The sequence below is a fragment of the Stenotrophomonas maltophilia group sp. RNC7 genome (assembly GCF_030910085.1).
Taxonomy (GTDB): Bacteria; Pseudomonadota; Gammaproteobacteria; order Xanthomonadales; family Xanthomonadaceae; genus Stenotrophomonas; species Stenotrophomonas sepilia.
Map to the genome: position 1 here is coordinate 1 of NZ_JAVFVN010000117.1, position 42,000 is coordinate 42,000.

General features: G+C 67.9%; 41 protein-coding genes and 1 pseudogene. All 42 read left to right on the forward strand.

Annotated elements, in window-relative coordinates; genetic code table 11:
• Positions 1-124, forward strand: a 124-nt coding sequence (locus tag RCF13_RS01260; protein ID WP_253189396.1) for a flagellin, incomplete at its 5' end; no start/stop codon positions are given.
• Between the two features lie 215 nt (positions 125-339).
• On the forward strand, positions 340-1,692 hold the full coding sequence (gene fliD, locus RCF13_RS01265; protein ID WP_049460612.1) for a flagellar filament capping protein FliD: 1,353 nt from the start codon (positions 340-342) through the stop codon (positions 1,690-1,692).
• Positions 1,693-1,822: 130 nt separating this feature from the next.
• Positions 1,823-2,242 carry a flagellar export chaperone FliS gene (fliS, locus tag RCF13_RS01270; RefSeq protein WP_049460610.1) on the forward strand — a complete coding sequence of 140 codons (420 nt, stop codon included), beginning with the start codon at positions 1,823-1,825 and terminating at the stop codon, positions 2,240-2,242.
• Complete coding sequence (locus tag RCF13_RS01275; RefSeq protein ID WP_049461874.1) at positions 2,242-2,541, forward strand: hypothetical protein; 300 nt, start codon at positions 2,242-2,244, stop codon at positions 2,539-2,541. The genes fliS and RCF13_RS01275 overlap by 1 nt, the downstream gene beginning before the upstream one ends.
• Entirely contained in the window at positions 2,538-3,116 is a 579-nt protein-coding gene (locus RCF13_RS01280; protein WP_049460606.1) for a PilZ domain-containing protein, read from the forward strand. Before RCF13_RS01275 ends, RCF13_RS01280 begins: the two co-directional genes overlap by 4 nt.
• 91 nt (positions 3,117-3,207) lie before the next feature.
• Complete coding sequence (locus RCF13_RS01285; protein WP_049460605.1) at positions 3,208-3,840, forward strand: response regulator transcription factor; 633 nt, start codon at positions 3,208-3,210, stop codon at positions 3,838-3,840.
• Between the two features lie 329 nt (positions 3,841-4,169).
• Positions 4,170-5,579 (forward strand): RNA polymerase factor sigma-54, encoded by a 1,410-nt coding sequence (gene rpoN, locus RCF13_RS01290; protein WP_049460602.1) that lies wholly within the window; start codon positions 4,170-4,172, stop codon positions 5,577-5,579.
• A 14-nt stretch (positions 5,580-5,593) separates the two neighbouring features.
• On the forward strand, positions 5,594-5,971 hold the full coding sequence (locus tag RCF13_RS01295) for a response regulator transcription factor (protein WP_049460600.1): 378 nt from the start codon (positions 5,594-5,596) through the stop codon (positions 5,969-5,971).
• A complete protein-coding gene (locus RCF13_RS01300) occupies positions 5,968-7,476 on the forward strand; it encodes a sigma-54 dependent transcriptional regulator (RefSeq protein ID WP_049460598.1) in 1,509 nt (502 codons plus the stop codon). Before RCF13_RS01295 ends, RCF13_RS01300 begins: the two co-directional genes overlap by 4 nt.
• A gap of 186 nt (positions 7,477-7,662) precedes the next feature.
• On the forward strand, positions 7,663-8,079 hold the full coding sequence (locus tag RCF13_RS01305; protein WP_049460596.1) for a hypothetical protein: 417 nt from the start codon (positions 7,663-7,665) through the stop codon (positions 8,077-8,079).
• A gap of 335 nt (positions 8,080-8,414) precedes the next feature.
• Positions 8,415-8,780: a flagellar hook-basal body complex protein FliE gene (fliE, locus tag RCF13_RS01310; protein WP_005409552.1), complete on the forward strand. Its 366-nt coding sequence runs from the start codon at positions 8,415-8,417 to the stop codon at positions 8,778-8,780.
• 13 nt (positions 8,781-8,793) lie between these two features.
• The gene (gene fliF, locus RCF13_RS01315; RefSeq protein ID WP_049460594.1) at positions 8,794-10,440 is read left to right on the forward strand and encodes a flagellar basal-body MS-ring/collar protein FliF; all 1,647 of its coding nucleotides are present in this window, start codon (positions 8,794-8,796) and stop codon (positions 10,438-10,440) included.
• A gap of 7 nt (positions 10,441-10,447) precedes the next feature.
• Entirely contained in the window at positions 10,448-11,434 is a 987-nt protein-coding gene (gene fliG, locus RCF13_RS01320) for a flagellar motor switch protein FliG (RefSeq protein WP_024958226.1), read from the forward strand.
• Positions 11,431-12,072: a FliH/SctL family protein gene (locus tag RCF13_RS01325; protein ID WP_049460592.1), complete on the forward strand. Its 642-nt coding sequence runs from the start codon at positions 11,431-11,433 to the stop codon at positions 12,070-12,072. Before fliG ends, RCF13_RS01325 begins: the two co-directional genes overlap by 4 nt.
• On the forward strand, positions 12,069-13,454 hold the full coding sequence (locus tag RCF13_RS01330) for a FliI/YscN family ATPase (RefSeq protein WP_049460591.1): 1,386 nt from the start codon (positions 12,069-12,071) through the stop codon (positions 13,452-13,454). Before RCF13_RS01325 ends, RCF13_RS01330 begins: the two co-directional genes overlap by 4 nt.
• A 3-nt stretch (positions 13,455-13,457) precedes the next feature.
• Positions 13,458-13,925: a flagellar export protein FliJ gene (gene fliJ / locus RCF13_RS01335; protein ID WP_308140750.1), complete on the forward strand. Its 468-nt coding sequence runs from the start codon at positions 13,458-13,460 to the stop codon at positions 13,923-13,925.
• On the forward strand, positions 13,925-15,094 hold the full coding sequence (locus RCF13_RS01340) for a flagellar hook-length control protein FliK (protein ID WP_049460589.1): 1,170 nt from the start codon (positions 13,925-13,927) through the stop codon (positions 15,092-15,094). The genes fliJ and RCF13_RS01340 overlap by 1 nt, the downstream gene beginning before the upstream one ends.
• Before the next feature lie 127 nt (positions 15,095-15,221).
• A complete protein-coding gene (locus RCF13_RS01345; RefSeq protein WP_005416435.1) occupies positions 15,222-15,737 on the forward strand; it encodes a flagellar basal body-associated FliL family protein in 516 nt (171 codons plus the stop codon).
• Between the two features lie 10 nt (positions 15,738-15,747).
• Positions 15,748-16,752, forward strand: a complete 1,005-nt coding sequence (fliM, locus tag RCF13_RS01350; protein WP_049460586.1) for a flagellar motor switch protein FliM — start codon at positions 15,748-15,750, stop codon at positions 16,750-16,752.
• Entirely contained in the window at positions 16,749-17,084 is a 336-nt protein-coding gene (gene fliN / locus RCF13_RS01355; protein ID WP_005409543.1) for a flagellar motor switch protein FliN, read from the forward strand. Before fliM ends, fliN begins: the two co-directional genes overlap by 4 nt.
• Positions 17,085-17,101: 17 nt before the next feature.
• Complete coding sequence (gene fliO, locus RCF13_RS01360) at positions 17,102-17,500, forward strand: flagellar biosynthetic protein FliO (RefSeq protein WP_171974416.1); 399 nt, start codon at positions 17,102-17,104, stop codon at positions 17,498-17,500.
• Between the two features lies 1 nt (position 17,501).
• Positions 17,502-18,281 (forward strand): flagellar type III secretion system pore protein FliP, encoded by a 780-nt coding sequence (gene fliP / locus RCF13_RS01365; protein WP_049460579.1) that lies wholly within the window; start codon positions 17,502-17,504, stop codon positions 18,279-18,281.
• A 59-nt stretch (positions 18,282-18,340) separates the two neighbouring features.
• The gene (locus tag RCF13_RS01370; RefSeq protein ID WP_005413254.1) at positions 18,341-18,610 is read left to right on the forward strand and encodes a flagellar biosynthetic protein FliQ; all 270 of its coding nucleotides are present in this window, start codon (positions 18,341-18,343) and stop codon (positions 18,608-18,610) included.
• 13 nt (positions 18,611-18,623) lie between these two features.
• Complete coding sequence (fliR, locus tag RCF13_RS01375) at positions 18,624-19,415, forward strand: flagellar biosynthetic protein FliR (protein ID WP_049460577.1); 792 nt, start codon at positions 18,624-18,626, stop codon at positions 19,413-19,415.
• Positions 19,416-19,582: 167 nt separating this feature from the next.
• Positions 19,583-21,715, forward strand: coding sequence for an EAL domain-containing protein (locus tag RCF13_RS01380; RefSeq protein ID WP_308140751.1), 2,133 nt, complete (start codon positions 19,583-19,585; stop codon positions 21,713-21,715).
• A gap of 207 nt (positions 21,716-21,922) precedes the next feature.
• Entirely contained in the window at positions 21,923-23,053 is a 1,131-nt protein-coding gene (gene flhB / locus RCF13_RS01385; protein WP_061478721.1) for a flagellar biosynthesis protein FlhB, read from the forward strand.
• Positions 23,054-23,097: 44 nt separating this feature from the next.
• The gene (flhA, locus tag RCF13_RS01390) at positions 23,098-25,158 is read left to right on the forward strand and encodes a flagellar biosynthesis protein FlhA (RefSeq protein ID WP_181357911.1); all 2,061 of its coding nucleotides are present in this window, start codon (positions 23,098-23,100) and stop codon (positions 25,156-25,158) included.
• 145 nt (positions 25,159-25,303) lie between these two features.
• Complete coding sequence (gene flhF / locus RCF13_RS01395) at positions 25,304-26,932, forward strand: flagellar biosynthesis protein FlhF (protein ID WP_138951071.1); 1,629 nt, start codon at positions 25,304-25,306, stop codon at positions 26,930-26,932.
• A complete protein-coding gene (locus RCF13_RS01400; RefSeq protein WP_072166952.1) occupies positions 26,919-27,806 on the forward strand; it encodes a P-loop NTPase in 888 nt (295 codons plus the stop codon). Before flhF ends, RCF13_RS01400 begins: the two co-directional genes overlap by 14 nt.
• Entirely contained in the window at positions 27,803-28,546 is a 744-nt protein-coding gene (locus tag RCF13_RS01405; RefSeq protein WP_053498623.1) for an RNA polymerase sigma factor FliA, read from the forward strand. Before RCF13_RS01400 ends, RCF13_RS01405 begins: the two co-directional genes overlap by 4 nt.
• A 57-nt stretch (positions 28,547-28,603) precedes the next feature.
• On the forward strand, positions 28,604-28,996 hold the full coding sequence (gene cheY / locus RCF13_RS01410) for a chemotaxis response regulator CheY (protein WP_005413247.1): 393 nt from the start codon (positions 28,604-28,606) through the stop codon (positions 28,994-28,996).
• Entirely contained in the window at positions 28,996-29,601 is a 606-nt protein-coding gene (locus RCF13_RS01415; RefSeq protein WP_032129220.1) for a protein phosphatase CheZ, read from the forward strand. Before cheY ends, RCF13_RS01415 begins: the two co-directional genes overlap by 1 nt.
• 2 nt (positions 29,602-29,603) lie before the next feature.
• Entirely contained in the window at positions 29,604-31,463 is a 1,860-nt protein-coding gene (locus RCF13_RS01420; protein WP_231352707.1) for a chemotaxis protein CheA, read from the forward strand.
• A 90-nt stretch (positions 31,464-31,553) separates the two neighbouring features.
• A complete protein-coding gene (locus tag RCF13_RS01425) occupies positions 31,554-32,294 on the forward strand; it encodes a flagellar motor protein (protein WP_049413360.1) in 741 nt (246 codons plus the stop codon).
• 1 nt (position 32,295) lies between these two features.
• Positions 32,296-33,141 (forward strand): annotated as a pseudogene (gene motD / locus RCF13_RS01430) (flagellar motor protein MotD); the annotation flags it as partial.
• 175 nt (positions 33,142-33,316) lie between these two features.
• Positions 33,317-34,099 (forward strand): ParA family protein, encoded by a 783-nt coding sequence (locus RCF13_RS01435; protein WP_061478728.1) that lies wholly within the window; start codon positions 33,317-33,319, stop codon positions 34,097-34,099.
• On the forward strand, positions 34,096-35,355 hold the full coding sequence (locus RCF13_RS01440; protein WP_231352706.1) for a chemotaxis protein CheW: 1,260 nt from the start codon (positions 34,096-34,098) through the stop codon (positions 35,353-35,355). The genes RCF13_RS01435 and RCF13_RS01440 overlap by 4 nt, the downstream gene beginning before the upstream one ends.
• A gap of 289 nt (positions 35,356-35,644) precedes the next feature.
• Positions 35,645-35,953: an STAS domain-containing protein gene (locus RCF13_RS01445; protein WP_061478730.1), complete on the forward strand. Its 309-nt coding sequence runs from the start codon at positions 35,645-35,647 to the stop codon at positions 35,951-35,953.
• A complete protein-coding gene (locus RCF13_RS01450) occupies positions 35,950-36,315 on the forward strand; it encodes a response regulator (RefSeq protein ID WP_005409521.1) in 366 nt (121 codons plus the stop codon). The genes RCF13_RS01445 and RCF13_RS01450 overlap by 4 nt, the downstream gene beginning before the upstream one ends.
• 45 nt (positions 36,316-36,360) lie before the next feature.
• Positions 36,361-38,349: a chemotaxis protein CheA gene (locus tag RCF13_RS01455; RefSeq protein ID WP_061478731.1), complete on the forward strand. Its 1,989-nt coding sequence runs from the start codon at positions 36,361-36,363 to the stop codon at positions 38,347-38,349.
• Between the two features lie 384 nt (positions 38,350-38,733).
• Complete coding sequence (locus tag RCF13_RS01460) at positions 38,734-40,983, forward strand: methyl-accepting chemotaxis protein (RefSeq protein WP_231352705.1); 2,250 nt, start codon at positions 38,734-38,736, stop codon at positions 40,981-40,983.
• Positions 40,984-41,143: 160 nt separating this feature from the next.
• Entirely contained in the window at positions 41,144-41,917 is a 774-nt protein-coding gene (locus tag RCF13_RS01465) for a flagellar brake protein (protein WP_061480762.1), read from the forward strand.
• Positions 41,918-42,000: the final 83 nt, after the last annotated feature.

The following is a 42,000-nucleotide window of genomic DNA, read 5'->3' on the forward strand; positions in this document are numbered from 1 at the left end:
CACCGACTACGCCAAGGAAACCGCTGAACTGACCCGCACGCAGATCCTGCAGCAGGCCGGTACCGCGATGCTGGCCCAGGCCAACCAGTCGCCGTCCAGCGTGATGAGCCTGCTGCAGGGCTGATCCCCCGCACCGGTTCAGGCAGTACAGAAAGGCCGCCTTCGGGCGGCCTTTCTGCGTCTGTGACCGCGGCCGGCGTCCAGCGCCCCCCCCGGCTGGCACAGGCCTTGCAGCGGCGCATGCATCGGCGCACGCATGTGCGCTCAAGCTTCCATTCCGGCGGCCGATAGCCATTGCAACGGCAGTGGCTTCGCCCGCCCACAGCACAAGGACTTCTCATGGCCATCGGCACCATCGGTACCGGTCTCGACATCCCCACCCTGGTTGCGCAGCTGGTTGCCAAGGAGCGCGAGCCGCAGGAAAACCAGATCAACGCGCTGGGCACGGCGGCGACCTCGAAGCTGTCGGCCATCAGCACCATCAAGAGTGGCCTGTCCAATCTGCAGACCGCGCTGGCCGCTTTGGTCAAGAGTGCCGACAACCCCGGCTACAAGACCACCCTGGGCACCGATGTCACCTTCACCGCCGCCGTCGATACCGGCGACAACGCCACCAGCCCGGTGGCCGGCACCCACCAGGTGCAGGTGCAGCAGCTGGCACAGAACCAGAAGCTCAGCTCCAAGGCATTCGACAAGGATGCGGCGATCGGCGGCGGTAAATTGACGATCGGCTACGGCGACACCAGCCTGGACGTGGACATTGCCGCCGACAGCAAGCTGGCCGACGTGGCCAAGGCGATCAACAAGGCCTCCGGCGGCAAGGGCGTGGTCGCCTCGGTGGTGACCGCCGACGATGGCCAGCACCTGGTACTGACCGCGGTGGATTCCGGCGAAGCCGGCGCGATCACGGTCACCCCGTCCGGCGGCAACGGCACCCTGGATGACCTGGCTTACGACGGCACCGCCTCCTCGAAGATGGAAGTGATGGTGGAAGCCAAGGACGCGATCGTGATCGTGGACGGCTTCACCCGTACCTCCAGCTCCAACACCATTTCCGACCTGGTGCCGGGCGTCACGCTCACGCTGACCAAGGCCAACCCGGACGTGAAGCAGACCCTGACCGTCGGCCGCGACAACAGCGCGCTGAAGGCCAACCTGACCGCCTTCGTGACTGCCTACAACGCGATCAACACGCAGCTGAAGTCCGCCACCGCCTACAACAGCACGACCAATACGGCCTCGGCACTGACTGGCGATGCCATGGTGCGTGGCCTGCAGCAGCAGCTACGCGGGCAGCTGAGCCCCAACGTGAATGAACTGAAGGCGCTGGGCATCACCCTGGCCACCGACGGCACCTTGACGCTGGACAGCACCAAACTGGACGCGGCCATCGCCAAGGACCCCGAATCGGTCGCCAACATGTTCGGCGCCGACGGCAAGGTCGGCAAGTCGATGACCGACATGCTGAAGAGCAACCTGGACGCCACCACCGGCACCATCACCCAGCGCACCAACACGCTGAACAAGCAGATCAAGGATCTGGAAAAGCGCCTGGACGATCTGGATGCGCGCATGGAACAGGTGTCCACCCGCTACACCAAGCAGTTCACCTCGATGGAGTCGCTGGTCAGCCAGATGCAGACCACCAGCGACTACCTGACCCAGCAGCTGGCCAAGAAGACCAGCAGCTGAACCCGCACGGCGGCGCTCAAGTTTGGCGCCGCCGGCGCCGATACAAACAGCAACACAATGCAGGGCCCGTGGCGGGCCCTGATGCCACCGACAGGCCATGCGCCGGGTGGCCAACCAGGAGACTCATTCAATGTACGGTTCCAGCCGTCAGTACGCAGAGCAGTACCGCAAGGTCGGGGTGAACACCGCCGTGTCCGACGCCGACCCGCACAAGTTGGTTGCACTGCTGCTGACCGGAGCGTGCGAACGCATCCGCCTGGCCGAAGCCTGCATCGAGCGCAACGACCAGGCGCGCAAGGGCAAGGCCATCGGCGAGGCCTGCGCCATCGTCGGCCACCTCAATGGTTCGCTGGACCATGAGGCCGGCGGCGAGATCGCCGGCAATCTGTCGGCGCTGTACGACTACGTGCAGCAGCGCCTGACCGAAGCCAACCTGCACAACGATGTGGTGGCCCTGCAGGAAGCCCTGCAGCTGCTGACCGAGATCGACGCGGCCTGGAATGCGATTCCGCAGGACCAGCGCCAGCGCGCCGCCGGGGCTCCTGCCTGATGGACGCCGTGCTTGCCCCGCTGCACGCCGAACTGGACGCCCTAGACGCTGCGCTGACCACCGTTTCGGGCGAAGACTGCGCCGCGCTGCTGGGCCAGTACGATGCCAACCTGCGCAAGGCCATGGACGTGCACGGTGCGATCCTGGGCGCCGATGCGCTGCAGGGCCTGCTGCAGCACCAGCACGACCTGAGCGCGCGCATGCGCCTGCTGCGCGATGAAGCGGCCAGCCACCTGCAGCAGGGCCGCACCTCCCTTCGCGCAGCCCATGCATACCTGCAGGCAGAATCGCTGGCATGACCCTGCTGCCGACCACCTCGCTGCACCACCCGGCCGAAAGCGAGCTGTTCGACGAAACGCTCAGCTGCGAACTGGCCCTGCCTGCCGAGTACCAGGCCGGCAGCGCGCTGGGCCGTACCGGCAATGCCGAAGCCCTGCTGCGCAGCCTGGCCCTGGTGGAAGACAGCAGAGTTGACGAGCACGAGGAGCGCAGCGAAGCCACCCTGCAGCTGCAGCGCCTGGAAGCCAAGCTGGACCTGACCATGGTGCTGCTGGGCCGGCTGGTGCGCCAGCAGGGCCACGACCTGCCCCTGCGCCCGGTACGCTGGTCGCGCCGCGGCATCCGCCTGCAGCTGGGCCCGCGCAGCGGCGCCAGCCCGGGCCAGGCCGGCGTCGTCCGCCTGCAGCCCAGCGACTGGCTGCCCGACCATATCGACCTGCCGGTGGAAGTGGTGGCCGAAGCCGCCGACGGCAGCGGCGGCCACTTCCTGTGGCTGCGCTTCAGTCATCTGGGCGATGGCCTGGAAATGGCCATGGAACGCCACCTTTTCCGTCTACACCGTCGACAGGTTGCCGAAGCGCGCCGGGCGCGCTGAACGCCGTCACCGTAGTGCGTGGCCGACGGGCCTTGGCGGGCCCGTTCAGCTAAGTTAAGGTGGACTCCCCTCACGGACCTGCTGCGTGCCTGTGCGAGTTCTCATCGTCGACGATCACACTCTGGTTCGCGCCGGCCTGGCGCGGCTGTTGCAGGGGTTTGCCGACGTGCAGCTGGTGGCCGAAGCGAGCAACGCCGAACAGGCGCTGCAACTGGCCCTGCAGCATGCACCTGACGTGGTGCTGATGGATCTTTCCCTGCCCGGCCGCACCGGCCTGGAAGCGCTGAGCGACATCCGCCTGCGCGCACCCGGCACCCGGGTGGTGATGATGACCATGCATGACGACGCCGCCCATGTGCGCGATGCACTGGACCGCGGCGCCGTGGGTTTCGTGGTGAAGGATGCCGCGCCGCAGGAACTGGAACTGGCCCTGCGTGCCGCCCATGCCGGCCAGGTGTTCCTGAGCCCGCAGATCTCGGCCAAGATGCTGGCGCCCATGCTGGGCCGCGAAAAGCCCACCGGCATTGCCGCGCTGTCGCCGCGCCAGCGCGAGATCCTGCGGCAGATCGGCAAGGGCGAAAGCAACAAGGAAATCGCCGCCGACCTGGGCATCAGCGTGAAGACGGTGGAGACCCATCGCGCGCGCATGATGGAATCGCTGGGCTGCCGCCGCGCCAACGATCTGCTGCTGCTGGCCGCCCGCCACCAGCACGAGTTGGAATGATCGTCCGCCGGAAACCCCGCGCATTGCGCGTTGGTCGACCAACGGTCGACCCTACCGACCCGGGCCCTGCATCGGCGACGACTTCCCGTCACCCCGACAGACCCTGACAGGTTTCCGTACAGCCCGACCCACCTTTGCCCGGCTTTGCTCACCAGCAATCAACGATTTAGCCGCGGCCATCGTCAACTTCCCGCGCTTTCGTAGGGATTTCCCCTACAGCGTGTCGGGAACTCAACCAAGCGCCTCAGGAACCCCCCGATTCCGGACCTGCCGGATCAAAAGCAAGATGTGTTCCACAAGGCGCCGGGGAGCGGTGCCGGGGAACCACGATGAAGGCTGCACTCTCGACCCAGCTGGGCCAACAACTACACCTGACGCCGCAGCTGCTGCAGTCGATCCGCCTGCTGCAGCTCGATGGCCTGCACCTGGAACAGGAAATCCAGCGCCTGCTCGATTCCAATCCGCTGCTGGAAATCGAAGAAGCCGAGGCACCCGTTGCCGACGCCAGCGATGCCACCGCCACCACCCTGGAAACGGCGGCCTTCGATGAGCTGCCCGAATCGTCCATGTGGGACGTGGCCGGCACCAGCTGGCAGGACGGCGACGATGACCGCATGGCGCGCATTGCCGCCGGCGAATCCAGCGACCCGCAGCTGCGCGTGCTGCAGCGCCTGGCACTGGACCTGGACGACCGTGGCCTGGCCATCGCCGCGTTCTGGCTGGAACACTGCGATGACGCCGGCTACCTGCAGGCCCCGCTGGCCCAGCTGCACCTGCTGGCCAGCGCCCAGTTCGATGTCGACGCCGCAGGCGTGGAAGCCATCCGCCAGCAGCTGCTGCACGGCGAACCGGCCGGCATGGCCGCGCAGGACCTGCGCGAATGCCTGCTGGCCCAGCTGTACAGCCTGCAGGGTCTGGTACCGGGCCGGCACCTGGCCGGGCGCATCCTGGAAGGTGCGCTCGACGCCCTGGCCGCCCACGACTACCTGGCCCTGGCCCGCCAGCACGACGCTGAAGTGGACGACGTGCGTGAAGCGGTGCGCCTGATCCTGTCCCTGCAGCCGCGCCCGGGCGACAGCCTGCAGACCGACAGCAACGTGGCCGTGGTACCGGACGTGGTGGCCTGGCATACCGACGAGCAGTGGAAGGTGGCGTTGAACCCGGCCACCAGCCGCCGCGTGTCGATCAACAGCCAGTACGAACAGGCCCTGGCCGATACCGCCGATGCCGCCCCTGCCCTGCGCGAAATGCTGCAGGAAGCCCGCTGGTTCAGCCGCGGCCTGTCCATGCGCTACGACACCCTGCTGCGCACCGCGCGGGTGATCGTCGAACGCCAGGCCGCCTTCCTGGTCCGTGGCGACGAAGCCATGGCACCGCTGACCCTGAAGGAAGTGGCCGAAGAAATTGGTATGCACGAATCCACCGTTTCGCGCATCACCACCGGCAAGTACCTGCAGACCCCGCGCGGCACCTTCGAATTGAAGCACTTCTTCGCCGTGCGCCTGGAAGGTGCCAGCGTGTCCGGGCAGGCCGTGAAAGCCATGGTGCGCCGCCTGATCGACGCCGAGCCGGCCGGCCGCCCGCTGGCCGACGAGGCCATCGCCGGCCTGCTGTCGCGACAGGGGGTGAACATTGCCCGCCGAACCGTCGCAAAATACCGCGAACAACTGGATATCGCTCCGGCCCGCGAACGGCGCCGGATCAGCGCCAGGCAACCCCAGCTGGCCCGGGTGGGCTGAAAAGGATGTTGGACATGAACAAGCTCACAGTGCTGCTGGTCGATGACCATGAAGGTTTCATCAACGCCGCCATGCGTCATTTCCGCAAGATCGACTGGCTGCAGATCGTTGGCAGCGCCGGCAACGGCCTGGAAGCGATCGAGCGCTCGGAAAGCCTGCGCCCGCAGGTGGTGCTGATGGATCTGGCCATGCCGGAAATGGGCGGCCTGCAGGCCACCCGCCTGATCAAATCGCAGGATGATGCCCCGTACATCGTGATTGCCAGCCACTTCGACGACGTCGAGCACCGCGAACACGCGCTGCGCGCCGGCGCCGACAACTTCGTCAGCAAGCTGTCCTATATCCAGGAAGTCATGCCGATCCTGGAAGGCCTCAGGGAGGATAGATCGTGAGCGAATCGCGCATCCTGGTACTGGACAACGATGCCGTGCGCGCCGAGCGCACCGTTGCCCTGCTGGAATTCATGGATTTCAACCCGCGCTGGGTCTCCGACGCGGCCGATTTCGACCTGGGCCGCCAGCGCCAGAACGACTGGATGGCGGTGATCGTCGGCAGCCTGGACGAAAGCCCGGCCAGCACCGCGCTGTACGCGTGGCTTGGTGGCAGCAGCCTGCCGCCGCCGGTGCTGCTGGCCGATGGCGATGCCGCCACGTTCGCCCACCAGCATGGCCTGCACGAAGCCAACATCTGGCCGCTGGAAGCACCGCTGCGCCACGCGCAGATGGAAGCCCTGCTGCGACGTGCCAGCCTGAAGCGGCTGGATGCCGAGCACCAGGCCGGCGCCGTGCAGGACCAGGGCCCGACCGGCACCGGCCCGGCAGTGACCACCCTGCGCACCATGATCGAACAGGTGGCCGCCTTCGACACCACCGTGCTGGTGCTGGGCGAATCGGGCACCGGCAAGGAAGTCGTCTCGCGCGCCATCCACCAGCGCTCGCCGCGCCGTGACGGCCCGTTCGTTGCGATCAACTGTGGCGCCATTCCGGCCGACCTGCTGGAAAGCGAACTATTCGGTCACGAAAAGGGCGCCTTCACCGGCGCACTGACCGCGCGCAAGGGCCGTTTCGAAATGGCCGAGGGCGGCACCCTGCTGCTGGACGAAATCGGCGACATGAGCCTGCCGATGCAGGTGAAGCTGCTGCGCGTGCTGCAGGAACGCAGCTTCGAACGCGTGGGCGGCAACCAGACCATCCGCTGCAACGTGCGCGTGGTCGCCGCGACCCATCGGGATCTGGAAAGCCGCATTGCCGAAGGCAAGTTCCGCGAGGATCTGTTCTACCGCCTGAACGTGTTCCCGATCGACGTACCGGCCCTGCGCGAACGCCGCGAAGACCTGCCCGCGCTGGTGGAAACCATCGCCGCGCAGCTGGCCCGCACCGGCCGTGGCGAAGTGCGCTTCACCCCCGAGGCCCTGCAGGCGCTGGCCGGCTACGAATGGCCGGGCAACGTGCGCGAACTGACCAACCTGGTCGAGCGCCTGGCCGTGCTGCACCCGGGTGGCTCGGTGCGCGTGCAGGACCTGCCGGCCCGCTACCGTGGCGACGCCGCGCTGGCCCCGGTGGCGCCCGCCCCTGCCCCTACGCCGGTGGCCAGCAGCGAAGACCGCCTGGACCTGCGCAGCTTCTCCTTCCACACCCCCGGCAGCGGCGGCCAGCCGGCGCTGGAACACGGCATCGCAGTGAACCGCGCCAACGCCCCGGCGGCCCTGCCCGACGACGGCCTGGACCTGCGCAACCACATGGCCAGCATCGAACTGGGCCTGATCAACGAAGCCCTGGAACGCACCCAGGGCGTGGTTGCCCACGCCGCCCAACTGCTGGGCCTGCGCCGCACCACCCTGGTGGAAAAGCTGCGCAAGTACGGCATCGAACGCGAGCAGGCCGAACTGGCCGGCTGAACCGCGCCACCAGCATGAAGGGGGCACGAACGCCTGGGCTCGCCCGGGCGTTGGTGTTTTGGGCCCCTGGGCTCACATCCCCTTGCTGCGGAGCGGGATCTGAGCCCATTGCTTTTGCACGTTTTCCTAGAGACAACACCGCCGCAGTGCGGAGCATGGCGAGGACACCCCCAAGGAGGTTCCACCATGCATCGCCTTGCCCTGCTCGCCACCCTGCTCTGCCCGGCCCTGGCCACCGCGGCCAACTGCACGCTACCTGTCACGCTGGACCAGCGCCACTTCACCAACCTCAGCGATCCGTTGTATGCGCCGGACAATCCGAACGCCGGACGCATGGTGCAGGTCAGCTTCACCGGCAACCAGTACGTGCTGGATATCCTCGGCACCGACCTGCGCATCGGCGGCAGCTACCGCTACCAGCGCCTGGCCCCGCATATCGCGGAGATCCAGATGAGCGAAAGCCACCCGGCCGGCCCCGCACGCTACACCCTGCTGCTGACCTGCCTGAGCGACCGCCAGGGCCGCTTCATCTACACCCAGCACGACGGCCCCATCGCGCCGCGCCAGCGCCAGAATTCCGGCCACTGGACCCTGCAGCCGTAGGCCAGAAAACCGACGCCGGTTAAATGGCGCCTTCAATGGGGTCAGAGCCCGTTGCGTTGCAACGGGATCCGACCCCGTGCCGACCAACGGTCGGCACCCACCATCAGTAGCAGGTTTCAACAGATCGCGGCCACCTGTCGCCGGACCCAGCCCGCCACGCCACGGATAGCCCGATTTTGACGTTGACGTTGACGTTGATTCGGCGGGTGCAGGGCGCAGCCCTGCCAGCACACACACACCAGACCCTCACGTCACTGAATCGAAAACCGGTTTCGGCACGGCACTTGCACCTGCTCCAGCAGACAACCCCATCCCTGTTTCTGGAACCGTTGCAGATGTCCCACTCCGTCACTTCGATCCTTTCGCAGATCCGCTCCTATCAGACCCAGATGGGGCAGCCGGCGCTCAACCCGCTGGGCGAAACGCCGCGCAGCAACGCCCTGCCGGGCACGGTGCTGGACGCGCCGCAGGCCCAGCCGGCCAGCTTCACCGAAACCCTGCGTGGTGCGATTGCCGGCGTCAACGATGCGCAGCAGAAGTCCGGCGCCCTCGCCAAGGCCTTTGAAATGGGCGACCCCAGCGCCGACCTGGCCAAGGTGATGGTCGCCTCGCAGCAGTCCCAGATCGCCTTCCGCGCCACCGTGGAAGTCCGCAACCGTCTCGTCCAGGCCTACCAGGACGTGATGAACATGCCGCTGTAAGGAACATTGACGCATGGCACTGACGCTCTCCAAGGACAGCCTGAACGCCGAGAAGGCCGGGCAATGGTTCGACCGCCTGCAGAGTCTGCAGATCACCCGTCGGCTGGGCCTGATGGCGATGATCGCGGTGGCGGTGGCGGCAGGCCTGTCCGTGTTCTTCTGGTCACAGAAGCCGGGCATGGTCCCGCTGTACACCGGCCTGGACCAGAAGGCGACCGCTGAGGCGACCGACCTGCTGCGCGCCGCGCAGATTCCGTTCGCGCTCGATCCGGCCACCGGTGGCATCACCGTCCCGGAAAAGAACCTGCACGACGCCCGCCTGAAGCTGGCCGGCTCCGGCCTGACCGACAGTGGCAAGCTCGGCTTCGAGCTGATGGAACGCGACCCGGGCTTCGGCGTCAGCCAGTTCGTGGAAAGCGCGCGCTACCAGCACGCGCTGGAAACCGAGCTGTCGCGCACCATCAACACGCTGCGCCCGGTACGTGATTCACGCGTGCATCTGGCCATTCCCAAGCCCAGCGCCTTCACCCGCCAGCGTGACGTGGCCAGCGCCTCGGTCACCCTGGAACTGCGGGGCGGCCAGCAGCTGGAACGCAGCCAGGTGGACGCCATCGTGCACATGGTCGCGGCCAGCATTCCGGACCTGGCGCCGGAACGGGTGACCGTGGTCGACCAGAGCGGGCGCATGCTCAGCATCACCGACCCGAACAGCGAGGCGGCGGTCAACGCCGCGCAGTTCGAGCAGGTGCGGCGCCAGGAAACCTCGTTCAACCAGCGCATCCGCGAGCTGCTGGAGCCGATGACCGGCCCCGGCCGCGTCAACCCGGAAGTGAGCGTGGACATGGACTTCTCGGTGACCGAGGAAGCCCGTGAGCTCTACAACGGTGAACCGCAGAAGCTGCGCAGCGAGCAGATGAGCGAGAACACCAGCAGCACGCCGGGTCCGCAGGGCGTGCCGGGTGCCACCAGCAACAGTCCGCCGGGCCAGCAGGCCGCGCCGGCCACCGCGCAGACCCCGACCGAAAGCAGCAAGAACGCCACCCGCAACTACGAGCTGGACCGCACCCTGCAGCACACCCGCCAGCCGGCCGGCCGCATCAAGCGCGTGTCGGTGGCGGTGCTGGTGGACAACGTGCCGCGCGCCGGCGCCAACGGCAAGATGAGCCCGCAGCCGCTGTCGGCCGCCGAACTGACCCGCGTCGAGGCGCTGGTCAAGCAGGCCGTCGGCTTCAACGCCGAGCGTGGCGACACCGTGTCGGTGATGAATGCCCCGTTCGTGCGCGAGACCACGCCCGAACAAGGCCCGGCCTGGTGGGAGCTGCCGTGGGTGCACGATGCCGGCCGCATGCTGCTGGGCGCGGTGGTGGTGCTGGCGCTGCTGTTCGGCGTGCTGCGTCCGGCGCTGCGCGCGATCACCGGCCAGAGCAGGAAGGCAGACGAGCAGGCGCTGGAGCCGCATACGGCGGATGTGCAGCTGGTCGATGACGATGGCATTGCGCTGCCAGCGCTGGGCACCGACCGGGCAAGCCTGGGCGGACCGGATGCGCTCGCACTGCCGGTGGATTCATATGAGGAACGACTGCGGATGGCGCGTGAAGCCGTGAAGACCGACTCCAAGCGCGTGGCCCAGGTGGTCAAAGGCTGGGTGGCCAATGACTGAGGCACAACTGACCGGAGTACAGCGCGCGGCCGTGCTGCTGCTTTCGCTGGGTGAGCTGGATGCGGCCGAAGTGCTGCGCCACATGGAACCCAAGGAAGTACAGAAGATCGGCATCGCCATGGCCACCATGACCGACATCACCCGCGAGCAGGTGGAGCGGGTGATGGACCAGTTCGGCCAGGAACTGGGCTCGAAGACCTCGCTGGGCGTGGGCTCGGATGACTACATCCGCAACATGCTGGTGCAGGCGCTGGGCAGCGAGAAGGCCGGCAACCTGATCGACCGCATCCTGCTCGGCCGCAACACCACCGGCCTGGACGCGCTGAAGTGGATGGACCCGCGTGCAGTGGCCGACCTGGTGCGCAACGAGCACCCGCAGATCATCGCCATCGTGATGGCGCACCTGGAAACCGACCAGGCCGCCGACGCGCTGAAGCTGCTGCCGGACCGTACCCGCGTGGATGTGCTGCTGCGCATCGCCACCCTCGACGGTATTCCGCCGAACGCGCTCAATGAACTCAACGAGATCATGGAGCGCCAGTTCGCCGGCAACCAGAACCTGAAGTCGTCGAACATCGGCGGCGTGCAGTGCGCGGCCAACATCCTGAACTTCATGGACAGCGGCCAGGACCAGGCAATCCTGGGCGAAATCGCGCGCATCGATGCGCCGTTGAGCAACCGCATCCAGGACCTGATGTTCGTGTTCGACGACCTGGTCGACCTGGACGATCGCGAGATGCAGCTGGTGCTGCGCGAGGTGAGCGGCGAGCGCCTGGGCCTGGCCCTGCGCGGCGCCGACATCAAGGTGCGCGACAAGATCACCCGCAACATGTCGCAGCGCGCGGCCGAGATCCTGCTGGAGGACATGGAAGCCCGCGGCCCGGTGCGCCTGTCCGACGTGGAAGGCGCACAGCGCGAGATCCTGGCGATCGTCAAGCGCATGGCCGATGAAGGCACCGTCACCATCGGTGGCAGCGCGGAGGCCATGCTGTGAGCAACGTCGTGCGCTGGCTTGCCCCGGACCTGCTGGCCCAGCCCGAACCGGTACTGGAGCAGGAGGGTGCGTTCGAACTCACCGAGCCGGATCCGGAACACGATCCGGAGCCGCCGCTGCAGCTGCCGACCCTTGAAGAGATCCAGGCGATCCAGGACAGCGCCGAGAAGGAAGGGTTCGAACAGGGCCATGCCGACGGCTACGGCCAGGGCCAGGCCGAAGTACGTCGCCTCGCCGCGCAGATCGAAGGGATCCTGGACAACTTCAGCCGGCCGCTGGTGCGGCTGGAGAACGAAGTGGTCGGTGCACTCGGCGAACTGGCGGTGCGCATCGCCGGCGCACTGGTCGGCCGCGCCTACGAAGCCGAGCCGGCACTGCTGGCGCAGCTGGTCGGCGAAGCGATCGACGCCGTGGGCGGCAGCACCCGCGAGGTTGAAGTGCGGCTGCACCCGGATGACATCGCTGCCCTCGCCCCGCTGCTGAACCTTTCACCGGTGCAGCGCCTGGTACCGGATACCAGCCTCAGCCGTGGCGACCTGCGCGTGCACGCCGAAGCCGTGCGCATCGACGGCACCCTGGAAGCCCGCCTGCGCGGGGCCCTGGATGCGGTGATCCGCCAGACCGGAGCCACCGCATGAGCGTCGGACCGCAAACCACTCCGCCGCCGGCCGACTGGGCCGTAGCCCGCAACCTGCGCCTGGCGCGGCGCCTGGATGGCCTGCGCGTGGACACCGCGCATGGTCGTGGCCTGATCCGCGAGGGCGTGTTGCGCCGTGCGGTCGGGCTCACCCTGGAGGCGGTCGGCTGCGAAGCGCCGCTGGGTGCCAGCTGCAAGGTGGAAGTGGTCGATGGTGGCTGGGTCGACGCCGAAGTGGTCGGCTTCGCCGGCGAGCGCACCTACCTGATGCCCAGCGCCGAACTGCATGGCCTGCTGCCCAATGCCCGGGTGGTGCCATCGGCGCGCCGGGGCGGCGTGGAAGTGGGCGAAGGCCTGCTCGGCCGCGTCATCGACAGCGACGGCGTGCCGCTGGATGGCAAGGGCCCGATCCGCGCCGAAGGCCATGTTGGCATGGCCGGCGTGTCGATCAATCCGCTGGCGCGTGAACCGATCACCCAGCCGCTGGACGTGGGCGTGCGCGCGATCAACGCGCTGCTGCCGATCGGCCGCGGCCAGCGTGTCGGCCTGTTCGCCGGCTCCGGCGTCGGCAAGTCGACGCTGCTGGGCATGATGACCCGCTACACCGCCGCCGACGTGATCGTGGTCGGCCTGATCGGTGAACGCGGCCGCGAAGTGCGCGATTTCGTCGAGACCACGCTGGGCGAGGAAGGCCTGCGCCGCGCCGTGGTGGTCGCCAGCCCTGCCGACCGGCCGCCGCTGGCGCGTCTGCATGGTGCCTACCGCTCCACCGCCATTGCCGAGTGGTTCCGCGACCAGGGCCTGAACGTGCTGCTGCTGATGGACTCGCTGACCCGCTTCGCCCAGGCGCAGCGCGAGATCGGCCTGTCGGTCGGCGAACCGCCGACCACCCGCGGCTATCCGCCGTCGGTGTTCGCCAAGCTGCCGGCACTGGTCGAACGCGCCGGCAATGGCGCCAAGGGCCGTGGCTCGATCACCGCGTTCTACACGGTGCTGACCGAAGGCGATGATCCGCAGGATCCGATCGCCGATGCCGCGCGCGCGATCCTCGACGGCCACATCCTGCTCTCGCGCCGCGTGGCCGACAGCGGCTTGTACCCGGCCATCGACGTCGAGTCGTCGGTCAGCCGCGTGGTCACGGAAATCGCCGACGAACCGTGGCGCCTGCGCATCCGCAAGTTGAAGCGACTGGTCTCGGCCTATTCGGCCAACCGGGACCTGATCGCGATCGGTGCTTACCAGCGCGGCAACGACGCGGCCACCGACGAAGCCCTGGAACGCTGGCCGGAAATCATGGAGTTCCTCGGCCAGGACGTTGCCAAGGCCGCAGATCTCCCGCACAGCCAGGCGGCGCTGCAGCGCCTGGTGGAACAAGAGAGTTAAGCCATGAACCAGTCCAAGCGCATCGATCCCCTGCTCAAGCGGGCCCAGGAACATGAGGACGCGGTCGCCCGCGACCTGGCCGAACGCCAGCGCGTGCTCGACTCCCATCTGTCGCGACTGGACGAACTGCGCCGCTATGCCGAGGAGTACGCCAACGCACAGATGGCGGCGACCAGCCCGGCACAGTTGCTCAACCGCCGCGCCTTCCTCGATCGACTGGACAGCGCGGTCGAGCAGCAGCAGGCCACGGTCAATGGCAACCGCGAAAAAGTGGAGGCCGAGCGCGCACGCCTGATCCTGGCCAGCCGTGACAAGGCGGTGCTGGAGCAGCTGGCCGCCAGCTACCGGGCGCAGGAAAAGGTGGTGACCGACCGCCGCGACCAGCGCGAGATGGACGACATTGGCGCACGGCGTGCACGCCTGGTGCAGGCCGAAGACCAGGACGGCGCCGAGCAGGGAGGCCGCTCGTGATGCCCGCCCCGCTCGCCAGCAGCGCCAACACGGCCACGCCCGCCACCAGCAACAGTGCCGCACGCGCCTCGCGCAGCGAAGGCGGAAAGGACTTCAGCCAGCTGCTGCAGGGCGGCGCACCGTCTGCACCCACGCCAGCCGGGAGCGCCACGACACCGATGCCATCCACGCCGAGCCAACCATCGACCGCCGACAGCAATGGCCAGGCACCGGGTGAACGCACCGCGGACGCCGAAGCGGCAACTGCTGAAACGCCGTCGCTGCCGCCCGTTGCCGTGACCCCGGCTGGACCCGGCACCGAAAAGGACAAGCCCGCCCCGACCGAGGACGCCCCGTGGCCACCGCCCGGCCTGGCCGGCCTGGTGCTGGCGATGCCGATGCCTGCCGATCCGGCCGCTGCTCTGCCGACCACCGCTGCACCGGCGCTGGCCAGCGACGGTAGCGCGCTGCCTGCTGCTGCCCCCGCCACGAACCCGACACTGCCTGCAGACGCACCGGCGACGGCCACCACAACCCCAGTGGCGGCTGACGCCAAACCGGCGGCGACCAGTGCGGACGATGCCACGGCGCTGCCACTGCCGGAGATGATCCTGCCCGGCAAGCGCAGCGAGCGCGGCGAAGGCAGTGACGTGGCCGCCGTTGGCGACCGCGCCAGCACACCCCTGCTGCACGCCCCGGCAGCAGCCGCCGTACAGGACCTCAAGGCGGCGCTCGCCGCCGGCAATGCGATCTTCAATGGCGAGCCGACGCCGAAACCCGTGCTGGGTGACGATGGCTTCGACCAGGCCATCGGCGCACGCCTGGGTTGGCTGGCCGACCAGAAGATCGGCCACGCCCACATCCGCCTGAGCCCGGACGACATGGGCCCGGTCGACGTGCGCCTGCAGTTGAACGGCGACAAGGTGCATGCCAGCTTCAGCAGCCCGCACGTGGACGTGCGGCAAGCGCTGGAAAGCAGCCTGCCGCGCCTGCGCGAGCTGCTGGGCGAACAGGGCTTCCAGCTGGCCCACGCCGATGTCGGCCACCAGTCCCCGGGTGGTGAGGGCAATGCGCCGGGCCAGCCCGGTGGCAGCGGCATCATCGGCGACGGAGAACCGACGCCGGGCGATGCCAGCGTGTCGTCGGCGCAGTTGATCCGCCAGCGCGGACTGCTGGACGCCTACGCCTGACAGGCGTGCCGACCAAGGTTGGCACCTACCGGCACAGGTTTGCGACGGAATTCCGTCGCATCCCGCTGCCCGGCCTTCGGCATGCCCCTTGCATATCCCGGTGAAGCAACCCTCAGGAGCTTCACCCGTGGCCGCAGCCGCTGACAAAACCAAGAAGACCGCAGAGAAGGACAAGGCCGCCAAGCCGCGTAGTCCGATCCTGATCACCGCGCTGGTGGCCGTACTGGCCGCCGCTGCCGCCGGTGGCGGCGTGTGGTTCTTCACCCAGTCCAAGCACGAAGAGAAGACCGCGCAGGCGCCGAAGAAGAGCGCGACCCCAGCCCCGGCACAGTACTTCGCGCTGGACCCGGCCTTCGTGGTCAACCTCAATGGCCCGGTCGACGGCCCGCGTTACCTGCAGCTGGAGGTCCAGCTGATGACCCGCGACCCGGCCGCGCTGGAAGCGATCAAGACCCACGCCCCGGCCATCCGTGCGCGCCTGCTGATGCTGTTCTCGCAGGTCAGCCCGGACCAGATCGCCGATGTCGCCGGCAAGCAGAAGCTGCAGGCCGCCTCATTGGCCGAGGTGCAGAAGGTACTCAAGGCCGAGACCGGCAGCAACGGCGCCGACGATCTGCTGTTCACCAGCTTCGTGACCCAGTAAGGGCCCACCGATGAATGATCTGCTGTCCCAGGACGAGATCGATGCCCTGCTCCACGGCGTGGACAGTGGCGCGGTCGAGACCGATGCGGAACCCCCGTCAGGCGAAGCGCGCTCGTACGACTTCGCCAGCCAGGACCGCATCATCCGTGGTCGCATGCCGACCCTGGAAATGGTCCATGAGCGCTTCGCGCGCCTGTGGCGGATCGGCCTGTTCAACCTGATCCGCCGCTCGGCCGAACTGTCGGTGCGCGGCATCGAACTGATCAAGTTCAACGACTACATGCACTCGCTGTATGTACCGACCAACCTGAACCTGATCCGCTTCAAGCCGCTGCGCGGCACCGGCCTGATCGTGTTCGAGCCGACCCTGGTGTTCGCCATCGTCGACAATTTCTTCGGCGGCGACGGGCGCTACCCCACCCGCATCGAGGGCCGCGAGTTCACGGCTACTGAAATGCGGGTCATCCACCTGCTGTTGAAGCAGACCTTCGCCGATCTGCGCGAAGCGTGGGCACCGGTGATGGATGTCGACTTCGAGTACATCAACTCGGAGATCAACCCGCATTTCGCCAACATCGTGACCCCGCGCGAATATGTGGTGGTGTGCCGCCTGCACGTCGAGCTCGACGGTGGAGGCGGCGACATCCACGTCACCCTGCCCTACTCGATGCTGGAACCGATCCGCGAACTGCTCGACGCCGGCATCCAGAGCGACCGCAACGACCGCGACGAGAGCTGGGGCAAGACCCTGCGTGAGCAGCTCAACGTCGCCGAAGTCACCCTGTCCAGCTTGCTGGCCAGCAAGCGCATGACCCTGCGCGACCTGACCCAGCTGAAGGTCGGCGACATCCTGCCGATCGAGCTCAGCCCGCAGGTGCCGCTATGCGTGGAGAACATCCCCGTGTTCACCGGCGAGTTCGGCATCGCCAACGGCATGAACGCCGTGAAGATCACCGCTACCCATCCGCCGGGCACCCGCCCGCGCGTACCCGTCATCCAGGAAGACCCGCAATGAACGATATCGACGCCCTCGAACCGACCCCGGCCCAGTTCAGCAGCCTGCAGGCCGATGAGGCAAATGGTCCGGACCTGAACCTGGACGTGATCCTCGATGTGCCGGTGACCCTGTCGCTGGAAGTCGGTCGTGCCCGCCTGCCGATCCGCAACCTGCTGCAGCTCAACCAGGGCTCGGTGGTGGAACTGGAACGCGGTGCAGGCGAATCGCTGGACGTGTTCGTCAACGGCACCCTGATCGCCCACGGCGAAGTGGTGGTGATCAACGACCGCTTCGGCGTGCGCCTGACCGACGTGGTCAGCCCCAGCGAGCGTATCCGGAGACTGCGTTGAGCCTGCTGGCCTCCACCCTGCTCGCGGTCGGCAAGGCCGCCGCGCCGATCGGCCCGCAGGTCGGCCAGCATGCGGCCGCCGCACCCAGCCTGTTCGGTGCGGTGCTGGCGCTGCTGGCGGTGCTGGCGCTGGTGATCGGCTTGGGCTGGCTGCTCAAGCGCATGCCCGGCAGCGGCTTCCGCCCGGCCGAAGGCATGAAGCTGGTGGCCAGCCTCAGTGTCGGCGCCAAGGAACGCGTGGTGGTGGTGGAGGTCAATGGCCAGCAACTGCTGCTGGGCGTCACCGCCGGCGGCATCAACACCCTGCATACCCTAGCCGAACCGCTGCCGCCGCCAGCACCGGTGCGCGTGCCGGACTTCAAGAACCTGCCGAATTTCGCCCAGCTGCTGCAGCAGCGGCTGCGCAAGGATCCCTGACATGCGTGTCACCCGTACCCGACTTGCCACCCTGATGCCGTGGCTGCTGTTGCTTGCCCTGTGCCTGTTGCCGGCGCTGGCGTTGGCCGCGCCCGGCGCGCCGGCCACCCCTCTGCCGGACGTCAACGTCGGCAAGATCGGCGGCCAGCCGGTCAGCCTGCCGCTGCAGACCCTGCTGCTGATGACCGCGATCACCCTGATCCCGTCAATGCTGCTGGTGCTGACCTCGTTCACCCGCATCATCATCGTGCTGGGCCTGCTGCGCCAGGCGCTGGGCACCGGCCAGACGCCGTCCAACCAGGTGCTGCTGGGCCTGGCCCTGTTCCTCACCGCGATGGTGATGATGCCGACCTGGGACAAGGCGTGGAGCGCGGGCATGGCGCCCTACCTCAACGGCGACATCGACTTCCAGACCGCATGGACGCTGACCACGCAGCCACTGCGCGGCTTCATGCTGGCGCAGATCCGCGAGACCGACCTGATGACCTTTGCCGGCATCGCCGGGCATGGCACCTACGCCAGCCCCGACGCGATCCCGTTCCCGGTGCTGGTCGCTTCGTTCGTCACCAGTGAACTGAAGACCGCCTTCGAGATCGGATTCCTGATCTTCATCCCGTTCGTGATCATCGACCTGGTCGTTGCCAGCGTGCTGATGTCGATGGGCATGATGATGCTGTCGCCGATGCTGGTCTCGGCGCCCTTCAAGATCCTGCTGTTCGTGCTGGTCGATGGCTGGGTGCTGACCGTGGGTACGTTGGCGGCGAGCTTCAATCCGGCCTGATATCCCCCGTAACGCGCAGTCGAGCAGGGCTCGACTCTACATGAGCAGATGGAATCCGAATGTCTCCCGAACTTGCCTTGACTGAACTGCGTGGCGGCCTGATCACCGTATTGTGGGTGGCCGGCCCGCTGCTGCTCACCGTACTGGTGGTGGGCGTGGTGGTCGGTGTCGTGCAGGCCGCGACCCAGCTCAACGAACCGACCATCGCCTTCGTCGCCAAGGCGGCAGCGCTGACCGCAGTGCTGTTCGCGCTGGGCAGCCTGCTGATCGGCCACCTGGTTGAATTCACCACGCTGCTGTTCCAGCGCATCCCACACCTGATCGGCTAGGACACGCGCTTCGATGGACGCCGCGACACAGATGGCGGCCGACGGCCTTCAGGCCTTCGGCATGATCGGCACCGTACTGTGGACCATGCTGCGCATCGGCGCTGTGGCCATGGCCATGCCCATGGTCGGGACCCGCGCCGTCCCGTCACGGGTGCGCGTGGTGCTGGCTGGCACCCTGGCCATCGCACTGGCCCCGCTCCTGCCCCCGGTGCCGGACTGGACCGGCTTCGACGCCGCCACGGTGCTGACCATCGCGCGCGAGCTGGCCATTGGCGTATCCATCGGCTTCCTGCTGCGGCTGGTGTTCGAAGCAGGTGCGATGGCGGGCGAACTGATCGCGCAGGGCACCGGCCTGGCCTTCGCGCAGATGAGCGACCCGCTGCGCGGTGGTACCTCCGGCGTGATCGGACAGTGGTTCTATCTGCTGTTCGGACTGCTGTTCTTCACCGCCAACGGCCACCTGGCGCTGATCTCGCTGCTGGTGGACAGCTATCGCGCGCTGCCGATTGGCGCCCCGCTGCCTGATCCCCATGCCTTCTTCAGCATCGCTCCGACTTTCCTGCTGACCGTGCTGCGCGGTGCGCTGACCCTGGCCATCCCGCTGACCGTGGCGATGCTGGCGGTGAACCTGGCCTTCGGTGTCCTGGCGCGAGCCGCCCCTGCGCTGAACCCGATCCAGCTGGGCCTGCCGGTTTCGCTGCTGCTGGGCCTGTTCCTCCTGGCGCTGCTGGCCGGGGAAATGGGGCCGCCGGTACAGCGCCTGTTCGACGCCGCCTTCCAGGCCGCGGACGCGGTCACACGCTGACCCGGTCATCACGTATTGCCGCTTGAAGTCCCCCCCGGTCTGCGCGTTAGAGTGAATGCGCGGCAACCGGGGGGATGCCGCACCTGGCCGGCGCCCGTTCGCGTTGGCCTGCCTCATGCATGCCCCACCGTGGTTTCCGTCGACAGGCAGGTCCGGGAGACTGACGAATGCTGGTAGGCACGTACAACCCGTGGCTGGTGGCGATCTCGCTGTTGGTTGCCGTGATGGCGTCGTACACGGCGCTGGCCATGGCAGGACGCACGGTCACCGCCCCGGGCAGGGCAGCCGCCTGGTGGTGGCGCCTGGGGGGCGGATTCGCCATGGGCCTGGGTGTCTGGTCGATGCACTTCATCGGCATGCTGGCCTTCGATCTGCCCATTGCACTGGGCTACGACCTGCCCATCACCCTGCTCTCGCTGGCCCTGGCGATCGCCTCGTCGGTGTTCGCACTGTGGCTGGTCTCACTGCGTACCCTGCCCCATCCTCGATTGGCCGGTGGTGCCCTGCTGATGGGCACCGGCATTGCCGGCATGCACTACGTCGGCATGGCAGCGATGCGCATGCAGCCCGGGATCGACTACGACCCGGGCTGGCTGCTGCTCTCCCTGGTGGTGGCGGTGGCCGCTTCGTGGACCGCGCTGTACGTGGCGTTCCGCCTGCGCGCGCAGCGCACCCGCGTCGGTGACCGGTTGGCGGCCGCCGGCCTGCTCGGCCTGGCCATCGTCGGCATGCACTACACCGGCATGGCCGCCGCGCGTTTCCCGGAAGGCAGCATTTGCGGCGCCGCGGTCGGTGATGGCCTGCAGAGCGAGTGGCTGGCGATGCTGGTGGTGGTGTTGACGGTTGCGATCCTGGCGGTGGTGCTGGTGGTCTCGTGGCTGGACCAGCGTGTGGAGGCGCAGCTGCTGCGGCTTCGCAACTCGATGCTGAGCACCTCGTTGACCGATGCCCAGCAGGAATTGACCCAGGCCGCACTGCACGATCCGCTGACCCGCCTGCCGAACCGCCTGCTGCTGCAGCGGCGCATCGTGCAGGCGCTGGCCGAAGCCGAACAGGGCGGCAGCCGTTTCGCGGTGATGTTCATGGACCTGGACGGATTCAAGCAGGTCAATGATGCCTACGGCCATCAGGCCGGCGACGCACTGCTGGTGGCGGTGGCCGAGCGTACCCGCCAGCTGCTCCGGCCCAACGATATGCTCGCCCGTCTGGGCGGCGACGAATTCGTGCTGGTGGTGCGCATCGAGCACGACGAGGACCTGCCCACCCTCGCCCGGCGCATCCTGCAGGCGGTGGGCAGCGGCCCGTTGCTGCCGGACAACGAACTTCAAGTGACCGCCAGCATCGGCGTGGCGATCTGCCCCGACCACGCTGCCAGCGAGCGCCAGTTGATGGCCTTCGCCGACGCGGCGATGTACCAGGCCAAGGAATCCGGACGCAACGCCTTCGTGCTGTTCGCCGACTGGATGAACGACAGTGCCGAGCAGCAGTTCCGGCTGCTGGCCGACCTGCGCCGTGCGATCGGCAGCGAGCAGCTGTTCCTGCACTATCAGCCGAAAATCCGCGTGGCCACCCAGAAGGTGGCCGGTGCCGAAGCGCTGATCCGCTGGAAACACCCGGAGCACGGACTGATCCCACCGGACCGCTTCATCCGCCTGGCCGAACGCAGCGGCGCGATCAACGAGATCGGTCGCTGGGCACTGGACCAGGCCTGCCAGCAGCTGCGCCGCTGGCGCGACGCCGGGCATGAAGGCTGGTCGATGTCGGTGAACCTGTCGCCGGTGCAGTTCAGTTCGCCACACCTGCTGCAGGATGTGCGTGAAGTGATCGAACGCCATGGCATTGCCCCGCGCCACCTGGTGCTGGAGATCACCGAAAGCACGGTCATGCGCGATACCGATACCAGCCTTCGCCTGCTGCAGGCGCTGTCGGCGCTGGGCGTGGGCATCTCCATCGATGATTTCGGAACCGGCTATTCCAGCCTGCTGTACCTGAAGCGGCTGCCCGCCACGGAGATCAAGATCGACCACGCCTTCGTGCGCGACCTGGAACACAGCGCCGAAGACGTGGTGATCGTCTCGGCGATCGTAGCGCTGGGCCACGCCCTGGACATGGACATCGTCGCCGAGGGCGTGGAGACTGCGGCGCAGCGTGCCTACCTGGAGCGGCTGGGCTGCGACTACCTGCAGGGCTACCTGCTGGGCCGCCCGGTCGACGCGGCGCGCTTCATGCAGCTGCACGACCTGCCGCGGCCGCGGGTGGAACTGGCGCAGAGCCCACCGCAACAACACCCGCCCGGATAACGCCGGGCAGCGCGACCACCCGCCATCACGGAACGATTCCTGCGGCACCCTCCTGTAGAGCCGAGCCCACGCTCGGCTGCGCTTCGCGCTTGGAGCCAACCGCAGCCGAGCATGGGCTCGGCTCTACAGGAGGGTCGTCGGTAGATCCACACCATGCGTGGAACAGTTCTTGCACGCCCTCCGGCAACCCCTGCCGCAGTGCCCGTGATGTCCGAGAACGAATCCGCCGGCGAAAAGACCGAACAACCCACCGAAAAACGCCTGCGCGACGCCCGTGAACAGGGCAACCTGCCGCGCTCGCGCGAACTGGGCACCGCCGCCGTGTTCGGCGCCGGCGTGCTGGCGGTGATGGCCATGAGCGGCTCGATCGGACGCGGCGCCAGCGCCTGGATGAAGCAGGCGCTCAGCCCCGAGCAGAGCCTGCGGCAGAACCCGAAGGAACTGTTCGGCCACTTCGGCGACTTGCTGCTGCAGTTCATGCTGGTGATCGCGCCGCTGGTGCTGGTCTGCCTGCTGGCCAGCTTCGTCGCCCCGCTGGTGATGGGCGGCCTGCGCTGGTCGCAGAAGGCGTTGCTGCCCGACATCAACCGCATGAACCCGATGAGCGGGCTCAAGCGCCTGTATGGCCCGGAAGCCATCGCCGAGTTCACCAAATCGCTGCTGCGCGTGGCCTTCGTCGGCGTCGCCGCCGGGCTGGTGGTGTGGTCCGGCTTCGACACCCTGCGCGGCCTGATCCACCACCCGCTGGAGACCGCCATCACCGACGGCCTCGGCTTCACCCTGCGCCTGCTGCTGGCCACCGCCGGCGCGATGCTGGTGCTGGCCGCCATCGATGCGCCGTACCAGCGCTGGAACTGGATGCGCAAGCTGAAGATGACCCGTGAAGAGCTGCGCCGGGAAATGAAGGAAAGCGAGGGCAGCCCCGAGGTGAAGGGCCGTATCCGCCAGCTGCAGCAGCAGATGGCCAACCGCCGGATGATGGAAGCGGTGCCCACGGCGGACGTGGTGGTGGTCAACCCCACCCACTACGCGGTGGCCCTGAAGTACGAGGGCGGCGCCATGAACGCCCCCACCGTGGTCGCGCTGGGCGTGGACGAGACCGCCCTGCGCATCCGTGAAGTGGCCGACGGCAACAAGGTCGCGATCGTCTCTGCCCCGCCTTTGGCACGCGCCTTGTATCGGGAAGGCCAACTCGGAAAGGAAATCCCCGTGAGACTGTATTCGGCCGTCGCCCAGGTCCTGTCCTACGTCTACCAGCTGCGCGCCTGGCGCACTGGCCCGATGCCGGACGCCCCGCACATCCAGGTGGATGAATTCGGCAAGGGAGGCCGCCCGTGAGCGCCCAGCCCGCCACCGGATTCAACACTCGACGCGCCCTGGAAATGATCCGCCAGGGCCTTGGCGCGCCACTGATCGTGCTGGCCCTTCTGGCCATGGTCGTGGTGCCGCTGGCCGCACCGGTGCTCGATGCGCTGTTCACCTTCAACATCGCCATCTCGCTGATGGTGCTGCTGGCGGTGGTCTACGTGAAGCGCCCGCTGGATTTCACCATCTTCCCGATCGTGCTGTTGATCACGACCATGCTGCGGCTGGCGCTGAACGTGGCCTCCACCCGCGTGATCCTGCTCAATGGCCAGAACGGCCACGATGCCGCAGGCAAGGTCATCGCCGCCTTCGGTGAATTCGTGATCGGCGGCAACTATGCGGTCGGCATCGTGGTGTTCGCGATCCTGACCATCATCAATTTCGTGGTCATCACCAAGGGCGCCGGCCGCGTCTCGGAAGTGACCGCGCGCTTCATCCTGGACGCGATGCCCGGCAAGCAGATGGCGATCGACGCCGACCTCAACGCCGGTTTGCTGACGCGCGAGGAAGCCAAGCTGCGCCGCGAGGAAGTGCGTGAGGAAGCCGACTTCTACGGTGCGATGGACGGTGCCAGCAAGTTCATCCGCGGCGACGCCATCGCCGGCATCCTGATCCTGTTCATCAACATGCTCGGCGGCCTGGCCGTGGGTGTGCTGCAGCATGGCATGCCCTTCGGTGAAGCCGCTGCCACCTACACCCTGTTGTCGATCGGTGACGGCCTGGTGGCGCAGCTGCCGGCGCTGCTGGTCTCCAGTGCGGTGGCGATGCTGGTCACCCGCGCCTCGCGCTCGCAGGACATGGCCCAGGCCATGACCGGACAGGTGTTCGGCCAGTACCGCGCGCTGGCGATCACCGCCGGCATCATCGGCCTGGTCGGCCTGGTGCCGGGCATGCCCAACGTCGCTTTCCTGACGCTGGCCTCGATCCTTGGCTTCATCGCCTGGAAGCTGTATCGCAAGACCAAGGCACCGGCTGCCGATGCTACAGGCAGTGGCACCGATGCCGCCGCGCTCAATGCACTCGGCCGCCCGGCCGCCGCGGCACCGACCGCCGAACTGAGCTGGGACGAGCTGCGCCCGGTCGATCCACTGGGCCTTGAGGTCGGCTACCGGCTGATCCCGCTGGTGGACAGCAACCAGGGCGGCGAACTGATGGCGCGCATCAAGGGTGTGCGCCGCAAGCTGACCCAGGATGTCGGCTTCCTGATCCCGTCGGTGCACATCCGCGACAACCTGGAACTGCCGGCCAACGGCTACCGCGTGCTGGTGCATGGCGTGCCGGTGGCCACCGCCGAGATCCACCCCGACCGCGAGCTGGCCCTGGACCCGGGCAGCGCCCTCGGCGCGCTGGAGGGCATCGCCGGCAAGGACCCTGCGTTCGGCCTGGATGCCACCTGGATCCAACCGCACCAGCGTGCCCAGGCCGAAACGCTGGGCTACACGGTGGTCGACCCGGCCACCGTGGTCGCCACCCATCTGTCGCACCTGATCCGCGAACACGCACCCGAGCTGCTCGGCCATGAGGAAGTGCAGCACCTGCTGGCCAACCTGGCCAAGAGCGCACCCAAGCTCGTCGAAGATCTGACGCCGAAGGCGCTGCCGCTGTCGGCGGTGGTGCGCGTGCTGCAGAACCTGCTGGTCGAGCGCATTCCGATCCGCCAGCTGCGCAAGATCGCCGAGGCACTGGTCGAACATGCGCCCAGCAGCCAGGACCCGGCCGTGCTGACCGCCGCGGTGCGCACCGCACTGGGCCGCTTCATCGTGCAGGAGATCGCCGGAATGTCGGCGGAGCTGCCGGTGTTCACCCTCAACCCGCAATTGGAACGTGTCTTGCAGGAGTCCACGCAGGGCAACGGCGCCGCACTGGAACCCGGACTCGCTGAGCGACTGCACCAGAGCCTGGCCGAATGTGTCAGCAAGCAGGAAGCCCGCAACGAGCCCGCGGTCGTGCTGGTACCTGGCCCGGTGCGCGCCGCGCTGGCCCGCCTGGTCCGCCACAGCGTTCCTTCGCTGTCGGTCCTGGCCTACAGCGAGGTGCCGGAGGACAAGCGCCTGAAGCTGGTCGGAACGATCAGCTGACGCCGCCCGCCGATGCGCCAGAAAACAGACACCACTTTCGAACCAACGCAACAGACAGACACCAAGGGGAACCCGCACCGTGCAGACCACCGACCACCCGAGTTCCCCGACCGCCACCCCGCCGTCTTCGCCTCGTGACCACAGCATGAAAATCAAACGATTCGTCGCCGCCGACATGCGCTCGGCCATGAACCTGGTGCGCAAGGAGCATGGTCCTGACGCCGTGATCCTGTCCAACCGCCGGATCGAGGAAGGCATCGAGATCGTCGCCGCCGCCAACTACGACGAGAGCGCGGTACAGCGTGCACTGGAAGCCTCGCGCCGTGACGTTGCACCGCCGCCGGCACCCAAGCCGCGCACCGCCGCCGACGCGGTGATCGCCGCCGTCACCCGCCGCCGCAGCAGCACCCCGGCACCGGAACCGGTTGCCGCCACCACCTCGGCGGTGGCCGCCCTCGCCCGTGCAGCAGTGGGCGCTACCGGCCGCACCCTCGACAGCGCCGACGAGATCGTGCCGACCCGCGGCAGCACCGGCTTTGCCGCCACGCTGGCACGCGCCGCCGTCAATGAACCGGCACTGCCGGACCAGATCTTCGCCCCGTTCGCCGAGGCCATCGTTGCTCCGGCGCCGGCACCGGCCGTCGTCGCGCCGGCCAACCGCGCCCGTTTCCAGATCGATCCGCCGCACCAGGCACATCACGAAAGCGTGGCGCCGGCGGTGCAGCCGCCGCCGCTGCCGACCGCAGCCCTGTCTGAAACGCAGCCGGAGGTCGCCGTCAGCGAACCGGCGTTGGCCGATGCCACCGTCGAAGCCGCGCCGACGCCGACGCTCGCCCCAGCCCCGGTGCTGACCGTGGTCGCCCAGGACGACGCCGAGATCCGCCAGCTGCGCCAGGAAGTGGCCGGCATGCGCCAGGTGATCGAGCGCGAAATGAACCGCTTCACCGACGAGCGCCTGCGCGGCTGCCCGGTGCGCGCCACCGCGCTGGACCTGATGGACGAGTACGGCTTCGATGCTGGCCTGGCCCGCGACGTCGCCATGCAGATTCCGCTGGAGACCGAGGCGCACCGAGGCCGCGGCCTGATGCTGGGGCTGATCTCGCGCAAGCTGCCGATTGCCCCGGTCGACCCGCTGGAGGAAGGCGGCGTGATCGCGCTGGTGGGCCCGACCGGCGCCGGCAAGACCACCACCATCGCCAAGCTGGCCTCGCGGTTCGCCGAGAAGCACGCACCGCGTGACGTCGCTCTGGTCACCACCGACACCACCCGCATCGGCGCCCGCGAGCAGCTGTATGGCTACGGCCGGCAGCTCGGCATAGCCGTCCACGAGGCCAACAGCGGCACCGACCTGGACCAGCTGCTGGAACGCCTGAAGGACTACAAGCTGGTACTGATCGACACCGCCGGGCTGGGCCCGCGCGACCGCGCGCTGGCCGCCCAGCTGCAGTGGCTGCGCGCCGCGCGCCAGGTGCGCACCCTGCTGGTGCTGCCGGCCAACACCAGCTTCGGCGACATGGACGAGGTGGTCCGCCGCTTCGGTGCCGCCAACCTGCAGGGCCTGGTGCTGAGCAAGCTGGACGAAACCGGCCGCTTCGGCAACGCCCTGTCGGTGGCCGTGGACCACGCCCTGCCGATCACCTGGGTGACCGACGGCCAGGACGTTCCGGACGACCTGCACCGGGCCAGTGCGGCCAATCTCGTACTTCGCCTTGAAGATTTGCGCCGAGCGGCCGATATGCCCTGCAACCCGGAGTTGAACCATGCCGTCGCGTGAGTACGCCAAGCTGACCAAGACCTTCCCGCTGTCGGCCACCCGCAGCGAGCCGCTCGGCCCTGTGCGCACCATCGCCGTGACCGGCGGCAAGGGCGGCGTGGGCAAGACCAACGTGTCGGCCAACCTGGCCGTGGCGCTGGCCGGCATGGGCAAGCGCACGCTGCTGCTGGACGCCGACCTCGGCCTGGCCAACATCGACGTGATCCTGGGCTTGAACCCCACCTATACGCTGGCCGACCTGGTTGCCGGCCGCTGCTCGCTGGACGACGTCATCGTCGAAGGCCCGAACGGCGTGCTGGTGGTCCCGGCCGCGTCCGGCCGCCGGCACATGGCCGAGCTGGCCCCGGCCGAGCACGTCGGCCTGGTCAACGTGTTCTCCGAGCTGGAACGCGAGCTGGACATCATGGTGGTGGACACCGCCGCCGGCATCACCGACGGCGTGCTGACCTTCTGCCAGGCCGCGCAGGACACCGTGGTCGTGGTCTGTGACGAGCCGGCTTCAATCACCGACGCCTACGCGCTGATCAAGGTGCTCTCGCGCGAACGTGGCGTGGACCGCGTCCAGGTGGTGGCCAACATGGTGCGCGACCCCAACGAGGGCCGCGTACTGTACGAGAAGCTGACCCGCGTCTGCGAGAAGTTCCTCGCCGATGTCTCGCTGAACTACCTGGGCTGCGTGCCGCAGGATGACTGGCTGCGCCTGTCGGTGCAGCGCCAGCAGCCGGTGGTGAAGGCCTACCCGTCCAGCCCGTCCGCACTGGCCATCACCGAGATCGCGCGCCGCACAGCCCGCTGGCAGGCGCCCACCGAACCACGCGGCGGCGTCGAGTTCTTCCTCGAACGCATCCTCAAGCAGCGCGGGGTGGCGGCATGAAAGGCGCGGCCCAGTACAGGGAAGTCCAGCGCTCGGCGGCCAACGACGTCATCGCCCAGCACTCGGACCTGGTGCGGCGCATCGCCCACCATCTGGCCGCGCGCCTGCCGGCCAGCGTCGAAGTCGACGACCTGATCCAGGCGGGCATGATGGGCCTGATCGAGGCTTCGCGCAGCTACGACGCCGACCAGGGCGCCTCGTTCGAGACCTATGCCTCGATCCGTATCCGTGGCTCGATGATCGACGAGATCCGCCGTGGCGACTGGGTGCCGCGCTCGGTGCACCGCCGTGCACGCGATGCTGCGGCCACCATCCGCCGCCTGGAACAGAGCAGCGGCCGCGCCGCCAGCGCCACCGAAGTGGCCGCCGCGATGGAGATGCCACTGCCCGAGTACCTGCGCCTGATGGAAGACGCCGCGCGTGGCCAGGTGCTGAGCCTGGAGTCGCGCATCGAGGACCAGGGCGAGCTGGACACGGTCGCCCAGGGTGGCCCGACCCCGCAGCAGGTGCTGGAGCGCAGCGAGTTCGGCCGCGAGCTGGGCAAGGCCATCGGCCATCTGCCCGAGCGCGAACAGCTGGTGCTCTCGCTCTACTACGAGCAGGAACTCAATCTGAAGGAGATCGGCGCGGTGCTCGGCGTGAGCGAGTCGCGGGTCTGCCAGATCCACGGCCAGGCCGTGCTGCGCCTGCGCGGCCGGCTGAAGGTATTCGAGGCCGTCGACGCCGGCCTCGAAGAATGAACATCCCCGAGGCAGCTGCCCCCGGCCGCCCGGAATGAACAACAAAGGAACTCTGCTTTGAACAAGAACATGCGCATCCTGATCGTGGACGACTTCTCGACCATGCGTCGCATCGTCAAGAACCTGCTGGGCGATCTGGGCTTCACCAACACCGCCGAAGCCGAGGACGGGCATGCCGCGCTGTCGCTGCTGCAGAGCCAGCCGTTCGATTTCGTGGTCACCGACTGGAACATGCCGGTCATGACCGGCATCGAGCTGCTCAAGGCGATCCGTGCCGACGCCAAGCTGAAGACCCTGCCGGTGCTGATGGTCACCGCCGAAGCCAAGCGCGAGCAGATCATCGAAGCGGCCCAGAACGGCGTGAACGGCTACATCATCAAGCCGTTCACCGCGCAGACGCTGGAAGAGAAGCTCGGCAAGATCTTCGAACGCCTGGCGGCCAGCGCCTGATGGACACCACGGTCGACAAGAATGCCCTCGCCCTGCGCCTGCAGGAAGCACTGGACGCACTGGAGTCCGGTGACGAAACCGCCTGGCGGCAACGCATCGACGGACTGGTCGCGCTGCGCACGCAGCCGATGATGAGCGGCCTCTCGCGGCTGGCCCGCGAGCTCGGGCAGGCCCTGGGTGAACTGCCGACCGTGCCCAGCGAGGCCGGCGAACTGGACGATGCCTGCGCACGTCTGGACCACGTGGTGGCGATGACCGAACAGGCGACGCACCGCACCCTGGACCTGGCCGAGGAATGCCGCAGCCTGACCGAACAGCTGCGCGCCGAAGGCCTGCAGCCGGGCCAGGATGCGCAGCTCGAGCGCATCCGCCACAACCTCACCGAGATCGCCCTGACCCAGAGCTACCAGGACCTGACCGGGCAGATCATCCGTCGCGTGGTCGGCATCGTCCGCCGCGTGCACGAGGGCTTCGGCGCGCTCGGCCTGCCGCCGGAACAGCATCGCACCGATCCGGAGCTGGCCGGGCCGGCACTGAAGGGACTGGACCGCCACGCGGTCTCGCAGAACGACGCCGACGACCTGCTGTCGGACCTGGGGCTGTAAGCATGAGCGCGGTATCCGACGACATCACTGCCGATTTCATCATCGAGGCGCAGGAAATCCTGGATCGCCTGGGCGAACAGCTGGTGTCGCTGGAGCAGGCACCACAGGACACCGAGCAGCTCAACGCGGTGTTCCGGGGCTACCACACGCTCAAGGGCGGCGCCGGCTTCCTCGGCGTCACCGCCATGGTCGAGCTGTGCCACGCCGCCGAAGAAGCGCTGGGCATCGCGCGCGCGGGCCAGGCCGTGCTGCAGGCCCATCACTTCGATGCCGCCCAGCAATCGCTGGACTACCTGCAAGCGATGCTGGATGCAGTTTCCTCCGGCACCGAGCCGGGCTATGCGCCGCCGGAGCTGATCGCCCAGTTCGACATGCACGGAAGCGCCGCCGCGCCGGCCGCCCCGACCGCCGTAGCGGCGGCCGGTAGCGGCGACCTGATCACCGACGACGAATTCGAGGCCCTGCTCGACCAGCTGCACGGTGCTAACGCGCCGACCGCGGTCGCGCCGGCAAAGAAGGCTGACGACGGCCTGATCAGCGAAGACGAGTTCGAAGCCCTGCTCGACCAGCTGCACGGTGGCGCCGCACCCGGCGCCAAGCCCATCGCTGCCGCAGCGCCCGCACCGATTGCGGCATCACGCCCACTGGCCGCACCGGCCGCACCCGCACCGGCAGCGGCGACCAAGCCGGCCGCCAAGCCGCTGGCCGAAGCCGAACATACCGTGCGCGTGGACACCAAGCGCCTGGACGCGATCGTCAATCTGATCGGCGAACTGGTGCTGTCACGCAACCGGCTCAAGACCCTGCGTGCGCGCCTGCGCGACGAGGAACTGGACCGCGCCGTGTCGACCCTGGACATCGCCACCGCGCGCCTGCAGTCGGCGGTGATGCGTACCCGCATGCAGCCGGTGGGCAAGGTCTTCTCGCGCTTCCCCAAGGTCGCCCGAGACGTTGCCCGCTCGCTGAAGAAGGAAGTGGACCTGGAGCTGATCGGCGCCGAGACCGAGCTCGACCGCAACCTGGTCGAAGCGCTGGCCGACCCGCTGGTGCACCTGGTCCGCAACGCCATCGACCATGGCGTGGAAATGCCCGATCTGCGCGAAGCACAGGGCAAGCCGCGGATGGGCCATGTACGCCTGTCGGCCCAGCAGGAGGGCGACTACGTCAGCATTGAAGTGCAGGACGACGGTGCCGGCATCGATCCGGAGAAGCTGCGCGCGAAGGCGCGTGAGAAGGGCCTGATCGATCCGGAAGCTGCCGCGCGGCTGAGCAGCGAGGAGTGCCTGCACCTGGTGTTCCTGCCCGGCTTCTCGACCAAGCAGCAGGTCACGGATATCTCCGGCCGCGGCGTTGGCATGGACGTGGTGCAGTCGCGCATCCGCGAACTGAGTGGCCAGATCCAGATCCAGTCCGAGCTGGGCCGTGGCAGCCGCTTCCTGATCCGCGTGCCGCTCACCCTGGCGATCCTGCCGACCCTGCTGGTGCAGGCCGGCGAGGACGTCTATGCACTGCCGCTGGCGCGCGTGATGGAAGTGCTGCACGCGCCGCGCACCTCGCTGGGCTGGTTCGATGGCCGCGCCGTGCTCGACCGTCGTTCGCATACGCTGCCGCTGGTCGATCTGCGCCAGTGGCTGGATGTGACGCCGGCCGCCTCGACCCTGCTGACGATCGTGGTGCTGCAGGCCGGCGAAGCGCGCTTCGGCCTGGTCGTGGACCAGGTGCGCGGGCGCGAGGAAGTGGTCATCAAGCCACTGCCGAAAGCCCTGCGCGGCCTGCGCGGTTACGCCGGTGCAACCCTGATCGGCGATGGTCGCATGGCGCTGATCCTGGATGTGGACGGCCTGCGCAGCCCGCACGACTGACCCACTTGCTGAACCCGAAAAACCGTGAAGTCGCACCAGTAGCCCGTACCGGTGTCTCAAGTCCCATTCATACAAGCCGATACCGGATCCATGGATAGACTCAGCCTCATTGGACTCTTTCTCGCCCTGGCCTCGCTGGTCGGCGGCAGCATCCTCAAGGGCGCCGGCCTGGCGTCGCTGTGGTCGCCTGCGGCGTTCGTGATCGTCATCGTCGGCACCGTCGCTGCGATCCTGCTGCACACCTCGCCGGCGGTGTTCAAGCATGCGTTCAGCATCGTGCGCTGGGTCGTGCGTCCACCGCACAGCGACCGCCGCGAGCTGATCCAGCAGATCGTCGAGTGGAGCAACATCGCCCGCCGCCAGGGCCTGCTGGGCCTGGAATCGCAGGTGGAAGCACAGCAGGACCCGTTCCTGCGCAAGGGCCTGCAGCTGCTGGTGGACGGCGTCGAGCCCGAATCGATGCGGCACATGCTGGAAATCGAACTGGGCAGCCAGGAGCACCAGGACCAGGCCGGCGCGAAGGTGTTCGAAGCAATGGGCATCTATGCACCGACGCTGGGCATCATCGGTGCCGTGCTGGGCCTGATCGCAGTGATGAAGAACCTGGCCGACCCGAGCAAGCTCGGCCACGGCATCGCCGCCGCGTTCACCGCCACCATCTACGGCATCGCTTCGGCCAACCTGCTGTTCCTGCCGATCGCCGCCAAGCTCAAGAGTGTGATCTCGCACAACACGCGCGACCGCGAGATGGTCATCGAAGGCCTGATCTCGATCGCTCAGGGCGAGAACCCGCGCAACATCGAAACCAACCTCTCCGGCTTCCTGCACTGACATGGCCCGCCGCAAGCACCACGAAGAGCACGCCAACCACGAAGCATGGGCGATCCCCTATGCCGACCTGATGACGCTGCTGCTCGCCTTCTTCGTGGTCATGTATGCGATCTCCTCGGTGAACGAGGGCAAGTACCGGATCATGGCCGACGCGCTGACCGATGCCTTCGGTGGCGCACCGCGCACCATCAACCCGGTGCAGGTGGGCAACAAGCAGGTGCAGGGCGGCGGCTGGGACAGCCCCTCGGTGATCAAGTCCGGCACCAAGATCGGCCCGTCCGCGCCGGCGCCCTCGCACGACCCGACCCTGCTGCCCTCGATGGCTTCGCAGATGCGCATGCCGGTGTCAGTGCACAACCAGGAGCAGATCGCGCGCGCCGAGCGACAGCTCAACAGCATCGCCGACCGCCTCACCGCCGCGCTCGCACCGCTGATCGACCGCGGCATGATCAGCGTGCGCCGCACCGAACTGTGGATCGAAGTCGAGATCAACAGCGACATCCTGTTCCCCACCGGCTCGGCCGCGCTGGACGTGCATGCGCGGCAGACCCTGGCCAGCCTGGCCGAGGTGCTGCGCGACGTGCCCAACAGCGTGCGCGTGGAAGGCCACACCGACAACGTGCCGATCGCCACCGCCACTTTCCCGTCGAACTGGGAACTGTCGGCCGGGCGCGCCGCCAGCGTAGTGCACCTGTTCGCCGACCAGGGCGTGCAGCCGTCACGGCTGGCGATGGTCGGCTATGGCCAGTTCCGCCCGCGCGAAGAGAACGACAGCGCGCAGGGCCGCAACCGCAACCGCCGGGTGATGGTCATCATCCTGGCCGACACGTCGCACTCGGTGGATCCGCTCGGCCAGCGCCTGAACGCAGCCACCGGCGCCACCGACAGCACCGTCACCGAACAGGCCGCCGCAACTCCGGCCAGCGCCCCCACCTCCCCCATCGCACCGGTGAAGTTGCCGCCGGTGCCGGCTGGCAGCCGCGTCGGCGCCGCCGTTCCCCCGGCAATGAAGGAGTAAACCGATGCGCATCTGGGCAGTCGCCAACCAGAAGGGCGGAGTCGGCAAGACCACCACCACCCTCGCCCTCGGCCGCGGCCTGGCCGCGCTCGGCCATCGCGTGCTGCTGATCGACCTCGATCCGCATGCCTCGCTCAGCCGCGCCTTCGGCGTGCCGGTGGACCCGCCGCCGGCCGGCGTACTGGAACTGTTCGGCACACCGCCAGCGGACCTGTCCGGCCTGTGCCATGCCAGCAACATCCATGGCCTGGACTACGTCTGCGCACAGTCGGCGCTGGCCACGCTGGAACGCCGCAGCGCCAACCAGCCCGGCCTCGGCCTGGCCCTGCAGAACGCGCTGGCGCGCCACCAGGGCCAGCACGACTACATCCTGCTGGACTGCGCACCGACCCTCGGCCTGCTGATGATCAATGCGCTGGCCGCAGCCGACCGTCTCATCATTCCCACCCAGGCCGAGCCACTGGCCCTGCACGGCCTGGATGGCATGGTCCGCACCGGCGAGATGGTCGAGCGCTCGCGCCGCCGCCCGCTGCCGATCTCGATCCTGCCGACCCTGTTCGACCGCCGCACCCGCGCCGGCAACGAGTCGCTGCGCACCATGCAGGATCGCCACGGCAACCGCGTGTGGGAAGACGCCATTCCGATCGATACCCGCATCAGCAACGCCGCCGGGCTGACCCTGCCGAGCACCGGCGAGGACTACCCGGGCCGTGGCCTGGCCGCCTACCGCCGTGCGCTGAACTGGATCCTCGGCGAGGATGCCCGCGCCCTGGAGCAGGCCGCATGAACAGCACCGGCATCCTCGATGATTACCTGGACGAACTGCTGGGGGAGGCCATTGTCGCGCCGCCCTCTGCCGAGCTGTCGCCGGCTGGCGCCGGGCCAAGCCCGGCGATCGAAGCAGTCGCCGAACGCGAACCGACCTGGGACGACCTGCCGGCCGAAGTGATCTACGAAACCGAAACCATCGCCGCCGCGCCGAGCGGGGACAGCGCTGCGCTGGAAGCCGCCTTCGAGAGCGCCGCACCACCCACGCGCGAACCCACCTGGGATGACCTGCCCGCCGAGGTGATCTATGAAACAGAATCCGTCGCCGCCGCGCCAAGCCCGGACGACGCGGTGCTGGAAGCGGCCTTCGAGAGCGCTGCCGCCTCCGCTAGCGCTGGGCCGGGTCCGGCGGGAGAAGCGGTTTCCGAACGCGAGCCGACCTGGGATGACCTGCCTGAGGAAGTCATCCACGAAACCGCGCCGGCACCCGCCGTCGTTGCAAACGCCGGTCCGGAACCTACCTGGGACGACCTGCCGGACGAGGTGATCTACGAAACCGATCCGGCCGACAGCCATCGCCTCGCCCACACCGACAGCCCCGGCCTGCAGGCCGCGTTCGAGGCGGCCGCCGGTGGCGAAGACGTAGCCACGCCACCGCCCGCCGTGGTCGCAGCACCGGTGGCCCCGACGGTTGCACCTGCAGCCCCGGCCCCGGCGGCGCGCACCGCCACTCTGCCGCCGCGCGTCGGCGTCGATGCCCCGGCAGGCAACCGTCCCGGCACCTGGCAGGAGCTGCAGGCGCAGGCCCACCAACCGGCTCGCAGCCCGCACCCGCAGAACCGACGCGCCGGCGAACGCACTTCGCGCTGGCTGCGCCTTCGCTGCGGCACCCAGGCCTATGCGCTGGAACTGCTGAAGGTGCAGGAAGTGGTGCTGCCGGTGCCCCTGCTGCCGCTGCGTGGCACTGCAGCGGCCATGCTCGGCATCATGAACCTGCGCGGCCAGGTGGTACCGGTGATGGATCTGGGCCTGCACCTCGGCGCGGCCGCCGCCGAGGACGACGCGCAGACCCGCATCGTGGTGCTGGAAGAAGACGGCGAGACCATCGGCCTGCGCGTGTCAGCGGTCGAAGATGTCGCCAACCTCACCGATTCGCAGATCGAACCGCCGGATACCGCGCGCATCTGCCAGATCTCAAACGACCTGTTCCGTGGCGTGGCCCGGGTCAGCCAGCGCCCGATGATCCTGCTCGACGCCACCCGGCTGTTGAGCTGAGCCACCAGGAAAAAGGGGACGGAGGGGATCAAGTCGCAAGTGGCTCGGCGCTTTGCACCGAAGCGGTGCCTGTCGGGGACGCAAGGAGTTGATCCGTTGGATCAACACCTTACGTCCCCACTGCGCGGTCACCGTTGCCGAGGGGACTGCAGTAGAGCCAGGTCGCTTGCGACTTGATCCCCTCCGTCCCCTTTCAGACAGCGACCGCATCGACGTACCGCGTCGATTCTTCTAAAGAACCCCACCGGGGTGCCGTTATGGATCACGGAACCGTTTGTCCGGAGCAACGATGAGCACTGTCGAACTGGGTGGGGATCTCGGCATCGAGAGCACTACCGAGCTCAAGAACCGCCTCGCCCCCCTCGTGGAGCAGGCTGGCGAGCTGACCCTGGATGCCAGCCAGGTCGCCCGCATCCACACGGCCGCCGTGCAGGTGCTGTGTGCGTTCGTGCAGGCCCGCCGCGAGGCAGGCCTGGGCACCGGCTTCCACGGTTGCACTGCAACCTTCAGTGACGCCGCGCGCCTGCTGGGCGTCACCCAGGCCCTGGGCCTGGACGTAACCCATGACAACCTGAAATCTGTGGAGAACGCTGCATGAGCGCACGTATCTTGGTGGTGGACGATTCGGCGTCGATGCGCCAGATGGTGTCCTTCGCCCTCACCTCGGCCGGTTTTGCCGTCGAAGAAGCTGAAGACGGCGCGGTCGCGCTCGGTCGCGCCAAGGGCCAGCGCTTCAATGCGGTGGTGACCGACGTCAACATGCCGAACATGGACGGCATCGCGCTGATCCGCGAACTGCGCCAGCTGCCGGACTACAAGTTCACCCCGCTGCTGATGCTGACCACCGAATCGGCCGCCGACAAGAAGTCCGAAGGCAAGGCCGCCGGTGCCACCGGCTGGCTGGTCAAGCCGTTCAATCCCGAACAGCTGGTCGCCACCGTGCAGAAAGTGCTGGGCTGATCGCCCGGCACCGCTCCCCCTCTTCGCTTCCGGATCACCACTGCCATGAGCATGGACCTGCAACGCTTCCACGCCACCTTCTTCGAGGAGAGCCGCGAAGGCCTCGATGCGATGGAGGCTGGCCTGCTGGCCCTGGAATCGGGGCAGCAGGACGCGGAGATCATCAATTCGGTGTTCCGCGCCGCCCACTCGATCAAGGGCGGCGCCGGCACCTTCGGCTTCGACGCGATCGCCGGCCTGACCCACGTGCTGGAGACGCTGCTTGATGAGCTGCGCGCCGGCAAGCGGGCCCTGGAAGGCCACGCCGTCGACGCCATGCTGTCCTCGGTGGACGTGCTGCGCGCCCTGCTGCGCGAAGCCGAACACGGCCAGGCTGCCGATCCGGCTGCAGTCGCTGCGGTGAAGGCGCGCCTGGAAGCGGTTCTTTCCGGCCAGGCCGCAGCGAGCGCCCCGGCGGCCGCGGCAGCCAAGGTGGACGATACGCCGGAAGCCTGGCAGATCGGCTTCACCCCGGCGCCGTCGCTGTTCATGAGCGGCAACGATCCATTGCGCATCATCCGCGAACTGGAACACCTCGGTTCGCTGCAGGTCGCTGCGCGCATGGAACGCCTGCCGGGCTTCGCCCAGCTTGATCCGCTCGAAGCCCATCTTGCGTGGGATCTGGGCCTGGTCGGCAAGGTGCCGCGCAGCAAGATCGAAGACACCTTCGCCTGGGTGCTGGACGATTGCGAGCTGGACATCCGTCCCGCCGCGCCGCCGAGCCTGGCCACCCAGGCGCCGGCCGCCGCGGCTCCCGCTCCGGTCGCTGCGGCACCGTCTGCACCTGCCGCGCCTGCCGCCAGCGGTGGTGCCAGCCAGGAAGCGGAAACCTCGATCCGCGTCAGCGTCGACAAGGTCGATGCGCTGATCAACCTGGTCGGCGAGCTGGTCATCACCCAGGCCATGCTCAAGCAGGTCTCGCATGCGCTGGACCCGGTCCACGCCGAGAGCCTGTTCGCCGGGCTGGACCAGCTTGAACGCAACACCCGCGACCTGCAGGAAGCGGTGATCGGCGTGCGCATGCTGCCGGTTGACGCGGTGTTCCGCCGCTTCCCGCGCCTGGTCCGCGACCTGTCCAGCCGCCTCGGCAAGCAGGTGCGCCTGCGCACCGTCGGCGAAGGCACCGAACTGGACAAGGGCCTGATCGAAAAGATCGCCGATCCGCTGGTGCACCTGGTGCGCAACTCGATCGACCACGGCCTGGAAATGCCCGACGTACGTCGCGGTGCAGGCAAGGATGAGACCGGCACGATCACGCTGGCGGCCTCGCATCAGGGTGGCCATATCGTCATCGAAGTCAGCGACGATGGCCGTGGCCTGGACCGCGCCAAGATCCTCGCCAAGGCCTACGAACGCGGCCTGGCCGTGCCGGACAACCCGACCGATTCGCAGGTCTGGGACCTGATCTTCCAGCCCGGCTTCTCCACCGCCGATGCGGTCACCGACCTGTCCGGGCGTGGCGTCGGCATGGACGTGGTCCGCCGCAACATCCAGGCACTGGGTGGCGAGGTGCAGATCGAAAGCAGCCTCGGTACCGGCACCCGCACGCTGATCCGCCTGCCGCTGACCCTGGCCATCCTCGATGGCATGACTGTGGCCGTGGCCGGCGAAACCCTGATCCTGCCGCTGGCCTACGTGCTTGAGGCATTGCAGCCGCAGCCCGAGGATATCCGCAGCATGGCCGGCGAAGGCCGCGTGCTGCGCGTGCGCGGCGAGTACCTGCCGATCCTGTCGTTGAGCGAGTACTACGGCTACGGCAACCGCGCACCGGGCAGCGAATCGCTGGTGGTGGTGGTGGAAGGCGATGGCCAGAAAATCGCGCTGGAAGTGGACGAACTGGTCGGCCAGCAGCAGGTGGTGGTGAAGAACATCGAGAACAACTACCGCCGTATCGGCGGAGTGTCCGGTGCCACCATCCTTGGCGACGGCCGCGTCGCGTTGATCGTTGACATCGGCGGACTGGTGCGCTCGCTGCGGATGCCGCAGGCCGCCTGATCCACGCCGCATGCGGGTCATGGACCGCCGCCCTTCGGGGCGGCGGTTTTTGTTTGCGTGCGCCTGCCAGTGGTGTCAGATCCCTTTCCGCAGGAACGGCATCTGGCCGCGGGACGGCACCCCGAAACCAGATCGTGAACTCCGTCGGCACGATGGTTGCGGGCGCAACCACTTCATCCAAGCGAAACCGCGTCGCTGCAACGCTTTTGCGCTGTCATCCCTACGCAACCGAATGTGATCTGCGTCCATAAAGTCCGCGCGGACGGCGCCGCTATTTCGCCTTGACGGTCGTCACCGAACCCCACCGGGCACCCCCGTTCGCTCTGCAACCACCCCCAAACCGGCGCACAGACGCCGGCACTCTGCCCACCTGGAGCACCCTGCATGAAGTGGTTCCAAGATCTGCCCATCGCCCGCAAGCTGGCCGTGGGGTTCACCCTCACCACCCTGATGACCGTCGTACTGGGTGCCTTTGCCTTGATCCGCCTGTCCGAGGCCAACGCGCAGCTGCGCGACATGGCCGGCAACGATATCCCCTCGGTCCAGCACCTGGGCGAGGCGCGCTCGCAGCTCGGCGAGTTCCGCACCTACGAACTGGCCCAGCTGAGCATGCTCGACCAGCCGGAAAAGGTGGCCGACTACAACAAGCGCATGGACGATACCGCCAAGGCCGTGCATGACGAGCTGGCGGCGTACGCGGCGCTGCCGGCGCTGGACAAGGAGCGTGAACTGTATCGCGCAGCCAGCGCACAGCTCGACCGCTACTTCGCCGCCAACAAGGCGATGCGCGACGCCGTGACCGCTGGTGACGGCGTCCTGGCGCGGCAGATCTCCGACGAACAGTCACGCCCGGCGCGTCGCGACCTGTTCGCTGCAATGAAGGCACTGGGCACCCATATCGCCGGCCAGATGGACCGCAAGATCGCCGACGCCAACGCCACCCACCGCACCAGCATGATTGCCATCATCGGCTGCATCGTGCTGCTGTCGCTGGTGGCTGCCGCGCTGGCCATCGTCATCTCGCGTGCAGTGACCGGCCCACTCGGCAAGGCCGTGCATGCCATCCAGGCCGTTGCCCGCGGTGATCTCAGCGTCAGCACCCAGGCCACCAGCAAGGATGAAGCCGGCAGGATGCTCGCTGCCACCGCCGAGATGACGGCGATGCTGCGACGCTTCAGCGAGCAGACACAGCTGATGGCACAGATGCACGCTGGCCCGGACATCAGCCATCGCATCCCGGAAGATTTCCCGGGTGTCTACGGCCAGCTGGCCAACGGCATCAACACGGTGATCTTCGAGCACCTCGATGCGATCGTCGATGCCATTGAAGTACTCAACCAGTACGCCATCGGCAATCTGAGCCCGGATGCACGCCGCCTGCCCGGCAGCCGCGCGATCCTGCACGAATCCATGGACGCGGCCAAGGCCAGCCTGCTGGCCATCAATTCGCAGATCCAGCACCTGGCTGCGGCGGCCGCCGCCGGTGACTTCAGCCAGCGCGGCGACGCACAGCGGTTCCAGCACGACTTCAAGCTGATGATCGAGCACCTCAACACCATGATGCAGGTGGCTGACGGCAACCTCGGCCAGCTCTCGCAGCTGCTGCAGTCGATCGCCACCGGCGACCTGACCGCGCGCATGGAAGGCCAGTTCAATGGCGTGTTCGCCCGCATGCGCGACGATGCCAACACCACGGTCGCGCAGCTGACCCAGATCGTCGGCCAGATCCAGGCCAGCGCCTCCAGCATCACCCTGGCCGCCGGCGAGATCGCCTCGGGCAACAGCGACCTGTCACGCCGCACCGAGCAGCAGGCCGCCAACCTCGAGGAAACCGCGGCCTCGATGGAGGAACTGACCTCCACCGTGCGCCAGAACGCCGAGCACGCCCGCCAGGCCAACCAGCTCGCCATCGGCGCGCATGGCGTCGCCTCGCAGGGTGGCGAGGTCGTCGGCCAGGTGGTCACCACCATGTCCGCCATCGAAGCCTCGTCGAAGAAGATCGCCGAGATCATCAGCGTCATCGACGGCATCGCGTTCCAGACCAATATCCTGGCACTGAATGCCGCCGTGGAAGCCGCGCGTGCCGGTGAACAGGGCCGCGGCTTCGCCGTGGTCGCCAGCGAAGTACGCACCCTCGCCCAGCGCTCGGCCGCTGCCGCCAAGGAAATCAAGGGCCTGATCGACGACTCGGTCGGCAAGGTCGCCGAGGGCTCCAGCCTGGTCCACCAGGCCGGCAGCACCATGGGCGAGATCGTCGCCTCGGTGCAGCGTGTGACCGACATCATGGCCGAGATCTCCGCTGCCTCGCAGGAACAGAGCGCGGGCATCGAGCAGGTCAACCAGACCGTGGTGCAGATGGACGAAACCACCCAGCAGAACGCCGCACTGGTGGAGGAAGCCACCGCTGCCGCACGTGCGATGGAGGACCAGGCCGTGCAGCTGGGTGAAGCCGTGGCCCGCTTCCGGCTGGCATCGCACGGCACGACGGCCATTCCGGCACGCCCGTTGGCGGCACCGGTACCCCGCCAGGTCGCAGCCGCCGCGCCTTCGGCAAAGCCGGCTTCCGCGCGCCCCCTGCGCAGCTCGACGGCGCAGCCGGTACTGGCCGCCGACGGCGACTGGCAGGAGTTCTGACAGAACCACGGGGTCAGATCCCTTTCCCGCAGGAAAGGGATCTGACCCCTTACGCGTAGAAAGTGATGCAAATCTCACTTCATAATCCGGTGCAGAGGCCGATATCCCCATCGAGCCTCGCGCCAATGCGTGCTGGCGCCCGCCCCTGACCGTAGATTCCATGTCCGACGGCAACGACACTGCAGTGCATGATGTCCACGCGGCCGACGCCGCTGACGAGCGCTTCCTGGTCCGCAACCCGCGCCAGCTGCGGCAGCTGCTGCGCTCGCTGATCGACCAGCGATCATTGATCAACGCGCACATCGACGGCCGCGACCGTTCGTTCCCCACTGCGCTGCTCGACCTCGACGAGGACGAGGACTACCTGCTGCTCGATGGCAGCCCGCAGGAAGCTTCCAACCGCGCCGCCGAGCAGGCCGATCACCTGCTGTGCTTCGCCCAGCTCGAACGGGTGCTGGTGCGCTTCCGCCTGCACGAACTGCAGCGCGTGGACAACGACGGCCACGTGGCCTTCCGTGCGCCGCTGCCTGACGAACTGGTGCACCTGCAGCGCCGCGAACTATACCGACTGGAGACGCCAGTCACTGATTCACCGCAGCTGCTGCTGCCCCCCGGCGAAGCGCGGGCCGAAGCGCTGTCGATGCGGGTGGTGGACATCAGCGGTGGCGGCCTGGCCGTGGTGGTGCCCAATGACTGCGCGGTATTTGGTCTGCAGAAGCGCTATCCGGCGCAGCTGTCGCTGCCGGACGGCCCCGACCTGGACATCGCGCTGGTGGTCTGCAACCTGTTGCCCCAGCGCCAGCCCAACGGCATCGAGGTCAAGCGCGTGGGCATGCGCTTCGACAGCCTGCCGCGCGGCGCCGACAGCGCCATCCAGCGCTACATCTTCCGCATCGACCGCCAACGCAAGGCACGCCGCAACGGCGAGCTCTAAGGCCCGGCCAACAGGTAGTGCCGGCCGCTGGCCGGCAACGTCGCGACAATGCGGGTACGGCCATTGCCGGCCAGCGGCCGGCA

Excerpts from the sequence above, each read along its gene's own strand:
- flhB (WP_061478721.1), top strand. The coding sequence starts at position 21,923 with ATGTCCGAGAACGAATCCGCCGGCGAAAAGACCGAACAACCCACCGAA.
- RCF13_RS01450 (WP_005409521.1), top strand. The coding sequence starts at position 35,950 with ATGAGCGCACGTATCTTGGTGGTGGACGATTCGGCGTCGATGCGCCAG.
- RCF13_RS01380 (WP_308140751.1), top strand. The coding sequence starts at position 19,583 with ATGCTGGTAGGCACGTACAACCCGTGGCTGGTGGCGATCTCGCTGTTG.
- fliD (WP_049460612.1), top strand. The coding sequence starts at position 340 with ATGGCCATCGGCACCATCGGTACCGGTCTCGACATCCCCACCCTGGTT.
- RCF13_RS01305 (WP_049460596.1), top strand. The coding sequence starts at position 7,663 with ATGCATCGCCTTGCCCTGCTCGCCACCCTGCTCTGCCCGGCCCTGGCC.
- RCF13_RS01415 (WP_032129220.1), top strand. The coding sequence starts at position 28,996 with ATGGACACCACGGTCGACAAGAATGCCCTCGCCCTGCGCCTGCAGGAA.
- RCF13_RS01425 (WP_049413360.1), top strand. The coding sequence starts at position 31,554 with ATGGATAGACTCAGCCTCATTGGACTCTTTCTCGCCCTGGCCTCGCTG.
- RCF13_RS01400 (WP_072166952.1), top strand. The coding sequence starts at position 26,919 with ATGCCGTCGCGTGAGTACGCCAAGCTGACCAAGACCTTCCCGCTGTCG.
- RCF13_RS01280 (WP_049460606.1), top strand. The coding sequence starts at position 2,538 with ATGACCCTGCTGCCGACCACCTCGCTGCACCACCCGGCCGAAAGCGAG.
- fliM (WP_049460586.1), top strand. The coding sequence starts at position 15,748 with ATGAATGATCTGCTGTCCCAGGACGAGATCGATGCCCTGCTCCACGGC.
- RCF13_RS01340 (WP_049460589.1), top strand. The coding sequence starts at position 13,925 with ATGCCCGCCCCGCTCGCCAGCAGCGCCAACACGGCCACGCCCGCCACC.
- fliP (WP_049460579.1), top strand. The coding sequence starts at position 17,502 with ATGCGTGTCACCCGTACCCGACTTGCCACCCTGATGCCGTGGCTGCTG.
- flhA (WP_181357911.1), top strand. The coding sequence starts at position 23,098 with ATGATCCGCCAGGGCCTTGGCGCGCCACTGATCGTGCTGGCCCTTCTG.
- RCF13_RS01295 (WP_049460600.1), top strand. The coding sequence starts at position 5,594 with ATGAACAAGCTCACAGTGCTGCTGGTCGATGACCATGAAGGTTTCATC.
- RCF13_RS01370 (WP_005413254.1), top strand. The coding sequence starts at position 18,341 with ATGTCTCCCGAACTTGCCTTGACTGAACTGCGTGGCGGCCTGATCACC.
- fliF (WP_049460594.1), top strand. The coding sequence starts at position 8,794 with ATGGCACTGACGCTCTCCAAGGACAGCCTGAACGCCGAGAAGGCCGGG.
- RCF13_RS01455 (WP_061478731.1), top strand. The coding sequence starts at position 36,361 with ATGAGCATGGACCTGCAACGCTTCCACGCCACCTTCTTCGAGGAGAGC.
- fliR (WP_049460577.1), top strand. The coding sequence starts at position 18,624 with ATGGACGCCGCGACACAGATGGCGGCCGACGGCCTTCAGGCCTTCGGC.
- fliJ (WP_308140750.1), top strand. The coding sequence starts at position 13,458 with ATGAACCAGTCCAAGCGCATCGATCCCCTGCTCAAGCGGGCCCAGGAA.
- rpoN (WP_049460602.1), top strand. The coding sequence starts at position 4,170 with ATGAAGGCTGCACTCTCGACCCAGCTGGGCCAACAACTACACCTGACG.
- RCF13_RS01405 (WP_053498623.1), top strand. The coding sequence starts at position 27,803 with ATGAAAGGCGCGGCCCAGTACAGGGAAGTCCAGCGCTCGGCGGCCAAC.
- flhF (WP_138951071.1), top strand. The coding sequence starts at position 25,304 with ATGAAAATCAAACGATTCGTCGCCGCCGACATGCGCTCGGCCATGAAC.
- RCF13_RS01435 (WP_061478728.1), top strand. The coding sequence starts at position 33,317 with ATGCGCATCTGGGCAGTCGCCAACCAGAAGGGCGGAGTCGGCAAGACC.
- RCF13_RS01465 (WP_061480762.1), top strand. The coding sequence starts at position 41,144 with ATGTCCGACGGCAACGACACTGCAGTGCATGATGTCCACGCGGCCGAC.
- fliS (WP_049460610.1), top strand. The coding sequence starts at position 1,823 with ATGTACGGTTCCAGCCGTCAGTACGCAGAGCAGTACCGCAAGGTCGGG.
- RCF13_RS01330 (WP_049460591.1), top strand. The coding sequence starts at position 12,069 with ATGAGCGTCGGACCGCAAACCACTCCGCCGCCGGCCGACTGGGCCGTA.
- RCF13_RS01445 (WP_061478730.1), top strand. The coding sequence starts at position 35,645 with ATGAGCACTGTCGAACTGGGTGGGGATCTCGGCATCGAGAGCACTACC.
- fliE (WP_005409552.1), top strand. The coding sequence starts at position 8,415 with ATGTCCCACTCCGTCACTTCGATCCTTTCGCAGATCCGCTCCTATCAG.
- fliN (WP_005409543.1), top strand. The coding sequence starts at position 16,749 with ATGAACGATATCGACGCCCTCGAACCGACCCCGGCCCAGTTCAGCAGC.
- RCF13_RS01420 (WP_231352707.1), top strand. The coding sequence starts at position 29,604 with ATGAGCGCGGTATCCGACGACATCACTGCCGATTTCATCATCGAGGCG.
- RCF13_RS01275 (WP_049461874.1), top strand. The coding sequence starts at position 2,242 with ATGGACGCCGTGCTTGCCCCGCTGCACGCCGAACTGGACGCCCTAGAC.
- RCF13_RS01460 (WP_231352705.1), top strand. The coding sequence starts at position 38,734 with ATGAAGTGGTTCCAAGATCTGCCCATCGCCCGCAAGCTGGCCGTGGGG.
- RCF13_RS01440 (WP_231352706.1), top strand. The coding sequence starts at position 34,096 with ATGAACAGCACCGGCATCCTCGATGATTACCTGGACGAACTGCTGGGG.